Genomic DNA, 57,463 nt, shown 5'->3' with positions numbered 1-57,463 from the left:
GCTCAGAATCCCGACCAGCGCCAGGATATTAATGGCAACGACCACTGGCAGTGACTGGCTGCTTCCCCAGAAAAACAGCACCGCCAGCGCCAGAACCGGAAAGGCGAGGGTGGTCTCCTTGTGGCGGGTTTTCACCGCCTCATGTGCATCGGTCATGAATTATCTCCAGGTGTGCAGGTGTTATAATTATAGATACTGTAAGTTAATAAAATAACAGACATTGATCGAACTACTTTGTTTTTTTACTTAAATTTACCACTCTGACCATGGAAAAGTGGTAGATTGCCATAAACTGCGGTTACTATCGTTTTGTATTTATTATTCAGATAATTACTAAAACATCTTTCTCATTTATCCATCGCCTTGTCAGCCGGTAAATCGCCTGACAGACTGACTATTCACCTTAAATCTGGAGGTCGCCATGCCCTATAGCAACAAAAGTGAATTACCCGACAGCGTTCAGCACGTTCTGCCTGCGCATGCCCAGGAGATTTACAAAGAGGCCTTTAACAGCGCCTGGGACCAGTATAAGCATAAAGAAGACCGACGCGATGACGCCAGCCGTGAAGAGACGGCGCACAAAGTCGCCTGGGCGGCGGTGAAAAATGAGTACCAAAAAGGCGATGATGATAAGTGGCATAAGAAGAAGTAATCGCTTTTGCTACGTCATGTGCTGCCTGAGCCCTTGCCCGCGGCTCGTTCATTGCTTATTGTCAAATAAAGCTGGATAATAATTCGGCAATACTTCACGGATGGCACCAGATAATCGCCGGGAAGCGGGCAGTGGCGGAGGTAGTAGAAAGTGTTAACGCGTGATTTCTTACTGAATGCGGATTGTAAAACGGCGTTTGGCGCTATTGAGGAATCGCTTCTTTGGTCGGCAGAGCAGCGCGCAGCCTCTTTGGCGGCGACCCTGGCCTGTCGTCCGGACGATGGCTCGGTGTGGATCTTTGGCTACGGTTCGCTGATGTGGAATCCGGCGCTGGAGTATCGCGAGTCCTGTACCGGTACGCTACCGGGCTGGCACCGCGCGTTTTGCCTGCGGCTCACCGCCGGACGCGGTAGCGCCACTCAGCCGGGTCGAATGCTGGCGTTGAAAGAGGGCGGGCGCACCACCGGCGTTGCCTACCGCCTGCCTGATGACACTCTCGAAGAAGAGCTGACCCTGCTGTGGAAGCGGGAGATGATCACCGGCTGCTACCTGCCGACCTGGTGTAAGCTGGATCTGGACGATGGCCGCACCGTCAATGCATTAGTTTTTATTATGGACCCGCGTCATCCGCTGTTTGAGGCGGACACCAGCGCGCAGGTGATTGCGCCGCTGATAGCGCGCGCCAGCGGCCCGCTTGGCACCAACGCTCAGTATCTGTTCTCGCTCGATCAGGAGCTGCGGAAACTCGGGATGTACGATGCCTGCCTCGACGATTTAGTCGGCAAGGTGCGTCATCTGCTGGGGGAAAGCAGCCAGCCCGGGCTGGCTTAAGAGTATATCGCCCGGGTTTCCCCGGGCGTTTGCTATCAGGCGGGAACGTAGCTGATGGAGTGCTCCAGCGACTGGCTGTGGCTGTCGATGAGAACGTTCCAGGTGCCGCTGTAAGGCACGGTCAGATACGCGCTATCTCTGTCCTGCACACTCAGAATATCCGCATGACTATCGCCAGGCACTTTGGCGCTCATCAGGTGAATGTGGCAGCGTTCGGAACAACGCACCACCAACGTATCACCGCCAAACAACGTTAAACTTGCTTTTACCATTGCCATTTAATCTCGACCCCGTTTCTGTCTACAGCATCCTGCCAGCCCATTAACCCGCGTGATATTGTTCACACTTTGCTCTGTGCATAACACCAAAGGGGAGGGGGGCAGATGCTGATTTTGATCAAAAAAAGGAATAAAGATTAAACAAAAATGACGTTGTGCCTGAAAGCATTCAGCTGACATTGTTTTCGGTTAACAAACGCCGCCAGCTTAATATTTAATCCCGTTGAATGGCGGATTTTTAGAAGGTCAGGACTTTATCCGCCGCCAGCGTCCACTGCGCCAGCTCGACGAGGGTGCCAATCTCCACTCCATCAATCAGCGGCAGCGCGCCGATTCCCCGGCCGTCAGCGCAGGTTTTACACAGCTTCACCGGCACGTTTTGCGCGGTGAGGATCTCCAGCATCTGCTGAATGTTGTAGCCTTCCGCTGGCTTCTGTCCGCGCAGGCCGGCGGTCACCGCATCAGACATTAAAAATAATTTCAGTTCGAGGTCAGACTGCTGCTCGCGCAGGGCGATAGCCAGACGCAGGCTATTGAACAGGGATTCGCTGCCGTAGGCGGCACCGTTAGCGATAATCACAATACGTTGCATAAGGACTCCTTCTATAAGGCACGGTTATTGCTTGGCTGAAGTATAAAGCGTTAACCCGGGGGAAGGGTATGAATAATGTGGCGGGTAATACGCCTGAGGTGGTCGACTGGTTTGCGCGCGCGCGTCGCTTACAGAAGCGGCAGCTGCGCCAGCTGGCGCAGCAGGGGGCGCTGGCAGGCCAGATAAGCGCGCTGGTGCATATGCTGCAGTGCGAGCGCGGCGCGTCAAATATCTGGCTATGCTCGGGCGGCAGACTATACGCGGCGGAGTGCCGGGCGGGCGCGGCGCTGGTTGATGAGCAGCTCACGCGGTTTTATGCGGCGCTGGAACCTGCCCGCGATGCCGCCAGCAGCGCGCTCTGCTGGCGCATTGCCTGCGCGGTGTGGTATCTGACGCAGCTTGTCGCGTTGCGTAAACGCGTGCGCGGCCTGGAGATTGCCGCCGAAGAGGCCACCGGGCAGTTTAGCCGCATTATCCGCCACCTGTTGAATATCGTTCCGCAGCTCAACGACAGTATCGACGATCCGCAAATCGCCGGGCGGATGGTCGCGCTTTACAGCTTTATGCAGGGGAAAGAGCTGGTCGGACAGGAGCGCGCGCTGGGCGCGCTGGGCTTTGCCCGCGGACAGTTCAGCGATGAGCTGCGCCAGCAGCTGGTGGACCGCATTGACGGCCAGCAGCCCTGTTTTGACACTTTTCAGGCTTTAGCCAGTTCGCCGCAAACCGTTCTGTTTGTTGAGCAGTGCCAGGCCGGCCTGGAAATTGAACAGCTGCGGCGGGTCGCCTGCACCCGCCAGCCGCCGCCGGACGAGGGAGAAACGGCGCTGCGCTGGTTTTGCGTTCAGACCCAGCGTCTTGAGCAGCTGCGCGGCGTGGAAGAGCGGCTGATCGCAGACCTGCTTAACGCGGCCGATGCGCTGCTGGAGGGAGACGATCGAGAGGTCCAGATGCCGCCCGCCGACTGGCAGGAGGACGGTATAGCCCTGCGGCTGGATAAGCAGCTGTTGCCGCTGGTGCGCCAGCAGGCCCATGAGCTACAGCAGCTCTCCGCCCAGCTCGCGTCGTTAAAAGATGCGCTTGAAGAGCGCAAGCTGATTGAAAAAGCCAAAAGCGTGCTGATGACCCACCAGGGAATGCAGGAGGAGCAGGCCTGGCAGGCGCTGCGTAAAATGGCGATGGACAAAAATCAGCGCATGGTTGAGATTGCCCGCGCGCTGCTGACGGTGAAGTCGCTATGGCAAGTACCACCTAAGGAGTAGATGCACAATCAGCGGGCATATATTGCCAGCCGACGGTGCAATTTTTGCCTCAAACGCCCCCGACGAGTGAGCCAACGCGCGTGAACCGGGCCTCCGCAAATCTGGCATTGGCTTTGCATTAAATAAAACGAGTGAATAAAGGTTTTGGGCAGCGGGCCAACGGCGGCACGTATGTCTAAGGATAAAGGCGTCCAGCGGTGCGTAAGCACCGCCGGGCGCTTTTTTTTGCGCGTTTCTGGAGCGGGTATGGGCGATACGTTTTCAATTTCACGGCGGCGTTTATTACAGGCGGGGGCGACGCTGGGCGGCGCGATGCTGCTGCCCGGCATGATGCAGGCGGCATGGGCGGCGGGGTCGGATAAGCCGGAACAGACTACCGTGCGGGTCGGTTTTATTCCGCTGACCGACTGCGCCCCCTTAGCTATCGCTTCCCTGAAGGGATTCGATAAAAAGTACGGTATCACCCTCGTCCCGAGCAAGGAGGCCAGCTGGGCGGCGGTGCGCGACAAGCTGGTTGCCGGGGAGCTGGACGCCGCGCACATTCTGTACGGCATGCTCTACGGCCTTGAGCTGGGGATCGCCAGTAAACCTCAGGCGATGGCCAATCTGATGACCCTTAACCGCAACGGTCAGGCGATAACGCTCTCCAGCGAGCTGCAGGAGAAGGGCGTCACCGACCTGGGCGGGCTGAAAAAACTGATCGGCCAGCAGGCGCCGGGCAGCTACACCTTCGCCCACACCTTCCCAACCGGCACCCACGCGATGTGGCTCTACTACTGGCTGGCGAGCGGTGGAATTAATCCCTTTGACGATATTCGCACCGTCGTTGTGCCGCCGCCGCAGATGGTAATGAACATGCGCATCGGCAATATGAGCGGCTTTTGCGTTGGCGAACCGTGGAACGCGCGCGCGATAAACGATCGTATCGGCTTCACCGCCGCCACTTCGCAGGATATCTGGCCGGAGCATCCGGAAAAAATTCTCGGCACCCGCAGCGAATGGGTTGAGCGTCATCCCAACACCGCGCGCGCGCTGGTGGCGGCGCTGATAGAGGCCCAGCGCTGGATTGACGCATCCGCCGAGAACACTCGCGAAACGGCGCGCCTTCTCGCCAGACGCGCGTGGCTGAACACCAAAGAGCAGTACCTCAGCGGGCGCATGCTCGGCGAATACGACAACGGTATCGGCCGCCGCTGGCAGGACGCGCACCCGATGCGCTTCTACGAACGGGGTGAAGTGAGTTTTCCGTGGCTCTCGGACGGCATGTGGTTTTTGACCCAGTTCCGCCGTTGGGGATTGCTGAAGTCGGCGCCGGATTATCTGGCGGTGGCCCAGCGCATTAACCGGATTGACGTCTGGAAAGAGGCCGCGCAGGCGGTCGGCGGCATCAGCGCGCCGACGCAGGCGATGCGCAGCAGCACGCTGATCGATGGCAAGGTTTGGAATGGGGCCGATCCGGAAGGCTACGCCCGCAGTTTCGCGATTCAACGTAAGGGGGCATGAGATGAAACACGCATATAAACCGCAACCGCAGGTCGGCGCCGACAGCGCGCCCGGCGAAGTCATTACCCTGCCGCCGCTGCAGGTGCGCAAAACCACGCCTCCGCTCAGCCGCTGGCTGCGGGATGTTACCCAACGTCTTTTGCCGCCGCTGCTCGGGCTGGGATTGCTGCTGCTGGGCTGGCAGCTGGCGGCGATGAACAGCAAAGGCTTTCCGACGCCGCTCAGTACGCTGGATTCCGCGCTAACCCTTTTCGCCGACCCGTTTTATCAGGACGGGCCGAACGATATGGGCATCGGCTGGAACGTGCTGGCGTCGCTGCAGCGGGTGGCGGTGGGATTTGGCCTTGCCGCGCTGGCGGGAATTCCGCTCGGCTTCCTGATTGGCCGCTCGCTGTTTTTCGCCCGCATGTTTAACCCGCTGATCGCGCTGCTGCGCCCGGTCAGCCCGCTGGCCTGGCTGCCCATCGGCCTGCTGCTGTTCCAGAAAGCGGAACCCGCCTCCAGCTGGACCATTTTTATCTGCTCGATCTGGCCGATGGTCATTAACACCGCCGAGGGCGTGCGGCGCATTCCGGAAGATTACCTCAACGTCGCCCGGGTGCTGCAGCTGTCGGAGTGGACGGTGATGCGCAAGATCCTCTTTCCGGCGGTATTGCCCGCGGTGCTGACCGGGGTTCGTCTCTCCATCGGTATCGCCTGGCTGGTGATTGTCGCCGCCGAAATGCTCACCGGCGGCTTAGGGATCGGCTTCTGGATCTGGAACGAGTGGAACAACCTCAACGTCGAAAACATCATCATCGCCATCGTCATTATCGGCGTGGTCGGGCTGCTGCTGGAACAGGGGCTGATGCTGCTCGCCCGTCGTTTTAGCTGGCAGGAAAAATAGGGAGTCGTAGATGAAACCATTAATTCAGGTCCAGGGCGTCAGCCAGCGTTTTAACACCGCCAGCGGCGAATTCCTGGCATTGCAGAACGTCTCCTTCGACATCTACGAAGGGGAAACCATCAGCCTGATCGGCCACTCCGGCTGCGGTAAATCAACCCTGCTGAATCTGATAGCCGGGATAGCCCTGCCGACGGAAGGCGGCCTGCTGTGCGACAACCGTGAAATCGCCGGGCCTGGGCCGGAACGCGCGGTGGTGTTTCAGAACCACTCTCTGCTGCCGTGGCTGACCTGCTTTGACAACGTGGCGCTGGCGGTGGATCAGGTCTTTCGCCGCAGCATGAGCAAAGGCGAGCGTAAAGAGTGGATTGAGCACAACCTCGAGCGGGTACAGATGGGACACGCCCTGCACAAGCGCCCGGGAGAAATCTCCGGCGGCATGAAGCAGCGCGTTGGCATTGCCCGGGCGCTGGCGATGAAACCGAAAGTGCTGCTGCTGGATGAGCCCTTTGGCGCCCTTGATGCCCTGACGCGGGCGCATTTACAGGACGCGGTGATGCAGATCCAGCAGTCGCTGAATACCACCATCGTCATGATTACCCATGACGTTGATGAAGCGGTGCTGCTTTCCGACCGGGTGCTGATGATGACCAACGGCCCGGCGGCGACGGTCGGGGAGATCCTCGACGTCAATCTGCCGCGACCGCGCCATCGCGTGCAGCTGGCGGACGATAGCCGCTATCACCATCTGCGCCAGCAGATCCTGCACTTCCTCTATGAAAAACAGCCGAAAGCGGCGTAGGGGGGCGGCGATGAGGCGGCAACTGGTGATTATTGGCAACGGTATGGCGGCCACGCGCCTGGCGCAGGCGCTGGTAGAGCGCGATGCGCAGCGGTTTAGCATCACCCTCATCGGCGATGAGCCGCGCCAGGCCTATAACCGCATTCAGCTGTCGCCGGTGCTTGGCGCCGAGAAAGCGGCAAGCGAGACGCTGCTGCTGCCCGCGTCATGGTATCCGCGGCATAACGTGACGGTACGCGCCGGTGAAACGGTTACGGCGGTGGATATTGCGGCCCGTACGCTGCAAACCACCGCAGGCGAACTGGGCTGGGATGAGCTGGTGTTCGCCACCGGCTCGCTGCCGTTTCTGCCGCCGCTGCCGGGCATCACCCAGCCGCACGTTTTTGCTTTCCGCACCCTGGCGGACGTTGAGGGCATCCTGGCCATCGACGGCCCGGCGGTGGTCATTGGCGGCGGCGTACTCGGCGTAGAGGCCGCCGCGGCGCTGCGGCGTCATGGTGACGGTGTCACTTTACTCCATCGCGGAAGCGGGCTGATGGAGCAGCAAATCGATGCTTTTGCCAGCGAGCAGCTGCAAATGCTGCTTGCCGAGCGCGGGATTCGCTGCGTGATGGAGAGCCGTATCGCCGCTATTGATGAACATCAGGTGCGGCTGGAGGACGGCCGCGCGTTTGCCGCCTCGCGGGTGGTGCTGGCGACCGGCGTGCAGCCGAACAAACGGCTGGCCGAGCGCAGCGGGCTGGCCTGCGCCCGCGGAATCCTCGTTGACCGCCAGCTGGCAACCGCGCAGCCGGGCGTCAGCGCCATCGGCGAGTGCTGTGAAATCGACGGTCAGACCTGGGGGCTGGTGGCACCGTGTCTGCGCCAGGCGGAGGTGCTGGCGGACCGCCTGTGCGCGACCCCTGGCGAGGATTTCAGCTGGCAGGACAGCGGCACCCGCCTGAAGGTCACCGGCATTGAGCTCTTCAGCGCCGGCGAGCTGCGGGCCGCCGAACAGGATGACGTATATACCAGCTGGGATCCGCTGGATCGCCACTACCGTCGCCTGCTGCTGCGCGACGGCAAGCTGCGCGGCGTACTGCTGCTGGGCGATTGCAGCAGCGCCGCGCCCCTCACCGCTCTGCTGGGGGCGCATGCGCCGGCGCCGGCAGATTGGCTCTTCGATCCCTCTTCAACGATGCAGCCGCGCGCTGCGGGACAAACTACGATGACAAAACCTGTATTAGTGCTGGTCGGACACGGTATGGTCGGCCACCATTTTCTTGAGCAATGCGTCGACCGTCACCTTCATCAACAGTACCGGATTGTGGTGTTCTGCGAGGAGCGCTATGCCGCTTACGACCGGGTTCATCTGACTGAATATTTCGCCGGACGCAGCGCGGAATCGCTGTCGCTGGTTGAGGGCGATTTTTTCGCTCAGCACGGTATTGAGCTGCGCCTGAGCGAATCGGTCGCCAGCATCGACCGCGAAGCGCGGGTGGTGCGCGATGCCTTCGGCCACGAAACCCACTGGGATAAGCTGGTGCTGGCGACGGGGTCTTACCCGTTTGTTCCGCCGGTGCCGGGTCATAATCTCGAGGGCTGTTTTGTTTATCGTACGCTGGACGACCTCGACCAGATTGCCGCCCGTGCCGCAACCGCCCGACGGGGTGTGGTTATCGGCGGCGGCCTGCTCGGGCTGGAAGCGGCCAACGCGCTGAAGCAGCTGGGGCTGGAAACTCACGTTGTCGAGTTTGCGCCGAACCTGATGGCGGTGCAGCTGGACAACGGCGGCGCGGCGATGCTGCGGGAAAAAATCAGCCAACTGGGCGTCGGGGTGCATACCAGCAAGGCGACGACGGAAATTGTGCGCAATGAGCAGGGGCTGCAGCTGAACTTCGCCGACGGCACCTCGCTGGCGACCGATATGCTGGTATTCTCCGCCGGTATTCGCCCCCAGGACGCGCTGGCGCGCAGCGGCGGACTGAACGTAGGCGAACGCGGCGGCATTTGCATCGACAACCAGTGCCGTACCTCCGACCCGGACGTACTGGCGATCGGCGAATGCGCCCTGTGGGAGAACAAAATTTATGGTCTGGTGGCGCCCGGCTATCAGATGGCGCGCGCCGCGGCGGCCACCCTGGCGGGCGAGGCAGGCTGCTTTAGCGGCGCGGATATGAGCACTAAGCTGAAGCTGCTGGGCGTCGATGTCGCCTCGTTCGGCGACGCCCAGGGGCGCACGCCGGGCTGTCAGAGCTATCAGTGGACTGATGGGCCGCAGCAGATCTACAAAAAAATCGTGGTCAGCGCGGAGGGCAAAAAACTGCTCGGCGGGGTGCTGGTCGGGGATGCCAGCGACTATGCCACGCTGCTACAGATGATGCTTAACGGGATGGCTTTACCCAAACACCCGGAAAGCCTGATCCTGCCGGCGCGGGAGGGCAGCGCGCCAAAAGCGCTCGGGGTAGCGGCGCTGCCGGACAGCGCGCAGATTTGCTCCTGTCACAACGTCAGCAAAGGCGATATCTGCCAGGCGGTGAGCGGCGGCGCGGGCGATATGGCGGCGATAAAAAGCTGCACTAAAGCGGCGACCGGCTGCGGCGGCTGTAGCGCACTGGTGAAACAGGTGATGGAGTACCAGCTTGCCGAGCAGGGCGTCGAAGTTAAAAAGGATATCTGCGAGCACTTTCCGTGGTCGCGGCAGGAGATCTATCACCTGGTACGCGTCAACCATATCCGCACCTTCGAACAGCTGATTGCCCGCTATGGACGCGGCCACGGCTGTGAAGTCTGTAAACCTCTGGTGGCCTCGGTGCTGGCCTCCTGCTGGAATGAATATCTGCTGAAGCCGGCGCATCTGCCGCTTCAGGACACCAACGATCGCTACTTCGCCAATATTCAGAAAGACGGTACCTATTCGGTGGTGCCGCGCATGGCGGCGGGAGAGGTGACGCCGGACGGGCTGATTGCGATCGGCCAGATCGCCAAACGCTATCAGCTATACAGTAAAGTGACCGGCGGCCAGCGTATCGACCTTTTCGGCGCGCGCCTGGAGCAGCTCCCGGCAATCTGGCGCGAGCTGGCAGAGGCGGGATTTGAAACCGGCCACGCCTACGGCAAATCCCTGCGGACGGTGAAATCCTGCGTCGGTTCGACCTGGTGCCGCTACGGCGTCCAGGATTCCACCGGCCTGGCGGTCACCCTCGAACATCGCTACAAGGGGCTGCGCGCGCCGCACAAAATTAAAATGGCCGTCTCCGGCTGTACCCGCGAATGCGCGGAAGCCCAGGGGAAAGATATTGGGGTTATCGCCACGGAGAAGGGCTGGAACCTGTACGTTTGCGGCAACGGCGGCATGAAGCCGCGCCATGCCGACCTGTTCGCCAGCGATCTTGATGAGGCCACCCTTATTCGCAGTATTGATCGGCTGCTGATGTTCTACATTCGTACCGCGGATCGCCTGCAGCGCACCAGTACCTGGATGGACAACCTTGAAGGCGGGGTCGACTATCTGCGCGACGTGATCCTCGAAGACAGCCTCGGCATCGGCGAAGAGCTGGAGCAGGAGATGGCGCGGGTGGTCGAGAGCTACCAGTGCGAATGGCAAACCACCCTTAACGATCCGCAGCGGCTGGCGCTGTTCCGCTCCTACGTGAACAGCGATGAGCCGGACGAAAGCGTACAGCGGCAAACCCTGCGCGGCCAGCCGCAGCTGGCCCCGTTCGCGGCGCAGGCCGAACCGGCGCTGCCGTCCCGCCCGTGGCAGGCCATTTGCGATCTCGACGCCATTCCGCAGCAGGCGGGGATTGGCGCGCGGCTCGGCGAGCGGCAGATTGCGCTGTTCCGCTTCGGCGACCAGGTGTATGCCCTCGATAACCTTGAACCGGGCAGCGAGGCCAACGTTTTGTCGCGCGGCCTGCTTGGCGATGCGGGCGGCGAACCGATCGTGATTTCGCCTCTGTATAAGCAGCGTATCCGCCTGCGCGATGGCCGCCAGTGCGACGGCGGCGAACTGGCGGTACGCGCCTGGCCGGTCAAAGTGGAGAACGGTAAAGTGTGGGTTGGCAACCAGCAGCTGCTGGCGCGCGCGGAGGCCTCCTGATGACGGAAACCAGGACCACGTGTCCCTATTGCGGAGTCGGCTGCGGCGTTATCGCCAGCCTGAATGCCGATGGCCAGGTTACCGTACGCGGGGATGAGCAGCACCCGGCAAACGTTGGCCGCCTGTGCGTGAAGGGGGCGGCGCTGGGCGAAACCGTCGGCCTGGCGGGAAGATTGCTCTTCCCGGAAGTCGACGGCGAGCGCGCAACCTGGACCCAGGCGCTGGCGGCGGCGGGTTCGCGCCTGCGGGAGGTTATCGACCGTCACGGGCCGCAGGCGGTGGCGTTTTATGCCTCCGGCCAGCTGCTGACCGAGGACTACTACGCGGCGAATAAGCTGATGAAGGGGTTTATCGGCGCGGCAAATATCGATACCAATTCGCGGCTGTGCATGTCTTCAGCGGTCACCGGCTACAAACGGGCGCTGGGCGCTGATGTGGTGCCGTGTAGCTATGAGGACGTGGAAAACAGCGATCTGGTGGTGCTGGTCGGGTCGAACGCCGCCTGGGCGCATCCGGTACTCTATCAGCGGCTGGCGCAGGCGAAGCGCGACAATCCGCAGATGCGGGTGGTGGTCATTGATCCGCGTCGGACCGCCACCTGCGATATCGCGGACCGGCATCTGGCGCTGGCTCCCGGCAGCGACGGCGGGCTGTTTGTCGGCATGCTGAACGCCATTGCCGCCAGCGGCGCCATCAGCGGCGATTTCAGCGATGCGCCGCAGGCGCTGGCTATCGCCCGGAACTGGGACCTCGACAAAGTAGCGCAGTTCTGCGGCCTGCCGCGACAGCAGGTCGCCGATTTCTACAGCGAGTTTATCGCCGCTCCGCGCGCCATCACGCTCTATACCATGGGGATTAACCAATCCGCCAGCGGCAGCGATAAATGCAACGCTATCATCAACGTTCACCTGGCGAGCGGGAAATTTGGCCGCCCGGGCTGCGGGCCTTTTTCGCTGACCGGACAACCTAACGCCATGGGCGGGCGCGAGGTGGGCGGGCTGGCGACCATGCTGGCGGCGCATATGAATTTTGAAACCGATGATTTACGGCGTCTGGCGCGCTTCTGGGGGACCGAACGTCTGGCGCAAACGCCGGGGCTGACGGCGGTGGATCTGTTCGCCGCCATTGGCCGCGGCGAGGTGAAAGCGGTGTGGATTATGGGCACCAATCCGGTGGTGTCGCTGCCGGACAGCCATGCGGTAAGCGAAGCGCTGGCGGCCTGTCCGCTGGTCATCGTTTCCGACGTCGCCGCCGCTACCGATACCGGACGCTTTGCCCATATCCGCTTTCCCGCGCTGGCGTGGGGGGAGAAGAGCGGCACGGTAACCAACTCCGAACGGCGGATCTCACGCCAGCGCGCTTTCATGCCGCCGCCGGGGGAGGCCAGAGCCGACTGGTGGATCGTCGCCCGCGTGGCCCAGGCGCTGGGCTTCGGCTCCGCCTTTGCCTGGCAGCATCCGCACGAGGTGTTCAGCGAACACGCCGCGCTTTCAGGATATGAAAACGATGGCCAGCGGGCGTTTGACATCGGCGGACTGGCGGATCTCAGCCGCGAAGCGTGGGATGCGCTGGAGCCGGTGCGCTGGCCGGTGAGCCGCAGTCATGCAAGCTGGGGTTTGCTCAAGGGGTGGCACCGCAGCGGCAAACTGCGCATGGTCCCGGTGACCCCACAGCCCACTCGGGCGGTCACCGATGCGTTCTATCCGCTGATCCTCAACAGCGGGCGGATCCGCGATCAGTGGCACACCATGACCCGCACCGGCGCGGTGCCGCGTCTGATGCAGCATATTAGCGAACCGGTGGTGGAAGTCGCGCCAGCGGACGCGACGCGCTATCAGCTGCTGGAAGGTGAACTGGCGCGGGTCCGCTCACCGAATGGGGTGATGGTAGCAAAAGTGACAATCAGCGCTGGCCAGCGTCCCGGATCGCTGTTTGTGCCGATGCACTGGAATGATCAGTATGCTCGCCAGGGACGGGTGAATAACCTGCTGAGGGCGGTCACCGACCCGCACTCCGGGCAGCCGGAGAGTAAACAGGCGGCGGTAGCGATAGCCGCCTGGCTGCCGGCGTGGAAAGGCGAGCTTTTTGCTCGCCAGCCGGTTCCGCTCCCCGCCTCGCTGCACTGGCGGCGTCGGGCGGCACAGGGCGTTATCCATCTTTCGCTGGCGGGGGATATCCGCTCCCGCGACTGGCTTGTGGGCTGGTGTCAGCGGCAGGGATGGCAGATGCAGGTAGCCGAAGGCGGCAACGTCTGGAACCTGCTGGCGTGGCAAGGGGGAGAGCTGATGCTCGGCTGGTGGAGCGACGCCAGCGAGCCGGCTATCGATGCCGAGTGGATTCACGCCGCGTTTCGCACCCCGCCGCAGAACGCCGCCCGGCGCCACGCACTATTGAGCGGCAGAAAAGGCGGCGATGAGATGCCGCGCGGGCGCATTATCTGCAGCTGCTTTAGCGTGGGCGAACGGGCGATAGGCGAAGCGATTGCCAGCGGCTGCCGTACGCCTGCCGCGCTGGGGGCAAAACTCAAATGCGGCACCAGCTGCGGTTCCTGTCTCCCGGAGCTTAAGGCGCTGCTGGCGGCGAAGCGGGTTCAGGCCTGAGATTCAGCATATTCCTGGAATCGCGCCAGAGGCTGCGAGGGCGGGCAAAAAACGATAAACTTAGGTTTTGCCGCCACCACTTCGTGAGTAGACGTAACCGATTTGAGCTCCTTGTCGTTCCGCATAACCCCGTATTTACCGCTTCTTCTGCTGCTGGCAGGCGCGCCCGCCCGCGCGCTGCAGGACAATCAGGCGTTCTCCGGCGCGCCTGAGAGCTTACCCGACCTCGGTCTGGCGCCGCAGGTCGACGACGACGCAAAGCACTTTGCCGAGATGGCGAAGAAATTTGGCGAAGCCAGTATGAGCGATAACGGGCTGACAACCAGCGAACAGGCGCGAGTATTTGCCATCGGTAAACTGGGGAATGAGGTCAGCCACCAGCTGGAGAACTGGCTTTCGCCGTGGGGCAACGCCAACGTCGATCTGCTGGTGGATAAAGAGGGCCATTTTACCGGCAGCAAAGGGAGCTGGTTTGTCCCTCTGCAGGATAACGGCGACTACCTTACCTGGAATCAGTACTCGGTCACCCAGCGGGATACGGGTCTGGTCGGCAATATTGGTCTCGGCCAGCGCTGGCGGATGGGCTCCTGGCTGCTGGGCTACAACTCTTTCTACGATAAAGCTCTGGACGATCGGATGGCGCGCGGCAGCGTCGGGGCCGAAGCCTGGGGCGAGTCGCTGCGCCTGTCGGCGAACTACTACCAGCCGCTCGGCGGCTGGCAGCAGGGGAGTAGCCTGACCCAGCAGCAGCGTATGGCGAGCGGCTACGATGTGACCGCCCAGGCGCGGCTGCCGTTTTATCAGCACATTAATACCAGCGTCAGCGTGGAGCAGTATTTTGGCGATAGCGTCGATCTGTTCCATTCGGGTACCGGCTACCATAACCCGGTCGCGGTGTCGGTGGGGCTGAATTACACTCCCGTTCCGCTGGTCACGGTGACGGCTAAGCATAAGCAGGGCGAGAGCGGCGTCAGCCAAAATGATGTTGGGCTGAAGCTGAACTATCGCTTCGGCGTCCCGCTGAAGCAGCAGTTGGCGGCCGATGAAGTCGCCGTTAGCCGATCGCTTCGCGGCAGCCGCTACGACAGCCCGGAACGGGATAACCTGCCGGTCGTTGAATATCGCCAGCGTAAAACGCTGTCGGTTTATCTGGCGACGCCGCCCTGGGATCTTCAGCCGGGGGAGACGGTGCAGCTGAAACTGCAGATTCGCAGCCTGCACGGCATTAAGTCGCTGAGCTGGCAGGGGGACACCCAGGCGCTAAGCCTGACATCGCCAATTGAGGCGAACAGTACGGACGGCTGGACCGTGATTATGCCGCGCTGGAGCAGCGAAGCCGGGGCGAGCAACCGCTGGCATCTTTCGCTGGTAGTGGAGGATAAAACGGGTCAGCGCGTCTCATCCAATGAGATCGCACTGGCGCTGACTGAGCCGTTGGTACGGGTACCGGCCGAGGGCGTTTCGTGGCAGCATCTGCCCTAAAATACGCGCTCCTGATGGACCCAAACCGCCGCTTCCACGCGCGATTTCAGCTTCATTTTCTTGAGCATATGCTTGACGTGGACTTTGACGGTACTTTCGGTGATGTCCAGACGGCGGGCGATCATTTTGTTCGGCAGGCCCTGGGCAATCAGCTTGAGAATATCGCGCTCGCGCGGGGTCAGCTGGCTGATGTCGCGGTCCGAGGTGGCGCGATTAGCGCGCAGGCTGGCAGCCAGCACCGGGGTTAACGCTTCGCTGAGCACCATTTCGCCTGCCGCGGCCTGCTGCAGCGCCTTCAGCAGATCTTCCGGTTCCATATCCTTCAGCAGATAGCCGTCGGCGCCGCGTTTCAGAGCGGTCACCACATCTTCTTCATGATTGGAAACGCTAAATACCACCACGCGGCCGGAAAGCGACTTTTCGCGCAGCTTGTCGAGGGTTTCCAGACCGTTCATGCCCGGCATATTGAGATCCAGCAGAATCAAATCGGGATCTAATGATTCCGCCATCGCAATCCCTTGCTCGCCGTTGCTGGCTTCGCCGATAACCTGGATGTCCGGGGCCATGCTGATCAGCTGTTTGACGCCGGTGCGCAGCATCGGGTGATCGTCGATGAGAAGGATGGTTGCCCGTTCCTGTTGACTCATGAAGTTCTCCTTATTGGATTGAAAACGATTTTTCAGGGATAAAGGTGACCACCACTTCGGTACCGCCGGTTTCCCGACGCCGAACCTGACAGTCCCCGCGCAGGCTCTGCGCGCGATCGCGCATGATAATCAGGCCGTAGTGGTTGCTGCGCTCCGCGTGATCCGGCACGCCGCGACCGTTATCGGCCACCGTCAGCCGGACCTGATTGTCCCGCAACGCCACGGTAACGCTGACGTCGGTGGCATTGGCGTGTTTCAGCGCGTTGCTGAGCGCTTCCCGGGCGATTTGCAGCAGATGAATGGCCTGATGCGATGGAACAAAACGCGGCGGCAGCTGATAATCCAGGCGTACCGTAAAACCGAAGTGGGCGCTGTATTCCCGGCAGCTGGCCTCCAGCGCCGGGCGCAGCCCCGGTTCGGTGAGCTGTAGCCGGAAGGTCGTCAGCAGTTCGCGCAGCTGGGCCCAGGAGGTATTGAGTTCATTACGGATTTGCCCCAGCAGCTGGCGGCTCGCTTCCGGCAGATCGTCGCCCTGCATCTGCAGGCAGCTAACCTGCATTTTCATACAGGAGAGCGACTGGGCGATGGAGTCGTGGAGCTCGCGGGCGATAGTGGCGCGCTCCTCCATCACGATAAGCTGCTGCTGGCGCTCCTGATGGCGATCGAGGGCGAGGGTGCCGGTGAGTTGTTCAACCAGCGTATCCACCAGCTGCTGCTGATCGTGGCTCAGATGCCGCCCGGCGGGCAGGGTGGCCAGCAAAATACCGTACTGATTATGGGCATCCGACAGCCGCCATTTTAAGGTGGTGCCGGTATCCGGCAGCGGCGGCAGATCGCGCGGACACAGATAGCAGCCTCTGTCGTCGCACTGAATATCGGAGTGGCAGGAAAACTCCTGATGGTTGTCTTCATCTTCCATATCGTAAACGCGAACTTCAATATCGCGCAGCAGGGTTAGCCCCTGTAACCCGTTAAGAACGGGTGAAATGCGCTCGCAGAGCGGCGCGTTCGAGTGCAGTCGGCGGTTGGCCTGCCACAGGAAGGCGAGGATCTCGTTTTTCTGCTCCAGACCGGCGGTTTTTTCCTGCACCCGGCGTTCAAGCACCGAATAGCTCTCCGCCAGCTCTTCAGACATATTGTTCAGCGCCATACCGAGCGTCGCCATCTCGTTGCGTCCGCTAATCTGCGCGCGCTGGGTAAAATCGCGTCGGCTCACCGCTCGGGCCATGCCGAGCAGCTGTTTCCACGGGCGTAGCAGGCGGGCGCGCAGCCAGACGATGGTAAACACCAGCAGCAGCGCCATCCCCACGGCCATGATGCGCTGGATCCAGACCACGTGTTTAATCCGCTCCTCGGTGGTGTGATCGAAAGCGGTCACCAGTTGGTCGATGCGATCGACAAAGCCAGCGACATCCGTCGCGACCGAGGCCTGATTTTGCGCCCTGCGCATTCCCGGCGCCAGCTCCAGCTGCCAGTAGTGCTGTAACGCCTGAAGCTGGCGCTGCTGATCGTCATGGCGGGCGGCGTACTGCAGTTCCGGGCTAAAAACGGTGGCCGTCATTTCATCGAGCAGCTTTTGATCGCTCTCGCCCAGCGGTACTGCCGCCAGCAGGCGGTAGCTCTGCATGCGCAGCGAGCCGGCTTTGTTAATCGCATGCGCGCTGCCCTGAACGCCGTGCACCAGGCGAGAAGAGATCGCCATTCCGGCGACGCCGATGACCGTGGCTAACAGAACGATTAACGCGAGTTGATTAACCAGCGTTAGCGGCGTAAAAAGACGTTTCAACATGGGGTATGAGGCTCCTGACCGGCAAATCATCCGGGAGTGGCGCTTATTCTCGGACATCCCCTGGAGTATACCCATACCCCCAAAGGATTACCCCTTAATTGTCAGGGTGTGATGGGCTGGTGGCAGACGTTCGGGCAATGCCAGCACTGGCGTGAAAAACCACACTTTTTTACGCAGAAATAGCTACTCACTTCGGGTGATGCGTTTTTTTTAGCCAAATTAGCGCCAACTTTTCCTTTGATTTATATCAACTTACCGCCGCCTGTAACCCATAAGGTAGCCAGGGTTAATATGAATTATTAGAGGTGTCTATGAGTCACTCTTCAATCCCGGAGAAGACTAACAGTTCAGTCATTAGCGACTGGCGTCCCGAAGATCCTGAATTCTGGCAGCAGCGCGGTCATCGCGTCGCCAGCCGCAATCTGTGGATCTCCGTCCCGTGTCTTTTGCTGGCATTCTGCGTCTGGATGTTGTTCAGCGCCGTTGCCGTCAACCTGAATAAAGTCGGCTTTCAGTTTACCACCGACCAGTTGTTTATGCTGACCGCGCTCCCGGCGCTCTCCGGCGCGCTGCTGCGCGTGCCTTACGCGTTTATGGTGCCGCTGTTCGGCGGACGTCGCTGGACCGCGTTCAGTACCGGGATCATGATCGTGCCCTGCGTCTGGTTAGGCTTCGCGGTACAGGATACCTCTACGCCCTTCAGCGTTTTCGTGATTATTTCTCTGCTCTGCGGTTTTGCGGGGGCGAACTTTGCTTCCAGTATGGCTAACATCAGCTTCTTCTTTCCGAAACAGAAGCAGGGCGGCGCGCTGGGCATCAACGGCGGCCTCGGGAACATGGGCGTCAGCGTAATGCAGCTGGTTGCCCCTCTGGTGATTTCGCTGTCGATCTTCGCCGTCTTTGGCGGTACCGGCAGCGAGCAGCCGGACGGCTCCATGCTGTATCTGGAAAACGCGGCGTGGATCTGGGTGCCGTTCCTGATTATCTTCACCCTGGCGGCGTGGTTCTTTATGAACGATCTGTCGGCGTCGAAGGCGTCGCTGAGCGAGCAGCTACCGGTACTGAAGCGCGCCCATCTGTGGATTATGGCGCTGCTCTATCTTGCCACCTTCGGCTCGTTTATCGGCTTCTCGGCGGGCTTCGCCATGCTGTCGAAGACCCAGTTTCCGGATGTGCAGATTCTGCATTACGCGTTCTTCGGGCCGTTTATCGGCGCCCTGGCGCGCTCGACCGGCGGGGCGATCTCCGACCGCCTCGGCGGGACTCGCGTGACGCTGGTGAACTTCGTGGTTATGGCTATCTTCTGCGGCCTGCTGTTCCTGACGCTGCCGACCCACGGCGAGGGCGGCAACTTTATTGCCTTCTTCGCGGTATTTATGGTGCTGTTCCTGACCGCCGGTCTGGGCAGCGCGTCTACCTTCCAGATGATCTCGGTTATCTTCCGCAAAATGACCATGGATCGCGTTAAGGCGCAGGGCGGCAGCGAAGCGCAGGCCATGCGTGAAGCGGCGACCGATACGGCGGCGGCGCTGGGCTTTATTTCGGCGATTGGCGCGATTGGCGGCTTCTTTATTCCAAAAGCGTTTGGTATTTCGCTGGATTTAACCGGCTCACCGGCCGGCGCTATGAAGGTCTTCCTGGTGTTCTATATCGCCTGCGTGGTGATTACCTGGGCAGTCTACGGACGCAAGCAGAAATAATATTTCTTTCTGAGTTTCTGCAAAGGGCGCAACGGTATTTGCGCCCTTTTTAGCGTTTATTTTTTAGTTACAACATACTAATGGTATTGGGTAATTTTAAAAGCCCCCTGAAGTCACAGAAAAAATGACTTCAGGGGTATCTACCCCTTAATACCATGGCGGATCGCTAATCCTTATTTTCTGCAGGCTTTTATGAAAAATATCTTTGTTAATCAATAAAATAAAAAATAGAAATAAATACTACTTTGGTGGTAATTACTGTGTTAACCCGTTTTTATAAGCCATATCGTCTTGATCGTTATCAATTCTCTCCCTCTTTCATAGCGTTACCTTCGCTGCAAATCCAGCAATGTCGATTTATCAGAGAGCCGTCAGGCTCCACACAGGAGAGACCCGATGAGTAAATTCCTGGACCGGTTTCGCTACTTCAAACAGAAGGGTGAAACCTTTGCCGATGGGCACGGCCAGCTTCTAAAAACCAACCGGGACTGGGAGGATGGATACCGTCAACGTTGGCAGCACGATAAAGTTGTGCGCTCCACCCACGGTGTCAACTGCACCGGTTCGTGCAGCTGGAAGATTTATGTCAAAAATGGCCTGGTTACCTGGGAAACCCAGCAGACCGACTATCCGCGCACCCGTCCGGATATGCCAAACCACGAGCCTCGCGGCTGCCCGCGCGGTGCCAGCTACTCCTGGTATCTTTACAGCGCCAACCGCCTGAAGTATCCGCTGATGCGCAAACGCCTGATGAAAATGTGGCGTGAAGCGAAAGTTCAGCACAGCGATCCGGTGGATGCCTGGGCCTCTATTATTGAAGACGCCGACAAAGCGAAAAGCTTTAAGCAGGCGCGCGGCCGCGGCGGTTTCGTGCGTTCGTCCTGGCAGGAAGTGAACGAGCTGATTGCCGCCTCTAACGTCTACACCGTCAAAACCTACGGCCCGGACCGCGTGGCGGGCTTCTCGCCTATTCCGGCGATGTCAATGGTCTCCTATGCCTCCGGCGCGCGCTATCTGTCGCTGATCGGCGGCACCTGCCTGAGCTTCTACGACTGGTACTGCGACCTGCCGCCTGCGTCACCGCAGACCTGGGGCGAGCAGACCGACGTGCCGGAATCCGCCGACTGGTATAACTCCAGCTATATTATCGCCTGGGGTTCCAACGTTCCGCAGACCCGTACCCCGGATGCCCACTTCTTTACCGAAGTGCGCTACAAAGGTACCAAAACCGTTGCCATCACCCCTGACTACGCCGAAATCGCCAAGCTCTGCGATCTGTGGCTGGCGCCGAAGCAGGGTACCGATGCGGCGATGGCGCTGGCGATGGGCCACGTCATGCTGCGCGAGTTCCATCTCGACAAACCGAGCCAGTATTTCACCGATTACGTGCGCCGCTACACCGACATGCCGATGCTGGTGATGCTTGAAGAGCGCGACGGCTATTACGCGGCGGGCCGCATGCTGCGCGCGGCTGACCTGGTGGATGCATTAGGTCAGGAAACGAACCCGGAATGGAAAACCGTCGCTTTTGATGAGAAGGGCGAAATCACCGTACCGAACGGCTCTATCGGCTTCCGCTGGGGCGACAAAGGCAAGTGGAACCTGGAACAGCGCGACGGCAAAACCGGCGAAGACGTTGAGCTGCGCCTGAGCCTGCTGGGCGGCCACGACGATATCGCCAACGTCGGCTTCCCGTATTTTGGCGGCGAAGGCACCGAGCACTTTAATAAAGTCGAGCTGGAAAACGTGCTGCTGCACAAACTGCCGGTCAAACGCCTGCAGAAGGCCGATGGCTCTAGCGTGCTGGTCACCACCGTCTACGACCTGACCATGGCGAACTACGGTCTGGATCGCGGTCTTGGCGATGAAAACTGCGCCAGCAGCTACGATGACGTCAAAGCGTATACCCCGGCGTGGGCGGAGAAAATCACCGGCGTTTCCCGGGCGCACATTATCCGTACCGCGCGGGAGTTTGCCGATAACGCCGATAAGACCCACGGCCGTTCGATGATTATCGTCGGCGCCGGTCTGAACCACTGGTTCCACCTCGATATGAACTATCGCGGTCTTATCAATATGCTGATCTTCTGCGGCTGCGTCGGTCAGAGCGGCGGCGGCTGGGCGCACTATGTCGGCCAGGAAAAACTGCGTCCGCAGACCGGATGGCAGCCGCTGGCGTTTGCTCTCGACTGGCAGCGTCCGGCGCGTCATATGAACAGCACGTCGTACTTCTATAACCACTCCAGCCAGTGGCGCTACGAAACCGTGACCGCGCAGGAGCTGCTGTCGCCGTTAGCGGATAAATCCCGCTACAGCGGCCACCTGATTGACTTCAACGTGCGCGCTGAACGTATGGGCTGGCTGCCGTCGGCGCCGCAGCTGGGCACCAACCCGCTGCGCATCGCGGAAGAGGCGAAGAAAGCGGGCATGACGCCGGTCGATTACACCGTCAAATCCCTGAAAGAGGGTTCCATTCGCTTTGCCGCAGAGCAGCCGGAAAACGGTAAAAACCATCCGCGCAACCTGTTTATCTGGCGTTCTAACCTGCTGGGCTCTTCCGGTAAGGGCCACGAGTACATGCTGAAGTACCTGCTGGGTACGGAAAACGGTATTCAGGGCAAAGATCTCGGTAAGCAGGGCGGCGTGAAGCCGGAAGAAGTGGAGTGGAAAGACAACGGTCTCGACGGCAAGCTGGATCTGGTGGTGACACTCGATTTCCGTCTGTCGAGCACCTGCCTCTATTCCGACATCGTGCTGCCGACCGCCACCTGGTATGAAAAAGACGACATGAATACCTCGGATATGCATCCGTTTATTCATCCGCTATCAGCCGCCGTCGACCCGGCCTGGGAATCGAAAAGCGACTGGGATATCTACAAAGATATCGCGAAGAAATTCTCTGAAGTCTGCGTGGGGCACCTCGGCAAAGAGACCGACGTGGTGACGCTGCCTATCCAGCACGACTCCGCCGCCGAACTGGCGCAGCCGCTGGACGTTAAGGACTGGAAAAAAGGCGAATGTGACCTGATTCCTGGGAAAACCGCGCCGCATATTCTGACCGTCGAGCGCGATTATCCGGCGACATACGAACGCTTCACTTCTATCGGCCCGCTGATGGAGAAAATCGGCAACGGCGGGAAAGGCATCGCCTGGAATACCCAGAGCGAAATGGATTTGCTGCGCAAGCTCAACTACACCAAAGCGGACGGCCCGGCGAAAGGCCAGCCGATGCTTAACACCGCAATTGATGCGGCAGAGATGATCCTGACCCTGGCGCCGGAGACCAACGGCCACGTGGCGGTGAAAGCCTGGGCGGCGCTCAGCGAATTTACCGGTCGCGACCATACGCATCTGGCGACGAATAAAGAAGAGGAAAAAATCCGCTTCCGCGATATTCAGGCCCAGCCGCGCAAAATTATCTCCAGCCCGACCTGGTCCGGACTCGAAGATGAGCACGTTTCCTATAACGCCGGCTACACCAACGTTCACGAACTGATCCCGTGGCGTACGCTTTCCGGCCGCCAGCAGCTGTATCAGGATCACCAGTGGATGCGTGATTTCGGCGAAAGCCTGCTGGTCTATCGTCCGCCAATTGATACCCGTTCGGTGAAAACGGTGATGGGGGCGAAATCCAACGGCAACCCGGAGAAGGCGTTGAACTTCCTGACGCCGCACCAGAAGTGGGGTATTCACTCCACCTACAGCGACAACCTGCTGATGCTGACGCTGTCGCGCGGCGGGCCGATTGTGTGGATGAGCGAAGCGGACGCCAAAGATCTGGGGATTGAGGATAACGACTGGATCGAGGTGTTCAACAGCAACGGCGCGCTGACCGCCCGCGCGGTGGTCAGCCAGCGCGTGCCGGCCGGGATGACCATGATGTACCACGCCCAGGAGCGTATCGTAAACCTGCCGGGTTCCGAGATCACCGAGCAGCGCGGCGGGATCCACAACTCCGTGACCCGTATTACGCCGAAGCCGACCCATATGATCGGCGGCTATGCCCAGCTGGCCTACGGCTTTAACTACTACGGCACGGTAGGGTCTAACCGCGATGAGTTCGTGGTGGTACGTAAGATGAAGAATATTAACTGGTTAGATGGCGAAGGTAACGACCAGGTACAGGAGAGCGTAAAATGAAAATTCGTTCACAAGTCGGCATGGTGCTGAATCTCGATAAGTGCATCGGCTGTCATACCTGCTCGGTCACCTGTAAAAACGTCTGGACCAGCCGCGAGGGTATGGAGTACGCGTGGTTCAACAACGTTGAAAGTAAACCGGGCGTCGGTTTCCCGAACGACTGGGAGAATCAGGAGAAGTGGAAGGGCGGCTGGATCCGTAAGATCAACGGCAAGCTACAGCCGCGCATGGGCAACCGCGCGATGCTGCTCGGTAAAATCTTTGCTAACCCGCATCTGCCGGGCATCGACGACTACTACGAGCCGTTTGACTACGACTACCAGAACCTGCACAACGCGCCGGAAAGCAAACACCAGCCGATCGCCCGCCCGCGCTCGCTGATCACCGGCCAGCGGATGGATAAAATCACCAGCGGTCCAAACTGGGAAGAAATTCTGGGTGGCGAGTTCGAGAAACGCGCCAAAGACCAGAACTTTGAGAACATGCAGAAGGCGATGTACGGCCAGTTCGAAAACACCTTCATGATGTATCTACCGCGTCTGTGCGAGCACTGCCTGAACCCGGCGTGCGTGGCGACCTGCCCGAGCGGCGCCATCTACAAACGTGAAGAAGACGGCATCGTACTGATCGACCAGGACAAGTGCCGCGGCTGGCGTATGTGCATCACCGGCTGTCCGTACAAGAAAATCTACTTCAACTGGAAGAGCGGGAAATCGGAGAAGTGCATCTTCTGCTACCCGCGTATCGAATCCGGGATGCCGACCGTTTGCTCGGAAACCTGCGTGGGGCGTATTCGCTACCTCGGCGTGCTGCTGTATGACGCGGACGCCATTGAAAATGCCGCCAGCACGGAGAATGAGAAAGACCTGTATCAGCGTCAGCTGGACGTGTTCCTCAACCCGAACGACCCGAAAGTGATTGAGCAAGCGCTGAAAGACGGCGTGCCGCAGGGCGTTATCGACGCAGCCCAGCAGTCGCCGGTGTACAAAATGGCGATGGACTGGAAGCTGGCGCTGCCGCTGCATCCGGAATATCGCACCCTGCCGATGGTCTGGTATGTGCCGCCTCTGTCGCCGATTCAGTCGGCCGCCGACGCGGGGGAACTGGGCAGCAACGGTATTCTGCCGGACGTGGAAAGCCTGCGTATCCCGGTTCAGTATCTGGCCAACCTGCTGACCGCGGGCGATACCCAGCCGGTGCTGCTGGCGCTGAAACGCATGCTGGCGATGCGCCACTTCAAACGCGCGGAAACCGTCGACGGCGTACTGGATACCCGGGCGCTGGAAGAGGTAGGCCTCACTGAAGCCCAGGCGCAGGAGATGTATCGCTATCTGGCTATCGCTAACTACGAAGACCGTTTCGTGGTGCCGAGCAGCCACCGCGAGCAGGCCCGCGACGCCTTCCCGGAGAAAAACGGTTGCGGCTTTACCTTCGGCGACGGCTGCCACGGTTCTGACAGCCAGTTCAATCTGTTTAACAGCCGCCGTATCGATGCTATCGACGTCACCAGCAAAACGGAGCCGCACCCATGATTGAACTCGTCATTGTGTCGCGCCTTCTCGAGTACCCTGATGCTGCCTTATGGCAGCATCAGCAGGAGCTGTTTGACGCTATCGCCGCTTCGGAAAAGCTCGCGCCGGAGGATGCCCATAAGCTGAGCGTTTTCCTGCGTGACCTGACCGCTCAGGATGTGCTGGACGCGCAGTCTCGCTACAGCGAACTGTTCGATCGCGGCCGCGCGACCTCGCTGCTGCTGTTTGAGCACGTGCACGGCGAATCCCGCGATCGCGGCCAGGCGATGGTTGACCTGATGGCGCAGTATGAGCGCCACGGTCTGCAGCTGGATAGCCGCGAATTGCCGGATCATCTCCCGCTGTACCTGGAGTATCTGGCGCAGCTGCCGGAAGCGGAAGCGCTCGGCGGATTGCAGGACGTCGCGCCGATTCTCGGCCTGCTCAGCGCTCGCCTGCAGCAGCGCGAGAGCGGCTACGCGGCGCTGTTTGAGCTGCTGCTCAAGCTGGCTAACGCGCAGGTCGATAGCCAGAAAGTGGCGGAAAAAATCGCCGATGAAGCCCGCGACGATACGCCGCAGGCGCTGGACGCCGTCTGGGAAGAAGAACAGGTGAAATTCTTTGCCGATCAGGGCTGCGGCGAGTCGGAGATCTCCGCTCACCAGCGTCGTTTTGCCGGAGCCGTTGCCCCGCAATATTTGAATATCTCTAACGGAGGACAGCAATAATGCACTTCCTGAATATGTTCTTCTTTGACATCTATCCGTATATCGCCGGTACGGTGTTCCTGGTGGGAAGCTGGCTGCGTTATGACTACGGGCAGTATACCTGGCGTGCGGCCTCCAGCCAGATGCTGGACCGTAAAGGGATGAATCTGGCTTCGAACCTGTTTCATATCGGGATTCTGGGGATCTTTGCCGGTCACTTTCTCGGTATGCTGACGCCGCACTGGATGTACGAATCCTTCCTGCCGGTCGACGTGAAGCAGAAGATGGCGATGATTGCGGGCGGCGCCTGCGGCGTGATGACGCTGGTGGGCGGTCTGCTGCTGCTGAAACGTCGTCTGCTGAGCCCGCGCGTGCGCGCCACCACCACCGGAGCGGATATTCTGATCCTCTCCCTGCTGATGGTGCAGTGCGCCCTGGGCCTGCTGACTATTCCGTTCTCCGCTCAGCATATGGACGGTAGCGAAATGATGAAGCTGGTCGGCTGGGCGCAGTCGGTGGTGACCTTCCACGGCGGAGCATCTTCGCACCTGGACGGCGTGGCGTTTATTTTCCGCGTGCACCTGGTGCTGGGCATGACGCTGTTTGTGCTGTTCCCGTTCTCCCGTCTGGTGCATATCTGGAGCGCGCCGGTGGAGTACCTGACGCGCAAATACCAGATTGTTCGCGCCCGTCGCTAATTCTATTTCGAGTAAAGCTAAACCCTGCTGCGGCAGGGTTTTTCATTTGTGCGGTCTGCTCCCGGCGGGGCACATATGGCAGAAATACAGAATCAGTTCTGGAGAAATAAAAGAGCTAACTAAGACGGTTTTGATAATTTGATTTTGCTGAGGTACTGCAAGGAAGTGATGGTGGTGGGGGAAGGATTACTCGGCGCGTTGCGCCTCGCCCTTCGGGTCGTTGCCTGCGGCAACGCTTTCTCGCTCCGCTCGAATCGAACCTTAGTCGAAGCTTCTCATCCTTCCCGCATGGGATGGATATGGGGCACTGAGCGAAGTGTGAATTCAATACGACATGGAAGTGATGGTGGTGGGGGAAGGATTCGAACCTTCGAAGTCGATGACGGCAGATTTACAGTCTGCTCCCTTTGGCCGCTCGGGAACCCCACCACGGGGTAATGCTATTTACTGGCCTGCTTCCTGCTGGAAGCGGGGCGCATCATATCAAATGAGACGCCCCTGTAAAGCATTCCTTTAGGGAAATGAAGCTGTTTGCCTGCTTTTTATCCGTAAAGGTGCAAAGCTAATCAATTCATTTCCCTGAGATTAAAGAATAATCGTCCGGTTACCGTAAACAAATACCCGCTGAGCAAGAACCTGATACAGCGCGCGGCTCAGAACGTTTTTTTCGACGTCGCGGCCAGCGCGCATCATATCTTCCGCGGTGTAGGTATGATCGACGTGAATGACGTCCTGCATAATGATTGGGCCTTCATCCAGATTATCGTTCACGTAGTGTGCGGTGGCGCCAATAATCTTCACCCCGCGGTCATAGGCCTGGTGATACGGACGCGCGCCGATAAAAGCCGGCAGGAATGAGTGATGAATATTAATAATTTTATTCGGGAAACGAGAGACAAACTCTGGGGTCAACACCCGCATGTATTTCGCCAGCACAACGTAATCCGGCTCAAGGGCGGCGATCGCGTCGCCCATCTGTTTATCATGCTCTTCGCGAGTTAAACCCTCATGGCTCACCAGCTGGAAGGGGATATCAAACCGTTCAACCAGCGAGCGCAGCGTTTCGTGATTGCCGATGACGGCGGCGATTTCTACGTCCAGGCCGCCGTAGTTAGCTTTCATCAGCAGATCGCCGAGGCAGTGCGCCTCTTTGGTGACCAGAATGACGACCCTGCGGCGCCCTGCTGGATTGAGTTCACGAATTGAACCTTCCGGCAGCGCGCTGTCGAGGTCCGCCAGCAGGATTGAATCATTGAAAATACCCTCGAGCTCGGTGCGCATAAAGAAGCGGCCGGTTCGGTGGTCAACAAACTCATTGTTCTGCACGATATTCAGTTCGTGCTTGTAGCAGATATTAGTGATACGCGCGATGAGGCCTTTCTGATCAGGGCAAATAGTGCGCAGTACTTTACGTTGTTGTGAATGCATCGCGGGGAAAATCCTGTAGTGTTTGCTATTTCTGCTGCTGGCTTACTGACCGCAGCATTTTTTAAATTTTTTACCTGAACCGCAAGGGCAGGGATCGTTACGACCGATTAGCGGTCGCGTGCCGTCAATATAATACCACTGTCCGTTTTCTTTTAAGAATCGGGATCGTTCAATAATGGCTCCGGAGCGGTTATCGTCAGCGTAACGAGCGATAAAGCTGACAAAGCCTTCATCCGGGTTCTTGCCCGTCTCGGCGGCAAAGACGGTGAGACCCTGCCACTGTGTGCGGGTAAAACCGTTTTCCAGGTCTGCGCGAAACTGCTGCGCTTGACAGGAGGGGTGCCAGGTTTTAATCAGATAGTCGGCGTCTTTCATAACAAACGCGCTATAGCGGGAGCGCATCAGCTGTGACGGATCTGGCGCCAGCTGCGCGCCAGCCAGATAAGGCTGACAACATGAGCTATACTCCAGAGCGCTGCCACAGGGGCATAATGGCGACAAAACGGCCTCCACAGGAAAAAGAAAGACGGCGCTACGCCGCCAAAGCGCATTATGTTAACTGAGGTATGGCGATGATGCCATGCCCGGAGTGGAAGGATATGTTTCGGTACTCATGAGAAAGCTTAAAATTGGCCTGGCGTTAGGGGCTGGTGCCGCTCGCGGGTGGTCGCATATCGGCGTGATTAATGCCTTACGGCGGACGGGTATCGACGTCGATGTTATCGCAGGGTGCTCCATTGGCTCGCTGGTCGGAGCGGCGTACGCCTGCAATCGGCTTCCGGCCCTGGAGAAATGGGTATGCTCCTTTAGTAACTGGGACGTACTGAAGTTAATGGATCTCTCCTGGCAACGGGGTGGCCTGCTGCGGGGCGAGCGCGTGTTTAGTCAATACCGCAAACTCATGCCCGTCAGCGAGATCGAGCGCTGCGAACGTCCTTTCGCGGCGGTCACAACGAATTTAAGCACCGGTCGTGAACTGTGGTTTACGGAAGGGGATCTGCATCTGGCGATCCGTGCGTCCTGCAGTATGCCGGGTTTGATGGCGCCGGTGATGCATAATGGCTACTGGCTGGTGGATGGCGCGGTGGTTAACCCCGTGCCGGTGTCTCTGGCTCGCGCCATGGGCGCAGATATCGTCATTGCCGTTGATTTGCAGCACGATGCGCATCTGATGCAGCAGGATTTGCTGTCAATGGAGGTGCCTCGTCCGGAGAGCGAGGAAGATTTTTCGTGGCATTCACGGCTGCGCACGCGCCTGGCGCGTATGACGTCACGTCGGGCGACGAGGGCGCCAACGGCGATGGAAATCATGTCGACGTCAATTCAGGTTCTGGAGAATCGCCTCAAGCGAAATCGTATGGCGGGCGACCCGCCTGATATCCTGATTCAGCCCTTTTGCCCGCAAATCTCCACGCTTGATTTCCACCGGGCCGGCGAAGCTATCGCCGCCGGACATCTGGCAGTGGAAAAGAAAATGGATGAACTATTACCTTTAGTGCGTACCCCCGTGGAGCGCATTTGATGCATACTTAAGTAAATTCTGACAGGCGGTAGCGTGAATATCATGCCACTATTAAATTATCGTCAGTCAGGGGAGAGATCATGACGCAGCCATTGGCGGGAAAACAGATTCTGATAGTTGAAGACGAACCCGTTTTCCGCTCTCTTATGCACACCTGGTTAGCTTCACTTGGTGCGACCATCGTACAGGCGGAAGATGGTATAGATGCACTGCAAAAAATGGCGGAGTCAAAACCTGATTTGATGATTTGCGATATCTCCATGCCGCGAATGAACGGCCTGCAGCTGGTAGAACATGTACGTAACCAGGGCGAGCAGTTGCCGATTCTGATGATTTCAGCGACGGAAAACATGGCGGACATCGCCAAAGCGTTGCGCCTGGGCGTTCAGGATATCCTGCTCAAACCGGTTAAGGATTTCGATCGCCTGCGAGAAACCGTGTATGCCTGCCTCTATCCCAATATGTTTAATTCGCGTGTCGAAGAAGAAGAGCGCCTGTTTGAGGACTGGGATGCGCTGGTAAGCGATCCTAGCGCGGCGTCGAGGCTGCTTCAGGAGCTCCAGCCGCCGGTGCAGCAGGAGATGTCGCGTTGCCGTATTCACTATCGCCAGCTTGTCTCTGTCGATAAGCCAGGACTCGTGCTCGATATTGCGCCGCTATCAGAAAACGATCTGGCGTTTTATTGTCTGGATGTCACACGAGCAGGTGATAATGGCGTTCTGGCGGCCCTATTGCTGCGCGCGCTGTTTAATGGGTTACTGCAGGAGCAGCTCGCTCATCAGGGGCAGCGTTTGCCGGAGATGGGCAGCCTGCTAAAACAGGTTAACCAATTGCTGCGGCAGGCAAACTTACCCGGGCAATTCCCATTATTGGTAGGGTATTACCACAGCGGTTTGAAAAATTTAATTTTAGTCTCCGCGGGTTTGAATGGCACCTTGAATACGGGAGAACATCAAATTCAGATTAGTAATGGCGTTCCGTTAGGTACTTTAGGTAATGCATACCTCAACCAAATTAGTCAACGCTGCGCATCATGGCAGTGTCAAATTTGGGGGGCTGGCGGACGTTTACGCCTGATGTTGACCACGGAGTGAACAATTGTGCTTATTTTTAGGCTTGTGGGATTACCACGCGATCTTTTGTGGTGGTACTATCGCCGGGTTTAATGCGTAAAATTCCTAATTCGAAGATATCTAATCCTTTTCGGAACAGCTTTGACTGAGCAGGCTGATATACTCGATACCATATTATTAACGAGAAGTTTAAAAAACGAACAGTCCAGGAGATTTCAATGGCTGCGCTTAATTCAAAAGTAAGAAAAGCTGTCATCCCGGTTGCGGGATTAGGCACCAGGATGTTGCCCGCTACTAAGGCTATTCCGAAAGAAATGCTGCCGCTGGTAGATAAGCCATTAATTCAATATGTTGTTAACGAATGTATTGCCGCCGGGATTACTGAAATTGTTCTGGTTACGCACTCTTCGAAAAACTCGATTGAAAACCATTTCGATACCAGTTTTGAACTGGAAGCGATGCTGGAAAAACGCGTAAAACGCCAGCTGCTGGAAGAAGTCCAATCTATTTGTCCGCCGCACGTGACTATTATGCAAGTCCGTCAGGGGCTGGCTAAAGGTCTGGGCCACGCTGTGCTTTGCGCGCACCCGGTAGTGGGTGATGAGCCGGTTGCGGTTATTTTACCGGACGTTATCCTTGATGAATATGAATCCGATCTGTCTCGCGACAACCTGGCCGAAATGATCGCTCGTTTCGATGAGACCGGCGCAAGCCAGATCATGGTTGAACCGGTTGCTGACGTTACCGCATACGGCGTTGTCGATTGCAAGGGCCTGGCCCTGCAGCCGGGTGAGAGCGTACCGATGGTTGGTGTCGTCGAGAAACCGAAAGCGGACGTAGCGCCTTCTAATCTGGCGGTTGTCGGTCGTTACGTGCTGAGCGCGGATATTTGGCCACTGCTGGCGAAAACCCCTCCGGGAGCCGGCGATGAGATTCAGCTGACCGACGCCATCGATATGCTGATCGAAAAAGAAACGGTAGAAGCCTATCATATGAAAGGCAAGAGCCACGACTGCGGTAATAAGCTGGGTTATATGCAGGCTTTTGTTGAATATGGCGTACGCCACAAGTCGCTGGGCGCTGAATTTAAAGCCTGGCTGGATAAAGCCGTAGCGAAGTAATCGTTCGCGGCAGAATGCGAAACCGGGAGCGAGATTCGTTTCCCGGTTTTTTTATGCCCGCCCGGAACCGGTCCCGAATAACGGATAAAAAAAATCCCGCCGCAGCGGGATTTTTAAACGGACACGATAGCTTATTACAGCAGGAAATCGTCCAGAGATTTACCTTGCTCATCCATCGCTTTCTTGATCACTGCCGGAGTACGACCCTGACCAGTCCAGGTTTTAGTTTCGCCATTTTCGTCAACGTAGCTGTATTTAGCCGGACGTGCAGCGCGCTTGGTTTTAGTTCCCGCTTTAACTGCCGCCATGGTGCTCAGCAGTTCATTAGGATCAATACCGTCAGCGATCAGCATTTCACGGTATTGCTGCAGTTTACGAGTGCGTTCTTCAATTTCCGCAGCCGCAGCGCTTTCTTCTTCACGACGTTCGTTAACGACAACTTCTAATTTTTCCAGCATTTCTTCGAGCGTTTCAAGGGTGCATTCTCTTGCCTGCGCACGAAGAGTACGGATGTTGTTCAAAATTTTAAGTGCTTCGCTCATTGTAGTAATCTCAAACTTATATTGTGGGGTGGTTTGTTGGACTAATAATAGAGCGATAAATTCAGATGTGCAATAGGGGAGAATGTAAGGAAGTCAAAATAACTTGTTATTTGTCTCGGGAATTAATTCATTTAACTTAAATTTTATGTGCGGGTTCACATCTTTTTCGCTTATAGGATGATGGAGAGGATAAGCTAAAACCCTGAGATAGTATGCTTTTTCCGATGCGCAGTGGGAAAAATTATACTTTGCATGGATAAATATCATTGTGGGTATTAGCGCAGCAGCGACGATGATGTTTAATATAAAACACTTGTCCAGCGCGGTTATAGCTATCCGAAAATGGCTGATAAGCACAAAAGGGCAATAGTGACGTCTGCGTGGCCGCCTGGGTCGTACGAATAGCAGGCATTACCATTCAATTAACAGGCTTAATCTTTCAGGTCTCCGCCGAGTGAACGTTCCCGGCAATACCCGCACGGCGAGGGCTGATAGCGTGTGAATATATGATACAATTTTACTGCTAAAAAACACATTGATTGGGGTTACGCGGCCGATGGCACAACTTTATTTCTACTATTCAGCAATGAATGCAGGCAAGTCCACCGCTCTGTTGCAGTCATCATACAATTACCAGGAGCGAGGGATGCGCACGGTGGTTTATACGGCAGAGATTGATGACCGCTTTGGTTCAGGGAAAGTGAGTTCAAGGATCGGTCTCTCATCGCCGGCGCGGTTGTATAATACCCAAACTGCGTTATTTGCCGACATTGCAGACGAACATAAGCGTCAACCCATCCACTGCGTATTAGTTGATGAGAGCCAGTTCTTAACCCGGGAGCAGGTGCGCGAGCTGTCCGAGGTGGTGGACCAGCTCGATATTCCCGTATTGTGCTATGGATTGCGGACAGATTTTCGCGGCGAACTTTTTACGGGCAGTCAATATTTGCTCGCCTGGTCCGATAAGCTGGTTGAATTAAAAACTATCTGTTTCTGCGGCCGTAAGGCGAGTATGGTTTTGCGCCTCGATCAGGAAGGCCGGCCCTACAATGAGGGGGAACAGGTGGTGATTGGCGGTAATGAGCGCTATGTATCCGTATGCCGTAAACATTATAAAGAGGCGCTGAGCGAAGGCTCACTGACCGCGGTGCAGAACAAACAGCGCAGAGGCTAATACCTACCCGCAAAATCCTCTCAGGCGCTTTTACAGCGCCTTTTTTCATTTACTAAGCCTTTGGCACATGATTATACGTTTCGGCTGTCTGAGGCGTTTTGTCGGCTGCTGAACGACAGAGACAAAAAAGCCCCATCAAAAGATGGGGCTCAGCGTTACTGACTTTACGGCTGTGGAATTAAGCGGATTTTTTCGCTTTCTTCTCAGCTTTAGCCGGCGCGGCTTCTTTTTTCTCTTCCACGCCGCCTTCAACGTAATTACGTCCGTAGAAGGTATCCAGCAGAATCTGCTTCAGCTCGGCGATCAGCGGGTAGCGCGGGTTAGCGCCGGTGCACTGGTCGTCAAATGCGTCTTCAGACAGCTTGTCAACATGGGCCAGGAAGTCGGCTTCCTGCACGCCAGCTTCGCGGATAGACTTAGGAATACCCAGCTCAGCTTTGATTTCGTCCAACCAGCCAAGCAGTTTTTCGATTTTCGCTGCGGTGCGGTCACCCGGTGCAGTCAGACCCAGATGGTCCGCGATTTCAGCGTAGCGACGACGTGCCTGCGGGCGGTCGTACTGGCTGAATGCTGTCTGTTTAGTCGGGTTGTCGTTCGCGTTATAGCGAATAACGTTGCTGATCAGCAGGGCGTTCGCCAGACCGTGAGGAATGTGGAACTGAGAGCCCAGCTTGTGCGCCATTGAGTGACATACCCCGAGGAAGGCGTTCGCAAACGCGATACCGGCGATGGTCGCAGCACTGTGCACACGCTCACGCGCTACCGGGTTCTTAGAACCTTCGTGGTAGGACGCTGGCAGGTTTTCTTTCAGCAGTTTCAGAGCCTGCAGCGCCTGGCCGTCAGAGAACTCGGAAGCCAGTACGGAAACGTAAGCTTCCAGGGCATGAGTCACCGCATCCAGACCACCGAAAGCACACAGTGACTTCGGCATTTCCATGACCAGGTTGGCATCAACAATCGCCATATCCGGAGTCAGGGCATAGTCTGCCAGCGGGTATTTCTGACCGGTTGCGTCATCAGTAACAACGGCGAACGGCGTAACTTCAGAACCGGTACCGGAAGTCGTGGTGATGGCGACCATCTTGGCTTTCACGCCCATTTTCGGGAACTTGTAGATACGTTTACGGATATCCATAAAGCGCAGCGCCAGTTCTTCGAAGTGGGTTTCCGGGTGCTCGTACATAACCCACATGATTTTCGCCGCATCCATCGGGGAACCGCCGCCCAGCGCGATAATCACGTCTGGTTTGAAGGAGTTCGCCAGCTCAGCGCCTTTACGGACGATGGTCAGCGTCGGGTCAGCTTCTACTTCAAAGAAAACTTCAGTTTCAACGCCAGCCGCTTTCAGCACAGAGGTGATCTGGTCAGCATAGCCGTTGTTGAACAGGAAGCGGTCGGTCACGATCAGCGCGCGTTTGTGACCATCAGTAATCACTTCATCCAGCGCGATTGGCAGTGAGCCACGACGGAAGTAGATAGATTTCGGAAGTTTGTGCCACAACATGTTTTCAGCTCGCTTAGCAACGGTTTTCTTGTTGATCAGGTGCTTAGGACCAACGTTTTCAGAGATGGAGTTACCACCCCATGAACCACAACCCAGAGTCAGGGAAGGTGCGAGTTTGAAGTTATACAGGTCACCGATACCACCCTGAGAAGCAGGGGTGTTGATCAGGATACGTGCGGTTTTCATCAGCTGACCGAAGTAAGCAACGCGTTCTGGCTGGTTGTCCTGGTCGGTATACAGGCAAGAGGTATGACCGATACCGCCCATTGCCACCAGTTTTTCAGCTTTATCAACCGCGTCTTCGAAGTTCTTCGCACGGTACATTGCCAGCGTCGGAGACAGTTTTTCGTGGGCAAATGGTTCGCTTTCATCAACGTCGGTGACTTCACCAATCAGAATTTTGGTGGAAACAGGGACGGTGAAGCCAGCCAGTTCAGCGATTTTATACGCCGGTTGACCTACGATCGCGGCGTTCAGGGCGCCGTTTTTCAGGATGATATTCTGAACAGCCTTCAGCTCCTGGCCCTGCAGCAGATAGCCGCCGTGGCTGGAGAAACGTTCGCGAACGGCATCGTATACGGAATCCACAACCACAACGGATTGCTCAGAAGCACAGATAACGCCGTTATCGAAGGTTTTAGACATCAGGACGGAAGCAACGGCACGCTTGATATCAGCCGTTTCATCGATAACAACAGGCGTGTTACCTGCGCCTACGCCGATGGCAGGTTTACCGGAGCTGTACGCCGCTTTAACCATGCCCGGACCGCCGGTCGCAAGGATCAGGTTGATATCCGGATGGTGCATCAGCGCATTTGACAGTTCAACGGAAGGCTGGTCAATCCAACCAATCAGATCTTTCGGCGCACCGGCTGCGATAGCTGCCTGCAGTACGATATCAGCCGCTTTGTTGGTCGCATCTTTAGCACGCGGATGCGGAGAGAAGATGATGGCGTTACGGGTCTTCAGGCTAATCAGAGATTTAAAGATAGCGGTTGAAGTTGGGTTAGTGGTCGGGACGATACCGCAGATAATACCAATCGGCTCAGCGATGGTGATGGTACCGAAGGTGTCATCTTCAGACAGGACACCGCAGGTCTTTTCATCTTTATAGGCGTTATAAATGTATTCGGAAGCAAAGTGGTTTTTGATCACTTTATCTTCGACGATGCCCATGCCGGATTCGGCAACGGCCATCTTGGCGAGAGGGATTCGAGCATCTGCAGCGGCCAGAGCGGCGGCGCGGAAGATTTTGTCTACTTGTTCTTGAGTGAAACTGGCATATTCACGCTGGGCTTTTTTTACGCGCTCGACGAGTGCGTTAAGTTCAGCGACATTAGTAACAGCCATAATGCTCTCCTGATAATGTTAAACTTTTTTAGTGAATCAGTAGCTCGATTCGACAGTATAGACAGTGTGTTAACGGCTTGCATTTAAATGTTAACGTAAAGAATTTTGTGCTTCTGACTTCACCGATTGACTAAAAAAGCTTTTGTTTTTTCTTTCAGGTACCGCTGCTTTGCCTCCTCTTCTGTGTGTAAACAAGGTTACTCACTTCTGAGTACAATTTATGTGATCTAAATCAATAATCAGCCAAGCTGATACCTTTCAGCAGTTCATTTTTTGACCTGTTTGATCAAGTGTAATGATACGGTATGCTAATTAAAGACTTAAATAGCATTGCAGAAACAAATAACTAACATCCGAGCTTAAATTATGCACTTATGCGTCAACAGGGATGAATTATGCTTTCAAACAGCGTATCTTCTCGCGGATATTTTATGCTGGTAACTGTCAACAGCCATTTTTAATGATGCTGCGGAGCACCCTGTGATTCAATCATTGTTTGATTTTTCAGCCTACTTTAAATTTTTCATTGGGCTATTTGCGCTGGTAAACCCGGTTGGCATTATCCCGGTTTTTATCAGTATGACCAGCTACCAGACGGCGGCGGTGCGTAATAAAACCAATCTGACAGCCAACCTGTCGGTCGCCATCATCTTGCTCACGTCGCTGTTTTTAGGCGATGCGATCCTCCAGATCTTCGGTATTTCCATTGACTCCTTCCGTATTGCGGGTGGGATTCTGGTGGTCACCATCGCCATGTCGATGATCAGCGGCAAGCTCGGCGAGGATAAACAGAACAAGCAAGAAAAATCAGAAACGGCCATTCGTGAAAGTATCGGCGTCGTGCCGCTGGCGCTGCCCCTGATGGCGGGACCCGGGGCCATCAGTTCAACCATTGTCTGGGGCACGCGTTACCATAGCATCGCCCATTTTGTGGGATTTTCAGTTGCGATTGCGCTTTTCGCGCTGTGCTGCTGGGGCATTTTCCGTATGGCCCCCTGGCTGGTTCGCCTGCTTGGACAAACCGGCATTAACGTGATTACCCGTATTATGGGGCTGTTGCTGATGGCTCTCGGCATCGAGTTCATCGTTACCGGAATAAAGGCGCTCTTTCCTGGCCTTGTGAATTAACCTGTGTTGCCGCGCGGAACAACGTGTTCCGCGTTTGCGCATTATCAGCAAAACATATCAAAAAAAGTGATTTATCGACCTGCAATACTATTTTCTAATGTTTTGATATTGTTATTTATTATCAATAAGTTATCCATTTCATTTGCCACGAGTGCGGCCTTTTACCCACATTAATCACTGTTATTTTCCTCACACCATTCTCTGGTGCTTGCCGTCTGATAATCGAAATGATATTAGTAATTTCACTCATGAAGCAGATGAATGTGCTAAATAATAAGCGATTGTTAATTTTTCGTACAAAAAAGCATCTATTCGGCGATGCAGGGCACATAGTGCGAGACATTTATACTAATTGATTGATAAATAGAATATTAATCATTTCTGGCATGCGCGAGGGGTGATAAATCTTCGCCGCCAGAAGGCCACAAAAGAGAATCCGGTAACATATTTGCAAATTGCATTGGCGGACAATAAAGCGTTTTGGTACTTTCCGGCGTGATCTTTAGCGGAATATGTACGCAAATGAGAATTTTTATTATATAGCCCATCGGGACTACATCGCCCCCGGACAGGGGGGCAAGAATCGACGTCAAGACTGCCGTTTGAGCGGTCGTAATAAATAAGTCGGTGATAGCAAGCAGTACTCTCTGACAGCAGCATAAACTCCTGCACTGTTCAGAATCCAGAAAAGAGAAAACAGGCTGGTTAAATAGCCAGTAATTATAATGATTGGAGTAACAAACACATGACCATCATCACGAAAAAAAGCCTGGTTGCCGCAGGAGTCCTCTCTGCGTTAATGACCATCAACGCCGCCGTTGCGGCAGATGTACCGGCAGGGGTACAGCTGGCGGACAAACAAACGCTGGTACGTAACAATGGCTCCGAAGTGCAGTCTCTCGATCCGCACAAAATTGAAGGCGTGCCGGAGTCCAATATTAACCGCGATTTGTTTGAAGGGCTGCTGGTGAGCGACCTGGACGGCCATCCGGTCGCGGGCGTTGCGGAAAAATGGGACAACAAAGATTTTAAAGTCTGGACCTTCCATCTGCGTAAAGATGCAAAGTGGTCCGACGGCACGCCGGTCACGGCACAAGATTTCGTTTATAGCTGGCAGCGTCTGGCGGATCCGAAAACCGCGTCTCCTTATGCAAGCTATCTGCAGTATGGCCATTTAGCCAACGTTGATGACATTATCGCCGGGAAAAAACCCGCGACCGATCTGGGCGTAAAAGCGCTGGACGATCATACCTTTGAAGTGACCCTCAGCGAGCCGGTGCCGTATTTCTACAAACTGCTCGTTCACCCATCCGTTTCACCCGTACCTAAATCCGCTATTGAGAAATTTGGTGACAAATGGACCCAGCCGGCCAATATCGTCAGCAATGGTGCGTATAAATTAAAAGATTGGGTTGTTAACGAACGCATTGTTCTGGAGCGTAATACCAACTACTGGGATAACGCCAAAACCGTGATTAATCAGGTCACCTTCCTGCCGATTTCTTCTGAAGTCACCGACGTCAACCGCTACCGCAGCGGCGAAATCGATATGACCTATAACAACATGCCGATCGAACTGTTCCAGAAACTGAAAAAAGAGATCCCGAAAGAAGTTCACGTCGATCCGTATCTGTGCACTTATTATTACGAAATCAATAACCAGAAAGCGCCGTTTACCGACGTTCGCGTGCGTACTGCGCTGAAGATGGCGCTGGATCGCGACATTATTGTCAATAAAGTGAAGAATCAGGGCGACCTGCCAGCCTACAGCTATACGCCGCCGTACACCGATGGCATGAAGCTGATTGAGCCTGAATGGTTCAAGTGGTCGCAGGAAAAACGTAATGAAGAAGCGAAAAAATTGCTGACCGAAGCTGGCTATAGCGCTGATAAGCCGCTTACTTTCAATCTGCTCTATAACACGTCCGATCTGCACAAAAAACTGGCTATCGCGGTGGCGTCTATCTGGAAGAAAAACCTCGGCGTAAACGTGAAGCTGGAAAATCAGGAATGGAAAACCTTCCTCGATAATCGCCATCAGGGCACCTTTGATGTTGCGCGCGCCGGCTGGTGTGCGGACTACAACGAACCGACCTCCTTCCTTAATACGATGCTGAGCGACAGCTCAAACAATACCTCGCATTATAAGAGCCCGGCTTTCGACAAGATTATCGCTGAAACGCTGAAAACCAGCGATGACGCGAAACGCGCGGACCTTTACGCGCAATCTGAGCAGCAGCTGGATAAAGACTCCGTCATCGTACCGGTCTTCTATTATGTCAACGCCCGTTTGGTTAAACCGTGGGTCGGTGGCTATACCGGCAAAGATCCGCTGGATAATACGTATACAAGAAATATGTACATTGTGAAGCACTAATGGCAATACGTGAGGTAGGCGTTACCGCTTGCCTCACGGTGTCTTATTTCATCGCACTATTGAAGGCACACGCCAGAAGGTACGGGCAATGTTAAAATTTATCTTACGTCGCTGTCTGGAAGCGATTCCGACGCTATTTATTCTTATTACTATCTCTTTCTTCATGATGCGTCTTGCGCCGGGAAGCCCCTTTACCGGTGAACGCACGCTGCCGCCAGAAGTCATGGCGAATATTGAAGCAAAATACCATTTAAATGACCCCATCATGACCCAGTACTTCAATTATCTGAAGCAGCTGGCGCACGGTGATTTCGGTCCTTCCTTTAAATATAAAGATTACTCGGTCAACGATCTGGTGGCGTCCAGCTTCCCGGTGTCCGCCAAATTAGGCTTCGCCGCGTTTTTTCTCGCGGTGGTGCTTGGCGTGAGTGCCGGGGTGATTGCGGCATTGAAGCAAAATACGAAATGGGACTTTGCCGTAATGGGGGTGGCAATGACCGGGGTTGTGATACCGAGTTTCGTGGTCGCGCCCTTACTGGTCATGATATTTGCCATTACGCTGCACTGGCTGCCGGGCGGCGGATGGAACGGCGGGGCGCTGCAATATATGATTTTGCCTATGGTGGCTCTGTCCCTGGCCTATATCGCCAGTATCGCGCGTATTACCCGCGGCTCGATGATCGAAGTGCTGCACTCTAACTTCATTCGCACCGCCCGGGCAAAAGGCTTACCGATGCGCCGCATTATTCTGCGTCACGCGTTAAAGCCCGCGCTGCTGCCGGTGCTCTCCTATATGGGACCCGCGTTTGTCGGCATTATTACCGGCTCGATGGTCATTGAAACCATTTATGGCCTGCCGGGAATTGGTCAACTGTTCGTCAACGGCGCGCTGAACCGCGACTACTCGTTGGTACTCAGCCTGACCATTCTGGTTGGCGCATTGACCATTCTTTTTAATGCGATTGTTGACGTGCTGTATGCCGTTATCGATCCGAAGATCCGTTACTAACGCTGGGGTTCGCCATGATGTTAAGTAAGAAAAACAACGAGGCGCTGGAAAACTTCAGTGAAAAGCTGGAAGTCGAGGGGCGCAGCCTCTGGCAGGATGCCCGCCGCCGCTTTATGCATAACCGTGCCGCGGTTGCCAGCCTGATTGTGCTGGTGATCATTGCGCTCTTTGTCACCATCGCGCCGATGGTATCGCAGTTTTCCTATTACGATACCGACTGGGGCATGATGTCCAGCGCCCCGGATATGGAGTCCGGACACTACTTTGGGACCGACTCTTCGGGTCGCGACCTGCTGGTGCGGGTGGCGATCGGCGGACGTATCTCGCTGATGGTCGGCGTGGCTGCAGCGCTGGTGGCGGTGATTCTGGGGACGCTTTACGGGTCGCTTTCCGGCTATCTGGGCGGCAAGGTGGATTCAGTGATGATGCGCCTGCTGGAAATCCTCAACTCCTTTCCGTTTATGTTCTTCGTCATCCTGCTGGTGACCTTCTTTGGCCAGAATATCCTGCTGATTTTTGTTGCCATTGGGATGGTCTCCTGGCTGGATATGGCGCGTATCGTTCGCGGTCAGACCCTAAGCCTGAAGCGAAAAGAGTTTATTGAAGCCGCGCAGGTTGGCGGCGTTTCAACCGGCAATATCGTTATCCGCCATATCGTGCCTAACGTGCTTGGCGTGGTCGTGGTGTACGCCTCCCTGCTGGTCCCGAGCATGATTCTGTTTGAATCCTTCTTAAGCTTCCTCGGCCTGGGTACCCAGGAGCCGTTAAGTAGCTGGGGCGCGCTGCTCAGCGATGGCGCGAACTCAATGGAAGTATCGCCGTGGCTGCTGCTGTTTCCTGCCGGTTTTCTGGTGGTAACGCTGTTTTGTTTTAACTTTATCGGCGATGGCCTGCGTGATGCCCTCGACCCGAAAGACCGCTAAGGAGCGCCGACATGAGTACGATGGAAACGGCGAAAGCGCCGCAGGCAGCACAACAATCCGGATTGCTTCTGGATGTGAAAGATCTCCGCGTCACCTTTGCGACTCCCGATGGTGATGTGACTGCGGTCAACGATCTCAATTTTAATCTACGGGCGGGGGAAACCTTAGGCATCGTAGGCGAGTCCGGTTCCGGTAAGTCGCAAACCGCTTTTGCGCTGATGGGCCTGCTGGCCGCCAACGGCCGTATTGGGGGGTCAGCGACCTTTAACGGGAAGCAGATCCTTAACCTCCCGGAGCGCGAGCTGAATAAGCTGCGCGCCGAGCAGATCTCAATGATTTTTCAGGATCCGATGACGTCGCTTAATCCGTATATGCGGGTAGGCGAACAGCTGATGGAAGTCCTGATGCTGCATAAAGCGCTGAGCAAAGCCGAAGCCTTTGAAGAGTCGGTGAAAATGCTGGATGCGGTCAAAATGCCCGAGGCGCGCAAACGGATGAAAATGTATCCGCACGAGTTTTCCGGCGGGATGCGCCAGCGCGTCATGATTGCGATGGCGCTGCTGTGCCGGCCTAAGCTGCTGATTGCCGATGAGCCGACAACGGCGCTGGACGTAACCGTGCAGGCGCAAATAATGACATTGCTTAATGAGCTCAAGCGCGAGTTCAATACGGCGATCATTATGATTACCCACGATCTCGGCGTCGTCGCCGGGATCTGCGATAAGGTGCTGGTGATGTACGCCGGACGCACGATGGAATATGGTCAGGCGCGCGACGTCTTCTACCATCCCTCTCATCCTTATTCTATTGGCCTGCTCAATGCGGTCCCGCGCCTGGACGCAGAAGGCGACGCCCTGTTAACGATTCCGGGCAACCCGCCGAATCTGCTGCGTCTGCCGAAAGGCTGTCCATTCCAGCCGCGTTGCCCGCACGCGATGGAGATTTGCAACAGCGCTCCGCCTCTGGAGGCGTTTGCGCCGGGCCGCCTGCGCGCCTGCTTTCAACCGGTGGGGGATTTGCTATGAACGCCGTAACGGAACAAAGAAAAGTCCTGCTCGAAATCGCCGATCTGAAAGTACACTTTGATATTAAAGACGGCAAACAGTGGTTCTGGCAGCCGTCGAAAACGCTGAAAGCGGTAGATGGCGTAACGCTGCGTCTGTATGAAGGGGAAACGCTGGGCGTGGTCGGGGAGTCCGGATGCGGAAAATCGACCTTCGCGCGCGCCATCATCGGTCTGGTGAAGGCCACCGATGGTAAAGTCGCCTGGTTAGGTAGAGATTTGCTGGGGATGAAGGCCGACGAGTGGCGCGACGTGCGCAGCGATATTCAGATGATCTTTCAGGATCCGCTGGCGTCGCTAAATCCGCGCATGACTATCGGGGAAATCATCGCCGAGCCGCTGCGCACCTATCATCCCAAAATGCCGCGTCAGGAAGTTCGCGATCGCGTTAAGGCGATGATGATGAAAGTGGGGCTGCTGCCGAACCTGATTAACCGCTATCCGCATGAATTCTCCGGCGGCCAGTGCCAGCGTATCGGTATTGCCCGTGCGCTAATTCTTGAACCGAAGCTCATTATCTGCGATGAGCCGGTGTCAGCGCTGGACGTGTCGATTCAGGCGCAGGTAGTGAATCTGCTGCAGCAGCTGCAGCGGGAAATGGGACTGTCGCTGATTTTTATCGCCCACGATCTGGCGGTCGTGAAGCATATCTCCGATCGCGTGCTGGTAATGTATCTTGGCCATGCCGTGGAGCTCGGCACCTATGATGAGGTGTATCATAATCCGCTGCATCCCTATACCAAAGCGCTGATGTCGGCGGTGCCGGTTCCGGACCCTGATAAGGAAAAGAATAAAACGATCCAGCTTCTGGAGGGGGAATTGCCATCGCCGATTAACCCGCCGTCGGGATGCGTATTCCGCACCAGATGCCCGATTGCCGGGCCGGAGTGCGCTAAGACGCGACCGGTGCTGGAGGGCAGTTTCCGCCATGCGGTTTCCTGCCTGAAGGTGGACCCGTTATAATCTCAGGGGCTGACGTTAGTCAGCCCTTTTTTTAGCGAGGTTAACGTGGCTTTTCATATTCATGCCGCTCGTCTGCGGCTGTATCATTTACTCTTCGATCAAAACCGACGATCCGGTCGGCATTTCGAGGGACTTTGCGGCGTATTTGCCCTGCTTAGCGTGCTGGTGATATTTATCGAGTCCGGGCTCGGAACGCAATATCATCTGACCTTAGACGAATGGCATATTTTCGTCTGGCTCGAACTTGTCGTGACGGCGGTTTTTACCTTTGAGTATTTTCTGCGCATTATCAGCTGGCCGAATCCGCTAAAGTATATTTTCAGCTTCTGGGGCATTATTGACCTGGCCACCATTTTACCGCTTTACGTTATGTGGCTGTGGCCCGAGATCAGTATTGAGTACGTGTTTGCCTGGCGGGCCATGCGCGCTATCCGCGCGTTGCGTATCCTTAAGCTGCTGCGCTTTATGCCGTCGTTGAATATTTTCTGGGCCGCTATCGTCAGCGCTCGCCACCAGCTGATCCTGTTCTATTCTTTTATTGCCATCGTCATGGTGATCTTTGGCTCCCTGATGTATCTGGTTGAGGGGCCGCGATACGGTTTTACTACGCTGAACGCGTCGGTTTACTGGGCGATAGTGACGATAACCACGGTAGGGTATGGCGATATTACGCCGCATACGCCGCTGGGACGAATTTTGGCCTCCATTCTTATCTTAATTGGCTACTCGATTATTGCGATCCCCACCGGCTTAATTACCAGCCATATGACCACCGCATTTCAGAGTCGCCGGACTCAGCGCCAGTGTCCGCATTGCCAGCATAACGTTCATGAAAAAGACGCTCGCTACTGCAACGCCTGCGGCAGCGAACTGCCTGAATAACTAAAAAGCCTGCCCTGGTTAACTCAGGCAGGCTTCTTCTTTTATATATAAGCTATTTGCTTAAGAAAGAGCTTATTCGCGCCACAGGATATGACAGAGCTTGTGGTCTTTTTCACGACACAGCAGCACACGCGCAAAAATATCGTTAATTTCGCCGCCATCTTCATCGGCCAGACCAATGACCACTTCAGCGAAGAAGTCAGGGTTGAGGTCAAAATCGACGTGCTCTTCCCAGTCAGGCGCCGGATCGAAGAGCTCGGCGCCGCCGCGTTCTTCAAACTGCAGGTTGAACAGAATGACATCCGCCGGATCGAGGTTGTCGACGGCCAGTTCGAGGAAAATGTCGTAAGCCTGTTCAAGCGTTTCGTCTTCGGTCAGGCGATTGTTTAAATCCATATCCATGATTGCTACCCATTAAACATCTGATTGGCACGTTTTACAGCAACGGACTGAAGAAGTAAAACAGTCGCTCGGCGATCCGCTGCCACAGCGGACGTTTTAACCACAGCCTGGCGTCCAGCAGGCGCGAGCGGGAGATGTAATCGTCCTGCACCGCGGCCAGATCGCTGCCAAATCCGGCATCGTCAATCACCAGCGTAATCTCGAAGTTGAGCCACAGGCTGCGCATATCGAGGTTAACGGTGCCCACAAGGCTAAGTTCGCCGTCAACCAGCACGCTCTTAGTATGCAGCAGACCGCCTTCAAACTGATAAATCTTCACCCCGGCAGCCAGCAGCTCGGTAAAGAAGGCGCGACTGGCCCAGCCCACCAGCAGCGAATCGTTTTTGCGCGGCAGGATGATGCTGACATCGACGCCGCGCTGGGCGGCGGTACAGATGGCATGCAAAAGGTCGTCGCTGGGCACAAAGTAGGGGGTCGTCATGATCAAATGCTCTTTGGCCGCGTAGGCGGCAGTTAGCAGAGCCTGATGGATCAAATCTTCCGGAAAACCCGGACCCGAGGCGATAGTGTGAATTGTGTGCCCGCTGGCCTCTTCGAACGGCATAATATTCGCGTCCGGCGGCGGCGGTAAAATACGTTTGCCGGTTTCAATCTCCCAGTCGCAGGAGTAGACAATGCCCATCGCTGTCGCTACCGGACCTTCCATTCGCGCCATCAGATCGATCCACTGGCCAACGCCGGAGTCCTGCTTAAAGAAACGCGGGTCGACCAGATTCATACTGCCGGTATAGGCAATATAGTTATCGATCATGACCATTTTACGATGCTGACGCAGGTCCATACGGCGCAGAAAAACGCGCATCAGGTTGACCTTCAGGGCTTCGACGACTTCAATGCCGGCATTACGCATCATGGCGGCCCAGGGACTACGGAAAAACGCCACGCTCCCGGCGGAGTCGAGCATCAGCCGGCAGTGTACGCCGCGCCTTGCCGCCGCCATCAATGATTCGGCGACCTGATCGGCCATGCCGCCGGGCTGCCAGATATAGAACACCATCTCAATATTGTGACGAGCGAGCTGGATATCGCGGATGAGCGCCTGCATGACGTCATCGGATTCGGTGAGCAGCTGGAGCTGATTGCCTTTGACGCCGCCAATGCCCTGCCGACGTTCGCAGAGCTTGAACAAGGATTCCGCGACCGGACTATTCTCCTCGGCAAAGATATGCTTGCAGGCTTTGAGGTCCTTTAACCACTTGGCCGTTGAGGGCCACATGGCCCGCGCGCGTTCGGCGCGGCGTTTACCCAGATGCAGTTCGCCAAAAGAGAGATAGGCGATAATGCCCACCAGGGGAAGAATATAAATGACAAGCAGCCATGCCATCGCTGACGGGACCGCGCGCCTTTTCATTAATATCCGTAATGTTACACCGGCGATAAGTAGCCAGTAACCGAGTATAACCAGCCAGTTCACCACCGTGTAAAAGGTTGTCATAGATGAAAAATCCTTTTGAATGACTTGATGACATGAGTTTACGCATCATCATCCATCTGGCAAATAAAAACGCAGCGAAAGCGTTGGTTAGCCAGATTCATCGGTCTATAATGCAGGCTGTTTTTACTTGTAGAGTAGTTGCAATGAAGCGTAGTAGAACGGAAGTAGGGCGCTGGCGCATGCTTCGGCAGGTGAGTCGCCGTAAAGCACGCTGGCTGGAAGGCCAGTCGCGTCGTAATATGCGCATCCTCTCCATCAGAAAGGAGCTGGTTAAACGGCAACGTCACTCTCTGCTGTTCACCTTCTCTGAATGTTGAGAGTCGAAACAAAAGGCACCGCTCGCGGTGCCTCTGTTTTATCAGCGTTTCGTTCTTAGCATATATTCTTAGACTGTCATCTCTCTTTCTTCTGCCGGCGAAACCCGGTTTCTCACAGGCTCCTGCGTTATTGTTTGCATCAGCAGCGGCGGGCAGGAAGTCGCATCGCGCCATACCTCATAAGACTGGCCCAACGCGTATAAACGCAAAAAACGGGAAGTGCCATGCATCAGCACGTGCTACTTATAATGTCCGTAAGGCTTCTATTATTGAGAGGTATCTATGAGTCAACTTTTTAGTCCGGTGCGAATCGGTAAGCTGGAACTTGAGAACCGTATTGTCATTGCGCCAATGTGCCAGTACTCCGCCGACAATGGCAAGGCGACGGCATGGCATCGTATCCATCTTGGTCAACTGGCTTTTTCCGGTGCGGGCTTACTGATTATCGAAGCCAGCGCTGTAGAGCCCGCCGGACGCATTACCCCGGCTGATCTGGGCTTATGGAATGACGAAACGGAAGCCGCATTACGCACCGTGCTGAACGATATCCGCCAGTACGCTTCAATCCCCATCGGTATCCAGCTGGGCCATGCCGGACGAAAAGCCTCTTCCGCAGCCCCCTGGCTGGGGGGACACCAGCTGGCGCATGATTCTGGCGGATGGGACACGGTTGCGCCATCAGCGCTGGCCTATGGTGAAGGTGAACGTCCTCCGGTTGAGCTTACTCAGGACCACATGAAACGCATCAAGCAGTCATTCGTAGACAGCGCCAGACGCGCTGAGCGGATGGGTATTGAATTGATTGAACTGCATGCCGCGCATGGTTACCTGTTGCACCAGTTCCTTTCACCGCTCAGTAACCAGCGTACCGACGAATACGGCGGCTCGCTGGAGAACCGTTTGCGTTTTCCGCTCGAGATATTCCGGGCCATCCGTGAGGCCGTCAGTCAGGACATCGCGGTGGGCGTCCGACTTTCAGCAACAGACTGGGTGGATGGCGGCTGGGATAACGCACAATCGATTATCTTCAGCCAGCAGCTTGAGGCGCTTGGCTGCGACTATATTCATGTTTCCAGCGGCGGGCTGTCGCCTCATCAGGCGATTCAGGTGGGGCCCGGCTATCAGCTGCCGTTCGCGCGTGAAATCCGCGAGAAGGTGAATATCCCGGTGATCGGTGTGGGTCTGGTGACGGAAGCGCAGCAGGCGGAAGAGGCGCTACAAAATGGCGACGCCGACCTCATCGCCATTGCCCGCGCCGTGCTCTACAATCCGCACTGGCCATGGCATGCCGCGGCAGCGCTGGGCGCTCAGGTGAGCGTTCCGCCGCAGTATCTTCGCTCAGAGCCGCATGGTCTTAAGGGAACGCTGAAGTCCAACAGGTAATTAACCATAGAAAGTCGGCGGTGCTGATGCACTGTCGGCAAACGGCTATCATCAGGGCGCGTCCTAAAGAGAACGGAATGCAGAACCGGGGAAGTGGAGAGACATAAGGATGGCGACCATTCCGTACTCGCGTACTTAGAAACGTCCTCTAATGAACGATCGCCATAGATTAAATTTTTAACGCGTTCTTATTGCTTAAGCATTTTATAGGCTAAAAAACCTTTTTATACGGTTTCACCGAGACTTTCTGATAAACCCCTGCGGCGATATAGGGATCGTCATTGGCCCATGATTGCGCCGCTTCCAGCGATTCAAATTCCGCAATGACCGTTGAGCCGGTGAAGCCCGCCGCGCCGGGTTCATTACTGTCTACGGCAGGCATTGGGCCGGCGGTCAGTAAACGACCTTCATCATGTAATAATTGCAAACGCGCCAGATGGGCGGGACGTACCGATGTCCGTTTTTCCAGAGAGTCGGCGATATCTTCAGCGTAGATAACGTAAAGCACGGCATGGCTCCTTATCAATAAATTGGCGAATCACGTTAAGTGAAACCGTCGTTGACTGCAATGCAAAGATGATCACGATCCCCAGAATGCCACGTCCCGGGGGCTTTTTGTCAGAAAACAGGGCAAATTTTGATACAAGCCAACAACCCTAGTTGAATATGATTGCTATTTGCATTTAAAATCGGGGCATCATTTTTCAACAGAAACGACTATGAGCGCAATGACCTTTGATTTACCTCGCCGCTTTCCGTGGCCTACGCTACTGTCTGTGGTTATCCACGGCAGTGTTATCGCGGGGTTGCTCTATACTTCGGTACATCAGGTTATTGAACGGCCGGCACCCTCACAGCCCATTGAAATCACTATGGTGGCCCCGGCAGATCTGGAACCGCCTCAGGCGGCTCAGCCGGTCGTTGAGCCCGTTGTTGAACCTGAGCCAGAACCGGAACCGGAAGTGATGCCTGAACCGCCAAAAGAGGCGCCGGTTGTTATCCATAAACCAAAGCCAAAACCGAAGCCAAAGCCTAAACCGAAGCCGGAAAAAAAGGTCGAACAACCGAAGCGTGATGTAAAACCGGCGGAAACGCGCCCGGCCTCGCCGTTTGAAAATACAAATACGGCGCCGGCGCGCACCGCGCCGAGCACCTCAACCGCGACCGCTAAACCCACCGTGACGGCGCCTTCCGGGCCGCGGGCGCTAAGTCGCGGAGAGCCGAGCTATCCGGCTCGTGCCCAGGCGCTGCGCATTGAAGGAAGCGTACGGGTTAAGTTTGACGTCACGCCGGACGGGCGCGTGGACAACGTGCAGATCCTCTCCGCCCAGCCTGCCAATATGTTTGAGCGTGAAGTGAAAAACGCTTTACGTAAATGGCGCTATGAACCGGGTAAACCGGGAACCGGCATTACCATGACCATTCAGTTCCGTCTGAAAGGCGTACAAATTAGCTAACCCTCAAAAACAAGGCCCCTTAAGGGGCCTTATCCATGAACACCTCATCAAGCGCTTTCTGCGCCGTCACCAGATGCTGTCCGCCAAACAGAATCGCCCGATTCAGCAGCGTATAGAGCTGGTAGATGGGCTGCCGCTCGAGAAAGCCGGACGGCAGCGGCGATACGGACTGATAGCCGTCATAGATTTGCGGCGGCTGTTCCGGATGCAGCGGGAGCATCGCCAAATCGCATTCGCGATCGCCCCAGTAGCAGGCAGGGTCGAAAATATAGGGCCCGTTTGGCCCGAGCGCGCAGTTACCGGACCATAAGTCACCGTGAAGCAGCGACGGCTGCGGCTGATGACTGCTCAGCCGTTGCTGAACAATATCAACAAGATGATCGATATCACCAAAATGTAGGCCTTTCTCGGCGGCGAGTTCCAGCTGCCAGCCGATGCGCTGTTCGGCAAAGAAAGTTGACCAGCGACGCTGCCAGGCGTTCGGCTGGGGGGTGGTGGAGAGGTCGTTGTCAAAATCCAGACCAAACTGAGGTTGGTCGCTCCACTGATGTAAATGGGCAATTTGCTGGCCTAACAGGAAAGCGTTGTGCGCATCCAGCGGGCGAGGAGGGAGGTATTCCATCACCAGAAAGCTGTAATCTCGATCGCTGCCCACGGCAAAAACCTGCGGTACGTTCACCGTTTTACTGCGCGACAGTAGTTCAAGCTGGTCTGCCTCGGCCGTGAAGATGGGTAACAGCTCGCGTTCGTCGCATTTTACGAAGTAATCTCGCCCGCCATAGCGTAAATGCCAGGCAGCGTGTATCTCTCCACCGGGTAGTTCGTTTCGCAGTTCGATTTCAGCTGCTTCGGTATGCAAATCGCGTAACAAATTGCTGATAGCTTGCCACATGCCGTCTCTCCCCATGTTTTCCAACATTTCATAAGGTTAGCGCATAAACCCGGCGTAAAACTCGAACTGACGCACAACTGGACGTTTTCCGTTGCGTCAATCGCACTTATTGAGCTTTTAACCACTCGCTGAATGTGACCACGGTGACGTCGACGGGTCTTCCCAGCGCGGTTTCGGCTAAACCTGCGCTTAAGGCGTTGACTTCCTCGGCATTCTGCATAGAAAGCAGGCCGAAGGTGTTGGTGCCGAGCTCGTGGACGTTCCCTTCATCATCGTTTAAGACGAGGGTAAATCCGGCGCGGGTGAGGTGATTACTGAGTTCGTTAATTTCGGTTAACGTCTCTTCGTGAAAACGAACCGTGACGACCCAGGCAATAATTTCGCTACTCATTTTTCACCCCGTTGTTATCCATGGCATTTTTAGCATAGACCATCATGCTGATTTGGCGACTCCCTCTGTCTTCCCAGAGGGAGCGAAAGCGTTATCAACCGCGCAGATAGGTGTAGATTTTTTGCGTATTATCCAGCGAGCAAAGGCGGGTGCCCTGATTGATGGTTGCCGCACTACCCGCCGCAACGCCAAAGCGAACCATATCTTCAAGCGAGGCGTTTTCCGCCAGCCTTAAGGTCATTGCGCCGACCATACTGTCACCGGCGCCGACGGTGCTCTGGCTTTTCATCGGCGGCGGTACTACCTGAACGCTACCCTGGGCATCAACGCCGAGCGCACCCTGGGCGCCGAGGGAGACGACGACGCGCTGGACTTTGCCCGACCGAATGAGCTCCTGCGCCGCAAGACGCACATCATCCGGCTGGCTCAGATCCCGCTGTACCAGAGCGCTAAGCTCTTTCTGGTTCGGCTTAACCAGCTCGATATTGCCGACATCAAGCGCTGCGGCGAGCGCGTCACCGGAACTATCAACAATACAGCGCAATCCATGCTGCTGAGCGTTTTTGACCAGCTGCGTCAGGTTATCGACGCTGATGCCGGGCGGGAGACTTCCGCTAATCACCAGCAGGGAACCCGGGGCGATGGCGAGGACCTTTTCCTCAAGGAGCTGGAGCTCCTCCTTAGTTAACGCTGCGCCCGGCATCACGAAACGATATTGCTCGCCGCTGGCGTTCACATGCACGTGAAGATTCTGCCGCGTCCAGTCATGGGTCTCTACCGTATCGACGGGAACATGTTCATCCGTCAGCAGCGCCGTCAGGTGTTCGCCTGTCGCCCCGCCGACGGGAAAGATGGCTGTGGCGCTGCCGCCAAGAAAAGTGATGGCTCGCGCAACGTTAATTCCGCCGCCGCCGGGTTCAAACACGGGAGCGCTACAGCGCAGTTTGCCTTCCGGGTAAATTTGCGGGGTCTGGGTTGCGCTATCGAGCGAGGGGGCTAACGTGAGCGTATAGATTTTGGTCATCCAGTTTCCTCCATAATACGAATTTAGCTGCTCTGGTTTTAAGCATGGCACTTAAAGGAGGGAAGGGGAAGCGACGCGCCACTTATACAACGCAACCTCTTTTTATCTTTATGAAATAAAAATTGTTTTGAGAAGCGTCTTATACAAAAAATGAAAGAGTAATTGATTGCTAAGTTAATCGTGCTTTTTTATAATTTACTCCCTTTCTTAGGACCGGCTATCCGCGATCCTCGCGAAAGCTCCCGGGACCCTCCAGGTCTCCTTATAGGTTGTACGGACTTAAAATTAAATGAAGCTTTTGAAGACAGTACCCGCAGCGGCGTTGCTCGCGGGAGGGCTTTTTGCGTCTGCGTGCGCAATGGCCGATGATTCCGTTTTTACTGTCATGGATGACCCATCTTCTGCTAAAAAACCTTTCGAAGGTACTGTTAACGCCGGTTATCTGGCGCAGTCCGGCAATACGAAAAGTTCCTCAATGACCGCCGACTCCACGTTGACCTGGTATGGCAATACCACCGCATGGTCGCTGTGGGGGAATGCCAGCAATACGTCGTCAAACGATCAGCGCTCTTCGGAAAGGTACGCGGTGGGGGGACGTAGTCGTTACAACCTGACTGACCAGAACTATATATTTGGCCAGGCCAGCTGGCTGACGGATCGTTACAATGGTTATCAGCAGCGGGATGTGTTTACCGCAGGTTATGGTCGACAGATTATGAACGGACCGGTACACAGCCTACGTTTTGAATTTGGTCCTGGCGTACGCTACGACGAGTATACCGACGGCGATACTGATACTCAGCCGTTGGGCTATGCTTCCGGCACTTACGCCTGGCAGATGACCGATAACGCCAAATTTACGCAAGGTGTTTCGGTATTCGGCGCTGAAGATACGACGCTGAACTCCGAAAGCGCGCTGAACGTTGCCATCAATGCTCACTTTGCCCTCAAGGTCGCCTATAACCTGACGTGGAACTCTGAGCCGCCGTCATCGGCGCCGGAACACACCGATCGCCGTACCACGCTATCGCTGGGTTATAAAATGTAATATTTCAGGCCAGATATTCTGGCCTGATTGTTTTAAATTTGGCAATAAGTGACATTATTATTTTTGGTCTCTCGTTTTGTTTTTTATAAAAAGAAATCGTCTTCATAATTTCCCCACAATTGCTATTTTGCTGACAAATATGCAGTTAATTTGACACGAAAAGATAAATATTGGGTCGGACAAAAATGTGATCTGGATCTATACTGTTGCACACAGGCGGCGATAACGACGCCGTTCTATTTATCTGAAACAAATAAGAGAATGACTATCATGAGAAATAGCAAAATCGCACTCGCGGCCGTGATGCTGTGCACGCTGTCTTTTGGCGCATTTGCCGCCGCTCCCGCACCGCAGCCGGGTAATAACGAGCATAACCAAGTTGGCATCGCCAAAGCTACCGATGTCGAAGCAGGCTCCAACATAGCGCCGGGCTCACAGTCTACCGGGCAGTCTATGAATGATGCTTTTGATGTTCATAAACTTGTCGCCGGCGAATGGTCCTGATATTTCATTGTTCTTGAACATCATCCTTTAATTATTTCGTGAAGCAGCAAACCGGGTAATGCCGTACCGGTTTTGCTTTCCGCACTTTGTGTTAAACATGCATAATTGATGTGAAAGCATAAATATTCTTTATGCGTCATATCGTCCTGCCGCGCTCTTTTGCCGCACGGTTCCGCAGCAATTACGCTGGGTTTGTTGCGCCGCGACCTTTTTTTTCCATCAGCAATAACCATTTAGTCTCATGTGACTTTTATCACGCACTAATGATGTGTAAACTAACCGTCGGTGTTATCAACAGGCGGCTGCAGGTGGGTACGCGTCGGTGAACGAGCGTGCACATATTTTCGCAGAGTGAAGCGGGAACTGGGCCTGAACGTGTTGATAATTATGATTATATTGTTTTGTATGTGCTCTTTCGTGTGGGGCACCACTGCAAATAAGGACATGAAATGCCTGTAATTACGCTTCCTGATGGCAGCCAACGCCATTTTGATCACGCTGTGAGCCCGATGGACGTCGCTCTGGATATTGGCCCTGGTCTGGCTAAAGCCACCATCGCCGGCCGCGTCAACGGCGAGCTGGTTGACGCCTGCGACTTAATTGAAAACGACGCGACGCTCTCTATCATCACCGCGAAAGATGAAGATGGACTTGAGATTATTCGTCACTCCTGTGCGCACCTTTTGGGGCACGCGATTAAACAGCTGTGGCCAAATACCAAGATGGCGATCGGCCCGGTTGTCGACAACGGTTTCTACTATGATGTCGATCTGGACCATACCCTGACCCAGGAAGATATCGACGCGCTCGAAAAACGTATGCACGAGCTCGCCGAGAAAAACTACGACGTCATTAAGAAAAAAGTCAGCTGGCACGAAGCGCGTGAAACCTTCGTGAAGCGCGGCGAGAGCTATAAAGTCTCCATTCTTGATGAAAACATTGCGCATGATGACAAACCCGGTTTGTATCATCATGAAGAGTATGTCGACATGTGCCGTGGGCCGCACGTGCCGAATATGCGTTTCTGTCATCATTTCAAACTGATGAAGACCGCTGGCGCCTACTGGCGCGGCGATAGCAACAATAAAATGCTGCAGCGCATCTACGGAACCGCATGGGCAGATAAAAAAGCCTTAAATGCCTATCTGCAGCGTCTGGAAGAAGCCGCTAAGCGCGATCACCGTAAAATCGGTAAGCAGCTCGACCTGTATCATATGCAGGAAGAGGCGCCGGGCATGGTGTTCTGGCATAACGACGGCTGGACTATCTTCCGCGAACTGGAAACTTTTGTGCGTTCTAAGCTGAAAGAGTACCAGTATCAGGAAGTTAAAGGCCCGTTTATGATGGACCGCGTGCTGTGGGAAAAAACCGGCCACTGGGACAACTATAAAGATGCGATGTTCACCACCTCTTCCGAGAACCGTGAATACTGCATCAAGCCGATGAACTGCCCGGGCCACGTGCAGATCTTCAACCAAGGGCTGAAATCCTACCGCGATCTGCCGCTGCGTATGGCTGAATTCGGTAGCTGCCATCGTAATGAGCCGTCAGGCGCGCTGCATGGCCTGATGCGCGTACGTGGCTTTACTCAGGACGACGCCCATATCTTCTGTACTGAAGATCAGGTTCGCGATGAAGTAAACGCCTGTATTCGCATGGTCTACGATATGTACAGCACCTTTGGCTTCGAGAAAATCGTCGTCAAACTGTCGACTCGCCCGGAAAAACGCATCGGTAGCGATGAGACATGGGATCGTGCTGAAGCGGATCTGGCCGTGGCGCTGGAAGAGAACAACATCCCGTTTGAGTATCAGCTGGGTGAAGGCGCGTTCTACGGTCCGAAAATTGAATTTACCCTGTATGACTGCCTCGATCGTGCATGGCAGTGCGGTACTGTACAGCTGGACTTCTCCCTGCCGCAGCGTTTAAGCGCCTCTTATGTGGGTGAAAATAACGAACGACAGGTACCGGTAATGATTCACCGCGCGATTCTTGGTTCGCTGGAGCGCTTTATTGGCATCCTGACCGAAGAGTTTGCGGGCTTCTTCCCGAGCTGGCTGGCGCCGGTGCAGGTTGTGGTCATGAATATTACTGATTCTCAGGCTGAATACGTTAACGAATTGACGCGTAAACTACAAAATGCGGGCATTCGCGTAAAAGCAGACTTGAGAAATGAGAAGATAGGCTTTAAAATCCGCGAGCACACTTTACGTCGTGTCCCTTACATGTTGGTCTGTGGCGACAAAGAGGTAGAAGCCGGCAAAGTTGCCGTGCGTACCCGTCGTGGCAAAGACTTGGGCAGCCTGGACGTAAATGAAGTTATCGAGAAGCTGCAACAAGAGATTCGCAGCCGCAGTCTAAAACAACTGGAGGAATAAGGTATTAAAGGCGGAAAACGAGTTCAAACGGCACGTCCGAATCGTATTAATGGCGAGATTCGCGCCCTGGAAGTTCGCTTAACTGGTCTGGAAGGCGAAGCTTTGGGTATTGTGAGTCTGAGAGAAGCGATCGAAAAAGCTGAAGAAGCTGGAGTAGATTTAGTTGAAATCAGCCCTAACGCCGAACCGCCAGTTTGTCGTATCATGGACTACGGCAAGTTCCTTTATGAAAAGAGCAAGTCTTCTAAGGAACAGAAGAAAAAGCAAAAAGTTATCCAGGTTAAGGAAATTAAGTTCCGTCCTGGCACCGACGATGGCGATTATCAGGTAAAACTCCGCAGCCTGATTCGCTTTCTGGAAGATGGCGATAAGGCCAAGATCACGCTGCGTTTTCGCGGCCGTGAGATGGCCCACCAACAGATCGGTATGGAAGTGCTTACCCGCGTCCGTGACGATCTGAGTGAACTGGCAGTAGTCGAATCCTTCCCAACGAAGATCGAAGGCCGCCAGATGATCATGGTGCTCGCTCCTAAGAAGAAACAGTAAGGCCTTCAAGTAGCAATGTCTGTGGAGCCTGCGGGTTCCGCAGCCGTTGTTCGCCTATGTTTCGTTTATTAACAATGCGAAGTGGAAGTTATTAAAATGCCAAAAATTAAGACCGTACGCGGTGCTGCTAAGCGCTTCAAAAAAACCGGTAAAGGTGGTTTTAAGCACAAGCACGCTAACCTGCGTCACATTCTGACCAAAAAAGCTACCAAGCGTAAACGTCACCTGCGTCCGAAAGCCATGGTTTCTAAAGGCGATCTGGGCCTGGTCATCGCGTGCCTGCCGTACGCATAAGTCGTTAACCCTTTTAACTTTTTAATTAGAATAGATACAGGAGAGCACATATGGCTCGCGTAAAACGTGGTGTAGTTGCCCGTGCACGTCACAAGAAAATTTTGAAACAAGCTAAAGGCTACTACGGTGCGCGTTCTCGCGTATACCGCGTTGCCTTCCAGGCTGTTATCAAAGCTGGTCAGTACGCTTATCGTGACCGTCGTCAGAAAAAGCGTCAGTTCCGTCAACTGTGGATTGCGCGTATCAACGCAGCAGCACGTCAGAACGGTATTTCTTACAGCAAATTCATCAACGGCCTGAAAAAAGCCTCTGTTGAAATCGACCGTAAGATCCTGGCTGACATCGCCGTATTCGACAAATTAGCGTTCACCGCGCTGGTCGAAAAAGCGAAAGCAGCTCTGGCATAAGCCAGTTGAAAGAGGGAGCTTGTCTCCCTCTTTTCGTTTCAAGACTATCAATACATTGACTTTTATCCGCGTAAGCTTTTCAATATCGATCTTACGTTTTTTACCAGACAAGGTAATGCAAGCATGAATGCTGCTATTTTCCGCTTCTTTTTTTACTTTAGCACCTGAACTCAGGAGGCTAGCGCGTGAAAGAAGAAACGGAAAACAGCGCCAAAAAGCCTCCCACTGTGGAGGCTTTTTTTGTATCTGAACTGGCTTGTTCTATTTCAAGCTCCAGACGTGCGGATTGACCGGGTCATTCGGTCAAATGGCGAATGACCCGCCGTCTGCGGCTCGAAATAGTGAAAGCAAAATAATAACCATAACCGGTGTCTGCACCGACATAATGAGGAAAACCATGTCACATCTCGCAGAGCTGGTTGCCAGTGCGAAGGCAGCCATTAACGAGGCATCAGATGTTGCTGCGCTGGACAACGTCCGCGTGGAATACCTGGGTAAAAAAGGGCTCCTGACCCTTCAGATGACGACCCTGCGTGAGCTGCCTGCTGAAGAGCGCCCGGCAGCCGGTGCGGTTATCAACGAAGCGAAAGAGCAGGTCCAGCAGGCGCTTAACGCGCGTAAGTCAGATCTTGAAAGCGCCGCTCTTAACGCGCGCCTGGCCTCGGAGACCATCGATGTCTCTCTGCCGGGGCGTCGTATTGAGAACGGTGG

At 55.7% G+C, this 57,463-nt stretch carries 52 protein-coding genes, 1 tRNA gene, 1 other RNA gene and 1 other annotated feature (2 of these 55 running past the window's edge); of the genes, 36 read left to right on the top strand and 18 right to left on the bottom strand.

The window, feature by feature from the left end; genetic code table 11:
- Positions 1–156, bottom strand: partial view of a sodium-potassium/proton antiporter ChaA gene (gene chaA, locus ABLU96_RS16245; RefSeq protein ID WP_004121802.1) — the start only. The gene continues 945 nt to the left of window position 1, outside the view; 156 of the gene's 1,101 nt are visible here — the first part of the coding sequence; its start codon is at positions 154–156; its stop codon lies off the left edge, out of view.
- A gap of 265 nt (positions 157–421) precedes the next feature.
- On the opposite strand from chaA, the gene chaB reads away from it, so the two are divergent.
- Positions 422–652: a putative cation transport regulator ChaB gene (gene chaB / locus ABLU96_RS16240; protein WP_009651994.1), complete on the top strand. Its 231-nt coding sequence runs from the start codon at positions 422–424 to the stop codon at positions 650–652.
- A 150-nt stretch (positions 653–802) separates the two neighbouring features.
- Positions 803–1,483: a gamma-glutamylcyclotransferase gene (locus tag ABLU96_RS16235; RefSeq protein WP_004851874.1), complete on the top strand. Its 681-nt coding sequence runs from the start codon at positions 803–805 to the stop codon at positions 1,481–1,483.
- 35 nt (positions 1,484–1,518) lie between these two features.
- Here the strand turns inward: ABLU96_RS16235 and ABLU96_RS16230 are convergent, their stop codons facing one another.
- Both ABLU96_RS16230 and ABLU96_RS16225 read right to left on the bottom strand, forming a co-directional pair.
- Positions 1,519–1,761, bottom strand: coding sequence for a DUF1883 domain-containing protein (locus ABLU96_RS16230; RefSeq protein WP_002910387.1), 243 nt, complete (start codon positions 1,759–1,761; stop codon positions 1,519–1,521).
- 238 nt (positions 1,762–1,999) lie between these two features.
- Complete coding sequence (locus ABLU96_RS16225) at positions 2,000–2,353, bottom strand: DsrE/DsrF/TusD sulfur relay family protein (RefSeq protein ID WP_014229754.1); 354 nt, start codon at positions 2,351–2,353, stop codon at positions 2,000–2,002.
- Between the two features lie 68 nt (positions 2,354–2,421).
- On the opposite strand from ABLU96_RS16225, the gene nasR reads away from it, so the two are divergent.
- The 7 genes from nasR to ABLU96_RS16190 all read left to right on the top strand — a co-directional run bounded on the left by nasR (position 2,422) and on the right by ABLU96_RS16190 (position 14,963).
- Complete coding sequence (nasR, locus tag ABLU96_RS16220) at positions 2,422–3,612, top strand: nitrate regulatory protein NasR (protein WP_064405791.1); 1,191 nt, start codon at positions 2,422–2,424, stop codon at positions 3,610–3,612.
- A gap of 246 nt (positions 3,613–3,858) precedes the next feature.
- Complete coding sequence (locus tag ABLU96_RS16215; protein WP_064407281.1) at positions 3,859–5,115, top strand: CmpA/NrtA family ABC transporter substrate-binding protein; 1,257 nt, start codon at positions 3,859–3,861, stop codon at positions 5,113–5,115.
- 1 nt (position 5,116) lies between these two features.
- Entirely contained in the window at positions 5,117–6,001 is an 885-nt protein-coding gene (gene ntrB / locus ABLU96_RS16210; protein WP_064405794.1) for a nitrate ABC transporter permease, read from the top strand.
- Between the two features lie 10 nt (positions 6,002–6,011).
- Positions 6,012–6,800: an ABC transporter ATP-binding protein gene (locus ABLU96_RS16205; RefSeq protein WP_014838761.1), complete on the top strand. Its 789-nt coding sequence runs from the start codon at positions 6,012–6,014 to the stop codon at positions 6,798–6,800.
- Positions 6,801–6,810: 10 nt separating this feature from the next.
- A complete protein-coding gene (nirB, locus tag ABLU96_RS16200) occupies positions 6,811–10,881 on the top strand; it encodes a nitrite reductase large subunit NirB (RefSeq protein WP_074189032.1) in 4,071 nt (1,356 codons plus the stop codon).
- Positions 10,881–13,481 carry a nitrate reductase gene (locus ABLU96_RS16195; protein ID WP_064405796.1) on the top strand — a complete coding sequence of 867 codons (2,601 nt, stop codon included), beginning with the start codon at positions 10,881–10,883 and terminating at the stop codon, positions 13,479–13,481. Before nirB ends, ABLU96_RS16195 begins: the two co-directional genes overlap by 1 nt.
- A gap of 102 nt (positions 13,482–13,583) precedes the next feature.
- Positions 13,584–14,963 (top strand): YchO/YchP family invasin, encoded by a 1,380-nt coding sequence (locus ABLU96_RS16190; RefSeq protein WP_064405798.1) that lies wholly within the window; start codon positions 13,584–13,586, stop codon positions 14,961–14,963.
- Here the strand turns inward: ABLU96_RS16190 and narL are convergent.
- Both narL and narX read right to left on the bottom strand, forming a co-directional pair.
- Complete coding sequence (gene narL / locus ABLU96_RS16185; RefSeq protein WP_004103129.1) at positions 14,960–15,610, bottom strand: two-component system response regulator NarL; 651 nt, start codon at positions 15,608–15,610, stop codon at positions 14,960–14,962. The two genes, ABLU96_RS16190 and narL, sit on opposite strands and share 4 nt — an antisense overlap.
- A gap of 10 nt (positions 15,611–15,620) precedes the next feature.
- The gene (gene narX / locus ABLU96_RS16180) at positions 15,621–17,399 is read right to left on the bottom strand and encodes a nitrate/nitrite two-component system sensor histidine kinase NarX (RefSeq protein ID WP_014229747.1); all 1,779 of its coding nucleotides are present in this window, start codon (positions 17,397–17,399) and stop codon (positions 15,621–15,623) included.
- A 311-nt stretch (positions 17,400–17,710) separates the two neighbouring features.
- Between narX and ABLU96_RS16175 the strand changes: the two genes are divergently transcribed.
- From ABLU96_RS16175 to narI, 5 genes are all read left to right on the top strand, one after another.
- Positions 17,711–19,099: a NarK family nitrate/nitrite MFS transporter gene (locus ABLU96_RS16175; RefSeq protein ID WP_004851854.1), complete on the top strand. Its 1,389-nt coding sequence runs from the start codon at positions 17,711–17,713 to the stop codon at positions 19,097–19,099.
- 396 nt (positions 19,100–19,495) lie between these two features.
- Positions 19,496–23,239: a nitrate reductase subunit alpha gene (locus ABLU96_RS16170; protein WP_014229745.1), complete on the top strand. Its 3,744-nt coding sequence runs from the start codon at positions 19,496–19,498 to the stop codon at positions 23,237–23,239.
- Positions 23,236–24,771 carry a nitrate reductase subunit beta gene (gene narH, locus ABLU96_RS16165; protein WP_014838755.1) on the top strand — a complete coding sequence of 512 codons (1,536 nt, stop codon included), beginning with the start codon at positions 23,236–23,238 and terminating at the stop codon, positions 24,769–24,771. Before ABLU96_RS16170 ends, narH begins: the two co-directional genes overlap by 4 nt.
- Complete coding sequence (gene narJ / locus ABLU96_RS16160; protein ID WP_014229743.1) at positions 24,768–25,478, top strand: nitrate reductase molybdenum cofactor assembly chaperone; 711 nt, start codon at positions 24,768–24,770, stop codon at positions 25,476–25,478. Before narH ends, narJ begins: the two co-directional genes overlap by 4 nt.
- Entirely contained in the window at positions 25,478–26,155 is a 678-nt protein-coding gene (gene narI / locus ABLU96_RS16155; RefSeq protein WP_014229742.1) for a respiratory nitrate reductase subunit gamma, read from the top strand. Before narJ ends, narI begins: the two co-directional genes overlap by 1 nt.
- 169 nt (positions 26,156–26,324) lie before the next feature.
- Here narI and ABLU96_RS16150 read toward each other — a convergent pair.
- The 4 genes from ABLU96_RS16150 to ABLU96_RS16135 form a co-directional block, all read right to left on the bottom strand.
- A non-coding RNA gene (locus ABLU96_RS16150) (RtT sRNA) lies at positions 26,325–26,455 on the bottom strand.
- A 44-nt stretch (positions 26,456–26,499) separates the two neighbouring features.
- Positions 26,500–26,584: transfer RNA gene (locus tag ABLU96_RS16145), tRNA-Tyr, on the bottom strand.
- A 156-nt stretch (positions 26,585–26,740) separates the two neighbouring features.
- Positions 26,741–27,583, bottom strand: coding sequence for a formyltetrahydrofolate deformylase (gene purU / locus ABLU96_RS16140; RefSeq protein WP_004121732.1), 843 nt, complete (start codon positions 27,581–27,583; stop codon positions 26,741–26,743).
- 42 nt (positions 27,584–27,625) lie between these two features.
- On the bottom strand, positions 27,626–28,084 hold the full coding sequence (locus ABLU96_RS16135) for a YchJ family protein (protein ID WP_014229741.1): 459 nt from the start codon (positions 28,082–28,084) through the stop codon (positions 27,626–27,628).
- A 112-nt stretch (positions 28,085–28,196) separates the two neighbouring features.
- Between ABLU96_RS16135 and rssA the strand changes: the two genes are divergently transcribed.
- From rssA to galU, 3 genes are all read left to right on the top strand, one after another.
- Entirely contained in the window at positions 28,197–29,105 is a 909-nt protein-coding gene (gene rssA, locus ABLU96_RS16130; protein WP_025108236.1) for a patatin-like phospholipase RssA, read from the top strand.
- Between the two features lie 80 nt (positions 29,106–29,185).
- Positions 29,186–30,199 (top strand): two-component system response regulator RssB, encoded by a 1,014-nt coding sequence (gene rssB / locus ABLU96_RS16125; RefSeq protein ID WP_025108235.1) that lies wholly within the window; start codon positions 29,186–29,188, stop codon positions 30,197–30,199.
- A 197-nt stretch (positions 30,200–30,396) separates the two neighbouring features.
- Positions 30,397–31,299 carry a UTP--glucose-1-phosphate uridylyltransferase GalU gene (gene galU, locus ABLU96_RS16120; protein WP_004851836.1) on the top strand — a complete coding sequence of 301 codons (903 nt, stop codon included), beginning with the start codon at positions 30,397–30,399 and terminating at the stop codon, positions 31,297–31,299.
- 134 nt (positions 31,300–31,433) lie between these two features.
- On the opposite strand, the gene hns is transcribed toward galU, so the two are convergent.
- Positions 31,434–31,841: a histone-like nucleoid-structuring protein H-NS gene (gene hns, locus ABLU96_RS16115; RefSeq protein WP_004121719.1), complete on the bottom strand. Its 408-nt coding sequence runs from the start codon at positions 31,839–31,841 to the stop codon at positions 31,434–31,436.
- Positions 31,842–32,397: 556 nt separating this feature from the next.
- Between hns and tdk the strand changes: the two genes are divergently transcribed.
- Positions 32,398–33,015, top strand: a complete 618-nt coding sequence (gene tdk / locus ABLU96_RS16110; protein ID WP_032720584.1) for a thymidine kinase — start codon at positions 32,398–32,400, stop codon at positions 33,013–33,015.
- A 178-nt stretch (positions 33,016–33,193) separates the two neighbouring features.
- Here the strand turns inward: tdk and adhE are convergent, their stop codons facing one another.
- Positions 33,194–35,869 (bottom strand): bifunctional acetaldehyde-CoA/alcohol dehydrogenase, encoded by a 2,676-nt coding sequence (adhE, locus tag ABLU96_RS16105; RefSeq protein WP_004132197.1) that lies wholly within the window; start codon positions 35,867–35,869, stop codon positions 33,194–33,196.
- A gap of 480 nt (positions 35,870–36,349) precedes the next feature.
- Here adhE and ABLU96_RS16100 point away from each other — a divergent pair, with 480 nt between their 5' ends.
- The 7 genes from ABLU96_RS16100 (at position 36,350) to ABLU96_RS16070 (ending at position 44,214) form a co-directional block, all read left to right on the top strand.
- Positions 36,350–36,997: a YchE family NAAT transporter gene (locus ABLU96_RS16100; protein ID WP_004851832.1), complete on the top strand. Its 648-nt coding sequence runs from the start codon at positions 36,350–36,352 to the stop codon at positions 36,995–36,997.
- A 745-nt stretch (positions 36,998–37,742) separates the two neighbouring features.
- Positions 37,743–39,374: an oligopeptide ABC transporter substrate-binding protein OppA gene (gene oppA, locus ABLU96_RS16095; protein ID WP_025108232.1), complete on the top strand. Its 1,632-nt coding sequence runs from the start codon at positions 37,743–37,745 to the stop codon at positions 39,372–39,374.
- An 88-nt stretch (positions 39,375–39,462) separates the two neighbouring features.
- The gene (gene oppB, locus ABLU96_RS16090) at positions 39,463–40,383 is read left to right on the top strand and encodes an oligopeptide ABC transporter permease OppB (RefSeq protein WP_004851825.1); all 921 of its coding nucleotides are present in this window, start codon (positions 39,463–39,465) and stop codon (positions 40,381–40,383) included.
- A gap of 14 nt (positions 40,384–40,397) precedes the next feature.
- Positions 40,398–41,306, top strand: a complete 909-nt coding sequence (gene oppC, locus ABLU96_RS16085; RefSeq protein WP_004121697.1) for an oligopeptide ABC transporter permease OppC — start codon at positions 40,398–40,400, stop codon at positions 41,304–41,306.
- An 11-nt stretch (positions 41,307–41,317) separates the two neighbouring features.
- A complete protein-coding gene (locus tag ABLU96_RS16080; RefSeq protein ID WP_064392477.1) occupies positions 41,318–42,331 on the top strand; it encodes an ABC transporter ATP-binding protein in 1,014 nt (337 codons plus the stop codon).
- Positions 42,328–43,332 carry a murein tripeptide/oligopeptide ABC transporter ATP-binding protein OppF gene (gene oppF, locus ABLU96_RS16075; RefSeq protein WP_004851821.1) on the top strand — a complete coding sequence of 335 codons (1,005 nt, stop codon included), beginning with the start codon at positions 42,328–42,330 and terminating at the stop codon, positions 43,330–43,332. Before ABLU96_RS16080 ends, oppF begins: the two co-directional genes overlap by 4 nt.
- 45 nt (positions 43,333–43,377) lie before the next feature.
- On the top strand, positions 43,378–44,214 hold the full coding sequence (locus ABLU96_RS16070) for an ion transporter (RefSeq protein ID WP_004851820.1): 837 nt from the start codon (positions 43,378–43,380) through the stop codon (positions 44,212–44,214).
- A 72-nt stretch (positions 44,215–44,286) separates the two neighbouring features.
- Here ABLU96_RS16070 and ABLU96_RS16065 read toward each other — a convergent pair whose 3' ends face one another.
- Together ABLU96_RS16065 and cls are read right to left on the bottom strand one after the other, a co-directional pair.
- Complete coding sequence (locus tag ABLU96_RS16065; RefSeq protein ID WP_004103097.1) at positions 44,287–44,616, bottom strand: HI1450 family dsDNA-mimic protein; 330 nt, start codon at positions 44,614–44,616, stop codon at positions 44,287–44,289.
- A gap of 34 nt (positions 44,617–44,650) precedes the next feature.
- A complete protein-coding gene (gene cls / locus ABLU96_RS16060; protein ID WP_009653730.1) occupies positions 44,651–46,111 on the bottom strand; it encodes a cardiolipin synthase in 1,461 nt (486 codons plus the stop codon).
- Positions 46,112–46,254: 143 nt separating this feature from the next.
- On the opposite strand from cls, the gene ABLU96_RS16055 reads away from it, so the two are divergent.
- Entirely contained in the window at positions 46,255–46,428 is a 174-nt protein-coding gene (locus tag ABLU96_RS16055) for a YciY family protein (RefSeq protein WP_004851815.1), read from the top strand.
- 282 nt (positions 46,429–46,710) lie between these two features.
- Positions 46,711–47,811: an NADH:flavin oxidoreductase/NADH oxidase gene (locus ABLU96_RS16050; protein WP_025108230.1), complete on the top strand. Its 1,101-nt coding sequence runs from the start codon at positions 46,711–46,713 to the stop codon at positions 47,809–47,811.
- A gap of 211 nt (positions 47,812–48,022) precedes the next feature.
- On the opposite strand, the gene ABLU96_RS16045 is transcribed toward ABLU96_RS16050, so the two are convergent.
- Positions 48,023–48,319 carry a YciI family protein gene (locus ABLU96_RS16045; RefSeq protein WP_004103089.1) on the bottom strand — a complete coding sequence of 99 codons (297 nt, stop codon included), beginning with the start codon at positions 48,317–48,319 and terminating at the stop codon, positions 48,023–48,025.
- A gap of 211 nt (positions 48,320–48,530) precedes the next feature.
- On the opposite strand from ABLU96_RS16045, the gene tonB reads away from it, so the two are divergent.
- The gene (tonB, locus tag ABLU96_RS16040) at positions 48,531–49,268 is read left to right on the top strand and encodes a TonB system transport protein TonB (protein ID WP_064358135.1); all 738 of its coding nucleotides are present in this window, start codon (positions 48,531–48,533) and stop codon (positions 49,266–49,268) included.
- Between the two features lie 19 nt (positions 49,269–49,287).
- On the opposite strand, the gene ABLU96_RS16035 is transcribed toward tonB, so the two are convergent.
- The 3 genes from ABLU96_RS16035 to pfkB form a co-directional block, all read right to left on the bottom strand.
- The gene (locus ABLU96_RS16035; protein ID WP_004851808.1) at positions 49,288–50,160 is read right to left on the bottom strand and encodes a fructosamine kinase family protein; all 873 of its coding nucleotides are present in this window, start codon (positions 50,158–50,160) and stop codon (positions 49,288–49,290) included.
- 106 nt (positions 50,161–50,266) lie between these two features.
- Positions 50,267–50,551: a type V toxin-antitoxin system endoribonuclease antitoxin GhoS gene (gene ghoS, locus ABLU96_RS16030; protein WP_009653733.1), complete on the bottom strand. Its 285-nt coding sequence runs from the start codon at positions 50,549–50,551 to the stop codon at positions 50,267–50,269.
- Positions 50,552–50,645: 94 nt separating this feature from the next.
- Complete coding sequence (pfkB, locus tag ABLU96_RS16025) at positions 50,646–51,575, bottom strand: 6-phosphofructokinase II (protein WP_025108227.1); 930 nt, start codon at positions 51,573–51,575, stop codon at positions 50,646–50,648.
- 289 nt (positions 51,576–51,864) lie between these two features.
- On the opposite strand from pfkB, the gene ABLU96_RS16020 reads away from it, so the two are divergent.
- Together ABLU96_RS16020 and ABLU96_RS16015 are read left to right on the top strand one after the other, a co-directional pair.
- Complete coding sequence (locus ABLU96_RS16020) at positions 51,865–52,623, top strand: YdiY family protein (RefSeq protein WP_004851801.1); 759 nt, start codon at positions 51,865–51,867, stop codon at positions 52,621–52,623.
- Positions 52,624–52,893: 270 nt separating this feature from the next.
- On the top strand, positions 52,894–53,127 hold the full coding sequence (locus tag ABLU96_RS16015) for a hypothetical protein (RefSeq protein ID WP_049082818.1): 234 nt from the start codon (positions 52,894–52,896) through the stop codon (positions 53,125–53,127).
- Between the two features lie 20 nt (positions 53,128–53,147).
- On the opposite strand, the gene ABLU96_RS16010 is transcribed toward ABLU96_RS16015, so the two are convergent.
- The gene (locus tag ABLU96_RS16010; protein ID WP_071881738.1) at positions 53,148–53,360 is read right to left on the bottom strand and encodes a hypothetical protein; all 213 of its coding nucleotides are present in this window, start codon (positions 53,358–53,360) and stop codon (positions 53,148–53,150) included.
- Between the two features lie 216 nt (positions 53,361–53,576).
- Here ABLU96_RS16010 and thrS point away from each other — a divergent pair, with 216 nt between their 5' ends.
- The 6 genes from thrS to pheS form a co-directional block, all read left to right on the top strand.
- Entirely contained in the window at positions 53,577–55,505 is a 1,929-nt protein-coding gene (thrS, locus tag ABLU96_RS16005) for a threonine--tRNA ligase (protein ID WP_004102966.1), read from the top strand.
- Between the two features lie 3 nt (positions 55,506–55,508).
- Positions 55,509–56,051, top strand: a complete 543-nt coding sequence (gene infC / locus ABLU96_RS16000; RefSeq protein ID WP_052746887.1) for a translation initiation factor IF-3 — start codon at positions 55,509–55,511, stop codon at positions 56,049–56,051.
- Positions 56,052–56,147: 96 nt separating this feature from the next.
- Positions 56,148–56,345 carry a 50S ribosomal protein L35 gene (gene rpmI, locus ABLU96_RS15995; protein ID WP_001124225.1) on the top strand — a complete coding sequence of 66 codons (198 nt, stop codon included), beginning with the start codon at positions 56,148–56,150 and terminating at the stop codon, positions 56,343–56,345.
- A gap of 50 nt (positions 56,346–56,395) precedes the next feature.
- Positions 56,396–56,752 (top strand): 50S ribosomal protein L20, encoded by a 357-nt coding sequence (gene rplT / locus ABLU96_RS15990; RefSeq protein WP_004102963.1) that lies wholly within the window; start codon positions 56,396–56,398, stop codon positions 56,750–56,752.
- Positions 56,753–56,870: 118 nt separating this feature from the next.
- Positions 56,871–56,996 (top strand) — a sequence feature (Phe leader region).
- Complete coding sequence (pheM, locus tag ABLU96_RS15985; protein ID WP_001386830.1) at positions 56,876–56,920, top strand: pheST operon leader peptide PheM; 45 nt, start codon at positions 56,876–56,878, stop codon at positions 56,918–56,920. Its footprint overlaps the feature before it by 45 nt.
- Positions 56,997–57,149: 153 nt before the next feature.
- A protein-coding gene (gene pheS / locus ABLU96_RS15980; RefSeq protein WP_004851795.1) for a phenylalanine--tRNA ligase subunit alpha crosses the window boundary here: on the top strand, positions 57,150–57,463 show its 5' end (the start). It continues 670 nt past the right edge of the window; the window shows 314 of its 984 coding nt (coding positions 1–314); it begins with the start codon at positions 57,150–57,152; its stop codon lies off the right edge, out of view.

Source organism: Klebsiella sp. CN_Kp106, assembly GCF_040064575.1.
Lineage (GTDB): Bacteria > Pseudomonadota > Gammaproteobacteria > Enterobacterales > Enterobacteriaceae > Klebsiella > Klebsiella michiganensis.
Note: the sequence above shows the minus strand (reverse complement) of the source record. Positions and strands in the feature narration are given on the sequence as shown.

Excerpts from the sequence above, each read along its gene's own strand:
- adhE (WP_004132197.1), bottom strand. The coding sequence starts at position 35,869 with ATGGCTGTTACTAATGTCGCTGAACTTAACGCACTCGTCGAGCGCGTA.
- rssB (WP_025108235.1), top strand. The coding sequence starts at position 29,186 with ATGACGCAGCCATTGGCGGGAAAACAGATTCTGATAGTTGAAGACGAA.
- ABLU96_RS16205 (WP_014838761.1), top strand. The coding sequence starts at position 6,012 with ATGAAACCATTAATTCAGGTCCAGGGCGTCAGCCAGCGTTTTAACACC.
- oppB (WP_004851825.1), top strand. The coding sequence starts at position 39,463 with ATGTTAAAATTTATCTTACGTCGCTGTCTGGAAGCGATTCCGACGCTA.
- ntrB (WP_064405794.1), top strand. The coding sequence starts at position 5,117 with ATGAAACACGCATATAAACCGCAACCGCAGGTCGGCGCCGACAGCGCG.
- oppC (WP_004121697.1), top strand. The coding sequence starts at position 40,398 with ATGATGTTAAGTAAGAAAAACAACGAGGCGCTGGAAAACTTCAGTGAA.
- hns (WP_004121719.1), bottom strand. The coding sequence starts at position 31,841 with ATGAGCGAAGCACTTAAAATTTTGAACAACATCCGTACTCTTCGTGCG.
- ABLU96_RS16050 (WP_025108230.1), top strand. The coding sequence starts at position 46,711 with ATGAGTCAACTTTTTAGTCCGGTGCGAATCGGTAAGCTGGAACTTGAG.
- ABLU96_RS16015 (WP_049082818.1), top strand. The coding sequence starts at position 52,894 with ATGAGAAATAGCAAAATCGCACTCGCGGCCGTGATGCTGTGCACGCTG.
- rssA (WP_025108236.1), top strand. The coding sequence starts at position 28,197 with ATGAGAAAGCTTAAAATTGGCCTGGCGTTAGGGGCTGGTGCCGCTCGC.
- narH (WP_014838755.1), top strand. The coding sequence starts at position 23,236 with ATGAAAATTCGTTCACAAGTCGGCATGGTGCTGAATCTCGATAAGTGC.
- ABLU96_RS16230 (WP_002910387.1), bottom strand. The coding sequence starts at position 1,761 with ATGGCAATGGTAAAAGCAAGTTTAACGTTGTTTGGCGGTGATACGTTG.
- nasR (WP_064405791.1), top strand. The coding sequence starts at position 2,422 with ATGAATAATGTGGCGGGTAATACGCCTGAGGTGGTCGACTGGTTTGCG.
- pfkB (WP_025108227.1), bottom strand. The coding sequence starts at position 51,575 with ATGACCAAAATCTATACGCTCACGTTAGCCCCCTCGCTCGATAGCGCA.
- rpmI (WP_001124225.1), top strand. The coding sequence starts at position 56,148 with ATGCCAAAAATTAAGACCGTACGCGGTGCTGCTAAGCGCTTCAAAAAA.
- purU (WP_004121732.1), bottom strand. The coding sequence starts at position 27,583 with ATGCATTCACAACAACGTAAAGTACTGCGCACTATTTGCCCTGATCAG.
- narL (WP_004103129.1), bottom strand. The coding sequence starts at position 15,610 with ATGAGTCAACAGGAACGGGCAACCATCCTTCTCATCGACGATCACCCG.
- cls (WP_009653730.1), bottom strand. The coding sequence starts at position 46,111 with ATGACAACCTTTTACACGGTGGTGAACTGGCTGGTTATACTCGGTTAC.
- ABLU96_RS16020 (WP_004851801.1), top strand. The coding sequence starts at position 51,865 with ATGAAGCTTTTGAAGACAGTACCCGCAGCGGCGTTGCTCGCGGGAGGG.
- nirB (WP_074189032.1), top strand. The coding sequence starts at position 6,811 with ATGAGGCGGCAACTGGTGATTATTGGCAACGGTATGGCGGCCACGCGC.
- tonB (WP_064358135.1), top strand. The coding sequence starts at position 48,531 with ATGAGCGCAATGACCTTTGATTTACCTCGCCGCTTTCCGTGGCCTACG.
- ABLU96_RS16065 (WP_004103097.1), bottom strand. The coding sequence starts at position 44,616 with ATGGATATGGATTTAAACAATCGCCTGACCGAAGACGAAACGCTTGAA.
- oppA (WP_025108232.1), top strand. The coding sequence starts at position 37,743 with ATGACCATCATCACGAAAAAAAGCCTGGTTGCCGCAGGAGTCCTCTCT.
- rplT (WP_004102963.1), top strand. The coding sequence starts at position 56,396 with ATGGCTCGCGTAAAACGTGGTGTAGTTGCCCGTGCACGTCACAAGAAA.
- narX (WP_014229747.1), bottom strand. The coding sequence starts at position 17,399 with ATGTTGAAACGTCTTTTTACGCCGCTAACGCTGGTTAATCAACTCGCG.
- thrS (WP_004102966.1), top strand. The coding sequence starts at position 53,577 with ATGCCTGTAATTACGCTTCCTGATGGCAGCCAACGCCATTTTGATCAC.
- ABLU96_RS16080 (WP_064392477.1), top strand. The coding sequence starts at position 41,318 with ATGAGTACGATGGAAACGGCGAAAGCGCCGCAGGCAGCACAACAATCC.
- narJ (WP_014229743.1), top strand. The coding sequence starts at position 24,768 with ATGATTGAACTCGTCATTGTGTCGCGCCTTCTCGAGTACCCTGATGCT.
- tdk (WP_032720584.1), top strand. The coding sequence starts at position 32,398 with ATGGCACAACTTTATTTCTACTATTCAGCAATGAATGCAGGCAAGTCC.
- ABLU96_RS16225 (WP_014229754.1), bottom strand. The coding sequence starts at position 2,353 with ATGCAACGTATTGTGATTATCGCTAACGGTGCCGCCTACGGCAGCGAA.
- ABLU96_RS16215 (WP_064407281.1), top strand. The coding sequence starts at position 3,859 with ATGGGCGATACGTTTTCAATTTCACGGCGGCGTTTATTACAGGCGGGG.
- ABLU96_RS16010 (WP_071881738.1), bottom strand. The coding sequence starts at position 53,360 with ATGGTTATTGCTGATGGAAAAAAAAGGTCGCGGCGCAACAAACCCAGC.
- oppF (WP_004851821.1), top strand. The coding sequence starts at position 42,328 with ATGAACGCCGTAACGGAACAAAGAAAAGTCCTGCTCGAAATCGCCGAT.
- ABLU96_RS16035 (WP_004851808.1), bottom strand. The coding sequence starts at position 50,160 with ATGTGGCAAGCTATCAGCAATTTGTTACGCGATTTGCATACCGAAGCA.
- galU (WP_004851836.1), top strand. The coding sequence starts at position 30,397 with ATGGCTGCGCTTAATTCAAAAGTAAGAAAAGCTGTCATCCCGGTTGCG.
- ghoS (WP_009653733.1), bottom strand. The coding sequence starts at position 50,551 with ATGAGTAGCGAAATTATTGCCTGGGTCGTCACGGTTCGTTTTCACGAA.
- chaB (WP_009651994.1), top strand. The coding sequence starts at position 422 with ATGCCCTATAGCAACAAAAGTGAATTACCCGACAGCGTTCAGCACGTT.
- ABLU96_RS16195 (WP_064405796.1), top strand. The coding sequence starts at position 10,881 with ATGACGGAAACCAGGACCACGTGTCCCTATTGCGGAGTCGGCTGCGGC.
- narI (WP_014229742.1), top strand. The coding sequence starts at position 25,478 with ATGCACTTCCTGAATATGTTCTTCTTTGACATCTATCCGTATATCGCC.
- ABLU96_RS16170 (WP_014229745.1), top strand. The coding sequence starts at position 19,496 with ATGAGTAAATTCCTGGACCGGTTTCGCTACTTCAAACAGAAGGGTGAA.
- ABLU96_RS16055 (WP_004851815.1), top strand. The coding sequence starts at position 46,255 with ATGAAGCGTAGTAGAACGGAAGTAGGGCGCTGGCGCATGCTTCGGCAG.
- ABLU96_RS16175 (WP_004851854.1), top strand. The coding sequence starts at position 17,711 with ATGAGTCACTCTTCAATCCCGGAGAAGACTAACAGTTCAGTCATTAGC.